Source organism: Pseudonocardia sp. ICBG162 (assembly GCF_020496225.1).
Taxonomy (GTDB): Bacteria; Actinomycetota; Actinomycetes; order Mycobacteriales; family Pseudonocardiaceae; genus Pseudonocardia; species Pseudonocardia alni.
In genome coordinates this window covers 1-54,841 of the sequence record NZ_JAHLJD010000005.1, presented here as the reverse complement: position 1 = coordinate 54,841, position 54,841 = coordinate 1, and the positions used below count along the sequence as shown (strand labels likewise).

The following is a 54,841-nucleotide window of genomic DNA, read 5'->3' as shown; positions in this document are numbered from 1 at the left end:
GGTCGGGGCGCCCGTGGCCGTGGTGGGCCCAGCGCTTGCGGTAGAAGTCGACCAGGGGCCGGAAGTGCAGGTTCGGCGCCAGGATGTGGTTGGCGAAGTAGCCGTTGCCGTAGTGGGCGGCCTGCTCGGCGATCTCCGGGGTGCGGATCGCGCCGTGCCACACGAACGGCGGCACGCCGTCGAGCGGCCGCGGGGTCGAGGTGAACCCCTGCAGCGCCGTGCGGAACCGGCCCTCCCAGTCCACGACGTCGGAGCGCCAGAGCCGGTGCAGCAGCGCGTAGTTCTCCAGGGCGAGCGCGACGCCGTCGCGGATCTCCTTGCCGAACCAGGGGTAGACCGGCACCGTGTTGCCCCGGCCGAGCATGAGGTCCAGCCGCCCGTCGGCGAGGTGCTGGACCGTCGCGAAGTCCTCGGCGATCCGGACAGGGTCGTTGGTCGTGACCAGCGTGACCGCCGTGCTCAGGACGATCCTGCTGGTCACCGCCGCGATGTGACCCAGGATCGCCGGCGGCGACGACGGGACGAAGGGCGGGTTGTGGTGCTCGCCGAGCGCGAACACGTCGAGGCCGAGCTCGTCGGCGTGCCGGGCGAGGCGCACGATCGAGCGGAGGCGCTCGGCCTCGCCCGGAGTGCGCCCGGTGAGCGGGTCGGCGCCGATGTCGCCGACGGTGAAGATGCCGAACTGCACGGGGGTCCTTCCGGGGGGTGGCGGCCCGCGGGCCGCGCTCAGACGAGGTCGCGCACGGCGGCGAACGCCGCGGGCGTCACCGGGTCCAGCACGTCGTCGACGTCGTGGTGACGCTGTACCCACCGCGCGACGTACGGGCAGACCGGCACGATCCGCCGGCCGGCGTCGCGCGAGTCGGTGAGGGCCCGCGCGACCAGGGTCCCGGCCAGCCCGCGCCCGGCGAAGGCGTCGTCGATCTCGGTGTGGAAGAAGACCCGCTGCCCGTCGCGGTCCACGTAGGCGGTGAACCCGGCGACCACGCCGTCCACCCGCACCTCGTAGCGGTGCGTCGTGGGCCGGTGCGTGACCTCGGGCGTCCCGGCCGCGTCGGGCGTCGCCGATCCGGACATGGCTGTGACCTCCGTCGTGGGGTGGCCCGGGGGCGGGTGGCCTGCCCGGGCCGCGGCCGTCGGGGTCCCGGCGGCTCCGTCGCCACGACGCTAGGTCGGCCCGGCCGTCCCCGGATCGGTCACGCGATCGGTCGTGCGGAGCCCCCGGGGCGCCGGTCGGGTCGGTGACCTCCCGACGGCGGGGTCCTGCGGCGGGATGCCGCCCGGGGTTCCCACGGCGGCCCACCGGTGGGCCCATCGGTGGCCGGGCGACCCATCCGGCGACCGATCCGGCGGTGCCCGCGGCGCGCTGACACTGGGCCCGGGCGGCATCCGGCCGTCCGTCGAGGAGGACCCGATGCCCGACCGAGCCGACCCCGCCGGGATCGTCGCCGCACACCTGGACGCCTGGAACGCGCCGGAGGGACCCGTGCGCGACGGGGCCGTCGGGACGGTCTACACCGACGACGTGTTCGTGGGCGAGCCCGACGCCGCGCACCGCGGGCACGAGGGGATGTCCCGGGCGATCGCGGCTCTGCACGCCCAGGTGCCGGGGGCCGTGATCAGCCGGTCGGGTCCGATCGGCACGGCCCAGGACCTGGTCACCTACGCCTGGACCCTGGGTGTCGGCCGCGGGCCCGCGGTCGCGTCCGGCCGCGACGTGCTCCTCCTGCGCGACGGGCGGGTCTCCGCCCTGTACGTGCTGCTGGACCCGGCCGGGGACCAGGGGTGAGGCGGGCGATGACGACCCCGCGGCCGGTGGGCCACGAGTACCGGTTCGAGCTGGGCGGGCTGCGGGTGCGGTACCGCTTCGACTCCGGCACGGAGGCGACCTTCGTGGTGGAGGACGGTGCCGGGCTCGCTCCCGACGGGCACACCGAGACGGTGCGCATCGACCTGCGTGAGATCCGTGAGGGCGTCTACCTGAACTCGTGGACCGAGGCGAGCGGCGCGACGGTGACGCACGTGGAGGACTTCGAGAACGGCACGCTGTACTCGAACATCACGATCGACGGGACGCTGCACGCGCTCGTCGGCACGATCACCCGGACCGCCCGGTGAGCGCCGTGGAGGGCCCCGAGGAGCGCAACGTCCGGATCGTGCTGACCGCGATGCGGGAGCTGTTCGAGGAGAAGGACCTCACGGCCATCGACCGCTACTGGGCCGAGCCGTACACGCAGCACAACCCGTCCATGCCCGACGGGCTCGACACGCTGCGCGCGGTCGTGCCGACCCTGGAGGGCTTCTCCTGGCGGCCGGCCCGCGTCGCCGCACAGGGCGACCTCGTCTTCACCCACAGCCGGGTCCTGGGCTGGGCCCCGACGCCCGTCGTGATCGTCGACATCTTCCGCCTGCGGGACGGGCGCATCGTCGAGCACTGGGACGTCGTCCAGGAGGAGGTGCCCGCCGAGTCCTCGGCCACCGGCCGCCCGATGGTCTGACCCCGCATCGCGCACGCCCCCCGACGCCACCTGCGCCGCCGCCGTGTGCCGCGGGTCAGATCAGGCCCGCGGCGCGGGCCGCGATGACCGCCCGGGCCCGGTTCTGGGTGTCGAGCTTGCGCATCGCGCTGTGCAGGTAGGCCTTGACCGTCCCCACGGTGATCCCGAGCTGCGCGGCGATCTCGGCGTTGGTTGCCCCCACCGCGACGTGCTGCAGCGCCTCGACCTCCCGCGGTGAGAGGGCGGGGGCCTCCCCGCCCGGCCGGGCCACGGCGGGGCGCGTCCCGGCGAGGCCGTCGTGGATCCGGCTCAGCCGCTCGCGCAGCTCCGGGTCACCGGTGCTCTCGATCAGCGCGGCGAGCTCCAGCAGCGCGCCGGCCCGGCTCTCGGCGTCCGCGGCGCCCGGCGGCACGACGGCCGGGGGAGCGTGCTGGTCGAGCAGGGCCGTGGCGTCCCGGGCGATGGTGGCGGCGACGATGCCGGCGTTGCGGACGGCGACGTCGCCGATCGGCCGGTGCTCGCGCATCGCCCCGTACATCACACCGCGGACCGAGCCGTGGACGACGATCGGGTACGCCAGGATCGACGCGAGCCGCTCGTGCTCGACGACGACGTGGTCGTAGTCGTGGGTGATCCCCGGGGTCGAGGCGTAGTCGCTCACCCGGCACGGGATCCGGCGGGCCATCGCGGCGCCGCCGAGACCGCGCCCGGACAGGACGCTGAGCAGCCGCAGCGAGTCGCCGAAGGTGCCGATCAGCTGGTTGATCGTGAGCTGCTGGCCGTCGCGCACCGTCCGGGTCGTCCCGCCGAAGACGACCGGCAGGCCGGTCGTCGAGCTGAGCTCGTGGAGCCGGCGGGGCATGACCCGGTCCAGCGCCCGGGCGACCGCGTCGTCGTCCTGCACGAGTGCTCCTTCCCGTCCCCACGGGCGGCATCGGCCGCCCGACGTGGCCCAGCTTGCCACCGGCGCGGACGGCGGACCAGGTCACCGGTCCGCACCGGACTCCCGCGACTACCGACTTCGGTTGGTAGCGGCGCCCGGACCGCTGCGGAGAGTCTCCTCCCGACAGATCCGGCTGCGCTCGACGAGGAGCCCCGCATGCATTCCACCACCGCCGCGGTGCCCCTCTGATCGACGCGATGCCCGGACCGCTCCGATCCGCGGTCCGCCCCATCCCACCGACCCGGAGGACGTCCGTACCCATGGGCAACCACGACATCTACCGCGACGCCCGTGACCGGCTCGTCGCGCTGCACGGCGAGCACGAGAAGGCCGTCGCCGACTTCACCTGGCCGCAGCTCGACGGCGCGTTCCAGTGGGCGCACGACTGGTTCGACGTGATCGCCGACGGCGAGTCGCGGACCGCGCTGCGCATCGTGGAGGAGGACGGTGCCGAGGGCGCCTGGACCTTCGACGAGCTGCGCCGCCGCTCCAACCAGGTGGCCCGCTGGCTCGCCTCGCACGGCGTCGGGCGCGGGGACAGCGTGCTGGTCATGCTCGGCAACCGCGTCGAGCTGTGGGAGTCGATGCTCGCGGTGATGAAGCTCGGCGCGGTGATCATGCCGACGACCACCGCACTCGGCGCCGTGGACCTGCCGGACCGCCTGGAGCGCGGGGGAGCGCGGTTCGTGATCGCCGACGTGTCGTGCACGGACAAGTTCGACGGCCTGCTCGACGGGCTCACCGCGGTCTCGGTCGGCGGGTCCGCCGAGGGCTGGCTGGACCACACCGACTCCCACGACGTCGACGACGCCCCGGTCGAGCACCCGGGCACCACCGCCGACGACCGGCTGCTGCTGTACTTCACCTCGGGTACCACCAGCCGGCCGAAGCTGGTCGAGCACACCCAGGCGTCGTACCCGGTCGGGCACCTGTCCACCATGTACTGGCTGGGTCTCACCCCGGGCGACGTGCACCTCAACATCAGCTCGCCGGGCTGGGCCAAGCACGCGTGGAGCTGCTTCTTCGCGCCGTGGATCGCCGGGGCGACGATCTTCCTCTACAACTACACCCGCTTCGACGCGGCGTCGCTGCTCGGCCAGATCCGGGACAAGGACGTCACCACGTTCTGTGCCCCGCCGACGGTCTGGCGGATGCTGATCAAGGCCGACCTGTCCGGCGGGCCCGGCTCGCTGCGTGAGGTCATCGCGGCGGGCGAGCCGCTCAACCCGGAGATCATCGAGCAGGTCCGGGCGCAGTGGGGCCTGACCCTGCGCGACGGGTTCGGCCAGACCGAGACGACGGCGTCGGTGGGCAACACGCCCGGCTCCGTCGTGAAGCCCGGGTCGATGGGGCGTCCGCTGCCCGGTGTCCCGGTGGTGCTGGTCGACGAGCTCACCGGCGAGGTCTCCGAGACCGAGGGCGAGATCTGCATCGACCTGTCCCGGCGGCCCACCAGCCTGATGGTCGGGTACCTGGACATGCCGGAGAAGACCGCCGACGCCATGGCGGGCGGCTTCTACCACACCGGTGACACCGCGACCCGCGACGAGGACGGCTACCTGTTCTACGTCGGCCGCACCGACGACGTGTTCAAGGCCAGCGACTACAAGATCTCGCCGTTCGAGCTGGAGAGCGTGCTCGTCGAGCACCCGGCGGTGCTGGAGGCGGCCGTGGTGCCCCAGCCCGACCCGGTCCGGCTCGCCGTGCCGAAGGCCTACGTCGCGCTCGCCCCCGGCCACGAGCCGACCCGCGAGACCGCGGCCGCGATCTTCGCCCACGCCCGGGACCACCTGGCGCCCTACCTCCGGGTGCGGCGCATCGAGTTCTTCGAGCTGCCGAAGACGATCTCGGGCAAGATCCGGCGGGTGGAGCTGCGGGCCCGGGAGCGCGACGAGGCCGGGGCGGCCGCGGGCGGGGAGTGGCGCTACGAGGACTTCCCGGAGCTCAAGGCCTGACCGGCCTCCCGGGACCCGGGGCGGTATCCGCCGAGCCGCCCCGGACCGACGGCCGGCCCGTCACCGGCACGACGCCGTGACGGGCCGGCCGTTCCCGTGTCCGGCTCAGCCGGTCCCGGCGCCCGAGGCGACGCGCGACCGCCGGCACGGCCAGGAACACGGAGCCGATGGCCAGAACCTCGGATCGGATCGGGCCCGACGGGCGTCGCCGCCGGTCGGGTCATGGAGAGGGGGACCGGCGAGCCGGACGCAGGTGTGCGCGGTGGTCAGCCGGTCGCCCGGGTGGCGGGCACCAGGGATGCCAGGAGTGTCATGGCGGCGTCGGTGAGCGCCGCGGGGTCCGCGTGGCCGTCGCTCTCGACCCACTGGGCGTACACGGTGAGGAACACCTGGATCCCCACACGGGCGGCGAGCCGGGCCGCGTCCGCCTCGACCCCGCGTCGCTGCAGGGCGTCGGCGAACGCGACGGCGATGTCGTCGCGCTTGATCAGGTCGCGTTCCAGCAGGCCCGGGCTCGCCGCGATCACCGCGTGCCGCCGGCGCAGCAGGTCCATGCCGGGGCCGGTCCAGTCGAACCCGGCCAGGGTCGAGGTGATCACCCGGAGCGGCTGGGTGACGTCGGGGGTGTCGAGGATCTGCTGCACGAGCGCCGCCCGGTGCCGGTCCGACTCGGCGAACAGCACCTCGCGCTTGTCCGGGAAGTACCGGAAGAAGGTGCGCGTCGTGACGCCGGCGCGGTCGGCGATCTCGACGACACTCGTGTCGTCGAAGCCTCGTTCCTCGAACAGCTCCAGGGCGGCCGTCCTCAGCCGCTCCTCGCTGCCCTGTTCCCAGCGGGGCACGGCCGGACTCCTATCCGCCCGGTGTCACGGCGCCGCCCGCGTCGCGCCCGGCCCCGTGGACACGACGACGACCGTCCGCCCCGGTGCCGGCGGCCCGAACCGGACGGCCGTCACGAGGTCGTCCCGCCGCGCCGCGCCGCCGTGACGACCCGGCGGCTGATCCGCCAGTGGCCGTCGTGGCGGCGCAGGGTGTCCCGGTGGTCGACCCCGGACAGCGTCCCGTCGGCCATGATCACCAGGCCCTTGGAGTGGACCGTCACCTCGTCCGCCGTCTGCTCGGCGATGACGACGTTGGTGACGTGGTGCGCCAGCGGGTTGTCGTCCCCGAGCCGGATCGCCGCGGCCCGGACGGCGTCGATCCCCTCGAACGTCCCGACGCCCGCGTCGCTGAGGTCGTAGACGACCTCCGGGGTGAAGATCTCGTGGAGCCGGTCCAGATGGCCTCGGTCGAAGAGGTGTCCGTGCAGTGCCAGGACGTCGTCGATCTCGTGGCGGTCGTCGGTGCTCAGCATCGTCCTGATCCGTTCTCGTCGACGTGCGGTGGTCGAGGATCGGAAGCCGACGGGGCCCGCGTCGTCGTCCGGAGCCGCCTCACCCGGAGGTGATGTCGCGGTGTGACATCACTGTAGCACTGATGTCGCGCCGTGACGTCACTGTCGCGCGTGGGGCGGCGCCGGCCGTTCCCGCCTCCGGCTCGCCGGGCTCAGGGCCGTCCGGTGCGCAGGCCCTCGACGAGCAGTGCGACCAGCCGGCGACCGCGGGCGAGGTCGGCGTCCGACGCCGCCCGGCACAGCTGCGGCACGGCGAACAGCAGGTCCTCGGCGGAGACGGCGTCACGCCGGATCGCGCCGTCCCCGACCGCTGCGTCGAGCAGTGCGGCCAGTGCGGGGCCCAGGCGATGCGTGAAGTGGCCGGGCAGCCCGTCGAAGGCGGGGTTGCCGGAGTGCAGCGCCGAGGCGAGGCCCCGCTTCGTCGCGAGCAGGTCGATGAACCGGTCGAGCCAGTGCGTCAGCGCTTCGACCGGTGGGTGCTCGGAGGCCAGCTGCGGGCCGGCGTCGGCGAGGGCGTCGATGCCGGTCTCGACCACGGCCTTCACCAGGTCCGCCCGCTGCGGGAAGTGCCGGTAGAGGGTGCCGACGCCGACGCCCGCCAGGTCGGTGATCTCCTTCGCGGGGGCGTCCACCCCCGAGGTGTCGAAGACCCGCCGTGCGGCGTCGAGCAGTGCCTCGACGTTGCGCTGCGCGTCCGAGCGCGGACGTCTGGCCCCGGTCCTCCCACTCATCCCGTCACTGTGCCACGCGCTCCTTGAGAACCGGAATGGCTTTCCGTATCGTCGATACGGAAAGCCATTCCGCTTAGTCCACCGCACACCGGGAGACCCGCCATGCAGTACCGCCCGCTCGGCCGGACCGGGATCATGGTCAGCCCCGTCGCGCTCGGCGCGATGATGTTCGCGACGTCGTTCGGCAACCCCGACCCCGCCGACTCCGCGCGCATCATCCACCGGGCGCTCGACGCCGGGATCAACCTCGTCGACACCGCCGACGCCTACGGCGACTCGGAGGAGGTGGTCGGCCGTGCGCTGAAGGGCCGCCGCGACGACGTGGTGCTCGCGACCAAGTTCGGCCGCGCCGTCGACGACGACCCGGCGCACCGCGGGGCGTCGCGCCGCTGGATCGTCACCGCCGTCGAGAACTCCCTGCGCCGGTTGGGGACCGACCACATCGACCTCTACCAGCTCCACCGCCCGGATCCCGACACCGACATCGAGGAGACCCTCTCCGCGCTGACCGACCTGGTCCGCAGCGGGAAGGTGCGGGCGGTCGGGACCTCGCAGGCCCCCGCCTCGGGCATCGTCGAGGCCCAGTGGGTCGCCGAGCGGCGCGGGCTGGTCCGGTTCCGCACCGAGCAGTGCGCCTACTCGATCCTGAACCGTGGTGCCGAACGCGAGGTGCTGCCGGCCGCGCAGCGCTTCGGCATGGGCACGCTGATCTGGGGTCCGCTCGGCCAGGGGATGCTCACCGGCCGCGTCCGCCGGGGCGAGGCGAACGACCTGCGCCGGGTGGGGCTCCTGCGGCACCTGTCCGACGAGCGACGCATCGAGGTCGTGGAGCAGCTCGTCCCGCTCGCCGAGGAGGCGGGCGTGCCGCTCACGCACCTGGCCGTCGCGTTCGTCGTCGCCCATCCCGGGGTGACCAGCGCGCTGCTCGGGCCGCGCACCATGGCCCAGCTCGACGACCTGCTCGCGGGGGTGGACCTCGCGCTGGGCGACGACCTGCTCGACCGCATCGACGGGATCGTGCCGCCGGGGGTCGACGTCAGCGCCCTGGACCAGGAGTTCCGGCCGCCGGCGCTGCTGGACCCGCAGCTGCGGCGTCGTCCGGTGGCGGGGCGGTCCGCGGCCTGACCCGCGCGGCCGGTCGGGTCATCCGGCGCGGGTGTCCCCGACCGCGTCGAGGACGGATCCCAGCTGGTGCAGCGCGGTCTCCAGGGTCGCGGCGGGCACCTCGGCGAGCAGGCGCCGGAGCGCCGCGTTCGCCGCGCCGGTCGCGGCGCGCGCCACGGCCACGCCGTCCGGTGTCAGGCGGACGTCGTTGCTGCGCCGGTCCGCGGGGTCGGGTACCCGGGAGACGAGCCCGCGGTTCTCCAGGCGGCGCAGGACGTTGCTCAGGCCGCCCGTCGTCAGCAGCAGGTGCGCCGTCAGCTCCTTCGGCTTCTGCCGGTAGGGCTCGCCGGTCGTCAGCAGCGTCGCGACCACGTCCAGCTCCGCGGGCGTGAGGTCGTGCGCGGACAGGGCGGGGGCGATCGCCTGCGCGAGCGTCCCCTGCAGGCGCACGACGTGCTGGGAGAACGCCAACGCCAGGCGCTCGTCGGGGGACACGTTCCTCCGGTCGCGGGTCACGGTCGCAGCCTACCCGACGAAAGCTTTCGTGATAGCTTTACAGAAAGCTATCTGGAGGAGCTGCCATGGGAACGGTGACCGCGATCGACGGCGTCCGGGTGTTCACGGGCGACGGCCTCACGGAGCCGCGGCGGGTGTACCTCGACGGGGCGGAGATCGGCACCGGGCGCACGCCGGACGTCGTGGTCGACGGCCGGGGGCGGGTACTGCTGCCCGGCCTGGTCGACGCGCACATGCACACCGTGCGCGGCCGGGAGGACCTGCAGGACCTGGCGACGTGGGGTGTCACCACGGGGCTGGACATGGCGGCCTGGCCGAGCGCCTTCGTCACCGCGATGCGCGGGCAGACGGGCGTCGCGCAGATCCTCAGCGCGACGACGCCCGCGGTGGGCCCCGGCGGCAACCACGCCCGGATGCCCGGGTTCCCGGCCGACGGCGTCGTCACGGGTCCGAGGGAGGCCCGCGCGTTCGTCGACCGCCGCGTCGCCGAGGGCGCCGACTACATCAAGATCGTCACCGAGGCGGCCCCGCCGGAGGGCATGGACCAGGAGACCGTGGACGCGATCGTCGCCGCGGCACACGGGCACGGCCTGCTGGTCGTGGCACACGCGGTCACCACCGGCGCCGTCCACGTCGCGGTCGCGGCCGGGGTGGACATCAGCACGCACGCACCCCTGGACGCGGTCCTCGACGACGCCACCGTGCAGCGCATGCGCGACGCCGGCACGGTCTGCTCGCCGACGCTGACGATGATGCGCGGCGTCGCCGACCTGCGGGCCGCGGCGGGCCTCCGGTACGAGCACGCCCGCGACTCGGTCACCGCGCTCCACGCGGCGGGCGTCCGGCTCCTGGTCGGCACCGACGCCAACTCCGCGCCCGGCGCCCCGTTCGCGCCCCGGCACGGCGAGTCGATGCACGACGAGCTCGGCCTCATGGTCGACGCCGGGCTGACGCCGGTCGAGGCGCTGCGCAGCGCCACCGGCCTCACCGCGCAGATCTTCGGCCTCGACGACCGGGGCGTCGTCGAACCGGGCCGGCGCGCCGACCTGCTGCTGGTCGACGGCGACCCGACCGAGGACATCGGCGCGACCCGCGCGATCGCCGGGGTCTGGATCGCGGGGGAGCGGGTCCGGTGAGCCCACCCGACCCGTGACGCCGTCCGTCGTGCGGACGTCACGGGAACGCGTTCCCCCTCGGCGAGGTGGCGCCGTCGTCGCTCATGTCCTTATGGTCTCCGGGTGCGGAACCTACTCCGGAGCGCGGCGGGAGTGGACCGGCTCGTCCCGTACGAGGACGCCGTGCTCGCTCTCGGCCGTCGCGGGGACATGCTCGAGTACCACGACGACGTCCGCGTCGAGCGGATCGTCGGAACCGTCGGGCGCGCCGAGGACTTCGACGCCGAGTTCCGGCTGAGGAACTCGGACCTGCGGGACCGGTGGGACGCGGTCGCCGATCTGATGGCCCGCCCCGGCGGGCCGGTCGCCCGGATCGACCTGCTGCGTCTGGGGGAGATGTACTTCGTCGTCGACGGGCACCACCGTGTCTCGGTCGCCCGCGCACGCGGCCACGCGGTCATCCCGGCCCGGGTGCGGTGGGTGTGCACCGTCGCCTACGCGCTGGCCTGTCTGAGGGTGATGCACCTGCCCAGCAAGGCCGCCGAGCGGGAGTTCCTGACCCGCATCCCGCTGCCCGACCCGGTGCGCACCGAGCTGTGGCTCGACCGTTCGGCCGACTGGATGCGGCTCGCGGACGCCGCCGAGGCGTGGGGCTTCCGCGAGTCCCTGCGCGACGCTCCCCTGACGGACCGGCGCGCCCTCGCCGAACGGTGGTGGGAGCAGGAGGTCGTCCCCCTCGTGCGGCACCTGCGACGGGCCGGTGTCGGCGTCGGTCTGCGCGACATCCAGCTGTACGCCGCCGCGACGACCACCCGGGACCGGCGCGGGGAAGGGTCGTGGCCACCGCTGGCCGGCGGCGACGAGCTCCGTCCGGCCTGGGCCGGCGGAAAGGGGGAACCGCACCGCGGCTGACACGGACGGTGGCCGCGTCGGCGGCGCATCCCGGGCAGCCCGTCGGTGACCTGCTCGCGGGGCGGGGCCTCGCGTCGGGCCTGTCGGCACCCGCCGGGTCCGTCTTGCCGGTGATCAGGAATGGCGCCAGGGTGTCGCCATGGACACGCAGATGGTGGCCAACGCCCTGCTCCTCGTCCCGGCCGCCGTCCTCGGGGTACTGGCCGTGCGCGCGCGTCGCCGGGGGCGCACCCGGCTGGGGCTGTCGGTCCGGCCGGGACCGCTTCCCGACCTCGCCCGGGGTGTGCTGTTCGGTGCGGTGTCGGTCGGTGTGCTCTACGGGGCGCTCGCGGCGACCGGGACGCTGCGGCCGGGTCCGTTCGCCGGCGTCACGGCGGTGCTGGTCGGTGTCGCGGTCTACTTCCTGGTGCTGTTCCTCGTCGAGGAGGTGGTGTTCCGGGCGTTGCTGATGACCGGGCTGGGGGTGGTCGTCGGTCGTACCGCTGCACTGGTCGTGACGAGTGTGCTGGTGGCGGTGCCGTACGTGTTCTCCACGGGCAGCGGGGTGCTGCCGGTCGTCGGCGCGGTCGCGACGAACCTGGTCAACGGGCTCGCGCGGTGGCGGACCGGGCGGATCTGGTTCGGGGTGGGCATGCGCTGGGCCTGGAACACGCTGCAGGTCGCGCTCGGGTTCACCGTGAGCGGCTACGCGCTGGCCACACCGGTCCTCGACCAGTCGACGACCGGCCCGTCGTGGCTGACCGGCGGCGAGTACGGGCCGGAGGGCGGAGTGGTGGGGATCGCGCTCCGCGTGGTGATGATCGTGGTCATGGTCGGTGTCGTCCGTGGTTCCGTTCCCGCGTGGACGATCGGCCCGCGCGGGAGCCGGGACGGGAACGGCGCCGCCTGAACCGGGACGGTGTCGTCGAGCTCCGGGTTCCGGTCGGAGGATCGTCGTTGTGCCTCTGACCTGCGTGCCCCCGGCAGGATTCGAACCTGCGGCACCCGCTTTAGGAGAGCGGTGCTCTATCCCCTGAGCTACGAGGGCCTGAGGGGAGCCTACCCGGACGCCTCCCCGCCCGACCGCCGGTGCTGCCCGCCACGCCGCGGAACGGCGGATCCGCCGTCCGCGAGGAATCCGGGAATCGTCGCCGTGACCTCGCCCACTACGACACCGGAAGGCTTCTGCGAGTTCCCGGCGACAGCGACCTCCTCGCAGTCGGAACTGCGGAGCGGACCCCGCTGACCTGCGGAATCGCGGAACGGGGACGGTGCCACCGCCACCTCGCAGTTCACGCCGGGAGGCTGCCGCTCCCCTCTGGCAACTGATTCGTTGGGGCGATCGGGAAATCGTTCTACGGTCCCCGCAGTCGACGGGGGAGGGCCAGTGCGATCGCTGTTCCGGAACACGCGGTTCCGCCGGTTGTTCACGGCCCAGGCCGTCGCGTTGGTCGGGACCGGGCTCACGACGGTCGCGCTCGGGCTGCTCGCCTACGACCTGGCCGGCGAGCGGGCCGCGCTCGTCCTCGGCTCGGCGCTGACGATCAAGATGGTGGCCTATGTCGTCGTCGGGCCGGTCGTCGGCGCGGTCGCCGACCGGGTCCCGCGACGGATGCTGATGGTCGGTGCGGACGTCGTCCGCGCGGCGGTCGTGCTCGTCCTGCCCTGGGTGACCGGGATCTGGCAGGTGTTCGTCCTGGTCGCGGTGCTCCAGGTGGCCTCGGCGACGTTCACCCCGGTGTTCCAGTCGGTCATCCCCGACGTCGTCCCCGACGAGCGGGACTACGCCGGGGCGCTGTCGGCCTCGCAGCTCGCGAGCAGCGCGGAGACGGTGCTGAGCCCGCTGCTGGCCGCGGCGGCCGTCGCGGTGATGAGCTACTCGACGCTGTTCGTCGGCACCTGTGCCGGGTTCGTGTTCTCCGCGGTCCTCGTGGCGTCGACGGCCGTCCCGCCGGTCGCGGGCCGCGCCCAGGGCGGCTTCGCGACCCGGCTGCTGCTCGGGGTCCGGCTGTTCCGGGCGGTCCCGCAGCTGCGGGGGCTGCTGGCGCTGAACGTCGTCGTCGCCGCGGTGGGGGTGGTGTCGCTGGTGACGACGGTGAACGTCGTCCGCGACCTGCTCGGGGGCACCGAGGCCGACGTCGGGCTGCTGCTCGCGGTGTCCGGCGCGGGGACGGCCGCGGCGGCGCTGGCCTCCCCGTGGGCCGCCCGACGGCTGCCGGTCCGGACGGTGATGCTGGCCGGCGCGGCGGTCTCCTGCCTGGCGGCCGGCGCGACCCTGCTGCTGGCGGCCGCACCGTCGTGGACGACCGCGGCGCTCGCGTGGGCGCTGGTCGGCTTCGGCCCGGGATGGATCATGGTCAACACCGGTCGCCTGCTGCGCACCTCGGCCGGGCCCGGCCAGCGGCCCGCCCTGTTCAGCGCGCAGTTCTCGCTCTCGCACGCCTGCTGGCTGGTCACCTACCCGCTCACCGGCTGGCTGGCGGTCTCGGGCGGCTGGACCGTCACCTGGTCGGTCCTCGCCGCGCTCGCCGTCGTCGCGCTCGGGGTGGCGGTCACGGTCTGGCCGACGGCCGGCGCCGACCTCGTCCGGCACCGCCACGACCACGACGCCGACCACGCCCACGTCGTCACCGCCAGCCCCTCGGTGCACGGCTGGACCCACGCGCACCGGCTCGTCGTCGACGACCAGCACCCGCACGGACCGGTCCCGGTGTGACCGTTCAGGCCGCCGGGAGCAGCCCGTCGGCGACCTCCCGGGCCGCGCGGATCGGCCCCGTCCCGCGCTCGACCACCGCCATCGCGGCCGCCCCCTCCAGCAGGATCATCAGGGTCCCGGCGAGGGCCGCGGCCGGCTCGGTCGTCCCCAGCCGCTCGACCTGGGCCTGCAGGTAGCTGCGCAGCGCGGTCTTGTGGTGCCGGACGACCTCGCGGGCCGGGTGGTCGAGGCGCGGCAGCTCGGAGGCCGCGTTGAGGAACGCGCAGCCGCGGAAGTCCTCCCGGGACTGCCAGGTCTCGTAGGCGTCGAAGACGGCGAGGATCCGGTCCCGTGGCGACGCGTGGTCGGCGGTGATCCGGTCGATGTCGGACTGCCACCGGCGGTCGCGGTCCCGCAGGTAGGCGACGACGAGCCGGTCCTTCGAGCCGAAGTTCGTGTACAGCGCCGTCTTGGTGACCCCCGCCTCGGCGGCGACGGTGTCCACCCCGACCGCGTTGATGCCGTCCCGGTAGAAGAGCCGGGACGCGGCGTCGAGCACCTTCGCCCCGGCGTCGCCGCGCCGTGTGCGTGCCATAGGTCCTCCTGGAGTGAACCGAACGGTCTGTTCTGAGGGCCGACTCTAGCAGCAGAAACGGCGCTGACTGTCGAGCCGAGTTGCAAACAAACAGACAGGTCTGTTCACTATCGGCATGACGGCGACCTGCGAACGGCCCGGACCTGCGCCCGCCACCGGCCGGCCCTGGTGGACCACCGCGCTGCTCGGCGCGGGGGTGATCGCGCTCTGCTACGGCGTCGCCCGCTACACCTACGGGCTGTTCGTGCCCCGCTTCACCGAGACGTTCGGGCTGACCCCGGCCGCGGTCGGCGTGCTCGGCGGGCTCTCCACGGCCGGCTACGTCCTCGGGCTGCTCGCCGCTCCGGCGCTGTCGGCGCGGTCGGCGCGCGGCGCCACGATCGCGGCCGCCGTCTCCGCGACGGTGGGGCTGCTGCTCATGGCCCTCGCGCCGGGCGTCGTGGTGTTCGGTGCCGCGATAGTGGTGGCGGGGGCCGGGGCCGGCATCGCGACGCCCGGGGTGGCGCAGCTCGTCGTCGAGACGGTCGGTGCGGCCGCGCGCACCCGGGCGCAGGCCTGGGCGAACACCGGCACCGGGGCGGGGCTCGCGCTGACCGCGTTCACGCCGCTGCTGCCGGGGGACTGGCGGGCCGTCTGGCTCGGGTTCGGCCTGGTCGCGGTCGTCGTCACCGCCGCCGCCGCGTGGCTGCTGCCGCGGGGGGTCCCCGAGGCGGCGCCCACGGAGCGCGGGCGCGGCCGGGTGCTGCCGCTGCTGGCCGTCGCCGGGCTGCTCGGGCTGGTCAGCGCGCCGTACTGGACCTTCTCGACCGCGCGGCTCGACGAGCTCGGCGCCGGGCCGGTCGTCGGTACCGTCGCCTGGTGTGCGATCGGTGTGGTCGGCGTGCTCGGCGGCGCGGTGGGACGGGCGGCGCAGCGGTACGGGCTGCGGACGGTCGGGCTCGTCGTCTGGACCCTGTTCTCGGCCGGGATCGCCCTGCTCGCGCTGCCGGAGCCGGGCCTGGCCGGCGCGGTCGTCTCGGCGGGCCTGTTCGGCGCGGGCTACATCGGGCTGACCGGGCTGTGCATCCTGTGGGCCGCCCACATCCTCCCGGGCGCTCCCGCACGCGCGGTGACCTGGGCGTGCCTCGCCCTGGGCGTCGGTCAGACGGTGGGCTCACCGCTGGCCGGGGCGCTGGCCGGTCGGATCGGGACGGCGGGGACGTTCGCCGTCGCCGCCGCGCTGGGGCTGCTGGCCTGGGCGCAGCTGCACCCGCGGCTGGCGCCGCCGGACGCGGACCGGGCCTGAACGACGGCGTCCCCCGGTGCGGACGTGTCGCACCGGGGGACGGGGGTCAGCGACGGGCCGGGGTGCGGCCGTGCGTGACGGCGCTCCAGGTGTCGATGCCCACCCAGATCGCGCGGAGCATGTTCCCGGTGCGCCGGCCGGCGTCCCGCAGGGTCTCGGGCCAGGACGGCATCGGGGTCTCGTGGGTGGTCATCGGCTACCTCCTCGTGGTGGTCGACTCGGAAGCTGCTCTGTCCGACTCGCACCACGAGAGTAGCCAGTGAGACACCATTGTCTCAATGGTGACCATCGTGTGTCACGCCTCATCCGCTCGGAGCAGCACCGGTGACGGGCCGCAGCAGCCGGGCGCACGCGCGTGACCAGCGCGGGCCACCGCCGCGACGCGGCTCGGTCGCCGCGTCACCGGCGTGGTGCTTTCATGAACATTGCCCGCTTTTCGTCTGGACAACCGGTTCAGCGAGCGCCGTGCGCAGGAGGACCGCTTGTTCAGCATCACCGTCCGGGACCACGTCATGGTGGCGCACAGCCTGCGCGGCGAGGTCTTCGGACCGGCGCAGCAGCGCCACGGCGCGACCTTCCTCGTCGACGCCACCTTCCGGCGCCCCGAGCTGGACCCGGACGGGATCGTCGTCGACATCGGGCTGGCCACCGCGCAGCTCGCGGAGACGCTCGCCGACCTCAACCACCGAGACCTCGACGACCACCCCGAGTTCGCGGGCGTCAACACGACCACCGAGTTCCTGGCCCGGGCGATCGCGGACCGGCTCGCCGACCGCATCGGCGCGGGGAGGCTCGGCGGCAACGCCGGTGGGCTGACCGGCCTGACGGTGACGCTGCACGAGTCGCACGTCGCGTGGGCGAGCTACGAGCGGGACCTGTGACGGCTCCCGCACCGCCCCGCACCACGGGGCGTGCGGTGCACGTCGTCGTCCCCGCCGGGATCGACGACCCGCGCTCCCCGAGCGGCGGGAACCGCTACGACCGCGGTGTCTGCGCCGCGTTCGACCGCCCCGTGCGGGAGATCGCCGTCGCGGGTGGCTGGCCGGACCCGGACCGGGCCGCCCTCGAGCGGCTCGACGCGGCGCTCACGGGCGTCCCGGACGGCGCGTCGGTGCTGCTCGACGGGCTCGTCGCCTGCGCCGCGCCGGGGGTCCTCGCCCGGCACACCGGCCGGGTACGCGCGGTCGTCCTGGTGCACCTGCCACTGGGCGACGAGCACGGGCTCGCCGCGGCGGTCGTCGCGGACCGCCGGGCCCGGGAGCACGCGGCGCTGCACGCGGCGGCCGCCGTCGTCACCACCAGCGAATGGACGGCACGGCGGGTGGTCCGTCTGCACCAGCTGCCCGTCGCCCGCGTGCACGTCGCGTCGCCGGGGGTGGACGCTGCCCCGATGACGTCCGCGCACCCGGCCGGTACCCGGCTGCTCGCGGTCGGGGCGCTCACCCCGACCAAGGGCCACGACCTGCTGGTCGAGGCCCTCGCCCGCGTCGCCGACCGGGAGTGGACGTTGCGCCTGGCCGGGCCGCTCGACCGCGACCCCGCGCACACCGCGGCCGTGCGCGCGGCGGTGGACCGGCACGGCCTGGCCGGGCGGATCACCCTCACCGGCCCGCTGACCGGCCCCGCCCTCGACGCCGCCTACGCCTCCGCGGACCTGCTCGTGCTGCCCTCGCGCACCGAGAGCTACGGGATGGTCGTCACCGAGGCGCTGGCCCGGGCCGTCCCGGTGATCGCCGCTGCGGTCGGCGGGGTGCCCGAGGCGCTCGGCGGCGGTGGGCTGCTCGTCGCCCCCGGCGATCCGGACGCGCTGGCCGGCGCGCTGCGGTCCTGGCTGACCGACCCGGGGACGCGTGCGGACCTGCGCGCCGCCGCCCGGGACCGCCGGGACCGGCTCGACGGCTGGGACGACACCGCCCGGGCCCTCTGCGCGGTGCTGCCGTGAGCGCCGCCGCCGACCGCCGCGCCCCCGTCCCGATCCAGGGTGCGGCGGGCGACCCGGTCTGCCCGCCGGAGTGGCTCGCCCTGCGCGAGCCCGCCGACGCCGACGCCCGCTCGACCGCGCTCGCCGACGCCGTCCGCGACCTCCTGCCGCCGGGCCCGCTGCTGGTGCGCGACCTCGGCTGCGGCACCGGGTCGATGGGCCGCTGGCTCGCCCCGCGCCTCGCCCGGCCCGGTGGACAGCACTGGGTCCTGCACGACCGCGACCCCGTCGTGCTCTCCCACGCCGTCGCGTCGCTGCCCGACGGCGTGACCGGCGAGGCCGGACCCGGTGACCTCACCGGGCTCGGCGCCGACGCGCTGGCCGGGACGTCGCTGATCACCGCGTCCGCACTGCTCGACCTGCTCACCGCCGACGAGATGGACGCCCTGGCCGCCGCCTGCACCGCCGCCGGCTGCCCCGTGCTGGTCACCCTGACCGTGTCCGGCCGGGTCCGGCTGCACCCCGAGGACCCGCTCGACGCCGAGATCGGCGCCGCCTTCGACGACCACCAGCGCCGCGACGAGAACGGCCGACGGATGCTCGGGCCGGACGCCCCCGCCGCCGCGGCGGCCGCGTTCACCCGGCACGGCGCGCGGGTGCGCACCGCCGACTCGCCGTGGCGGCTCGGCCCCGACCGGCCCGCGCTGCTCCGCGAGTGGCTGGCCGGACGGCTCGACGCGGCGTGCGCGCAGCGTCCCGGCCTCGCCGCACACGCCGGCGCCTACCGCGACCGGCGCGAGCGCGCCCTCGACGCGGGAGAGCTCACCGTCTCGGTCGGCCACACCGACCTGCTGGCGGTGCCGGGGGAGCGGTCGTGAGCGGCCGGGTGGGTCCGGCCCTGCGGCTGCTCGCCGGGGTGGGGCTGCTCGCCGTGCTGTTCGTGCAGATCGGGGTCGGGCCGGTGCTGGAGCGCCTGCGCGGCGTCGGGCCGGCGGCGGTCGTCGCCGCGCTGCTGCTCGGCGCGGTGGCGACCGTGCTCAGCGCCTGGCGGTGGCGGATGGTCGCCCGCTCGATCGGGCTCGGCCTGACCCCGGGACGCGCCGTCGCCGACTGCTACGGCGCCACCTTCCTCAACTCGCTGCTGCCCGCCGGGGTGCTCGGCGACGTCCACCGCGCGGTCGGCCACGGGCGCAGCGAGGGGGACCTCGGCGCCGGGGTCCGGGCCGTGGTGTTCGAGCGGGTCGCCGGGCAGCTGGTCGCGGTGGCGGCCGTCGCCGTCGTCCTGGCGCTGCAGCCGGACCTGCTGCGGGTGGCGTCCGGCGCGGTCCCGGGCGGCGCGGTGCTGCCCGTGCTCGCCGTCGTGGCCGCGCTCGGCGGGGCCGGGTGGCTACTGCGCGCCCGCCTCGGACGGGTGTGGGCCGACGCGCGCACCGTGCTGCGCCCGCGCACCGCGGCCGGGCTGGTGCTGACCTCGGCCGGAGCGCTGGCCTGCCACCTCACGGTGTTCGTGCTGGCCGCGCGGGCGGCCGGCGCGACCGCACCGCTCACCGTCCTGCTGCCGTTGCTGCTGGTCGCGCTGCTGGCGATGACGATCCCGCTCACCGTCGGCGGGTGGGGGCCGCGCGAGGCGGCCGCCGCGGCCGGGTTCGCTGCGGTCGGGCTGCCGGCCGCCGAGGGCCTCGCCGCCGCCGTCGCCTACGGGGTGCTGGCGCTCGTCGGAGTCGCGCCGGGCGCGCTCGTGGTGCTGCGGCGCCGCCGCGCGGCCCGGGGGACCGCGCCGTCAGCGCCCGGCGAGCACCCGCAGGTGGCCCGCGAAGGCGACCACGAGCGCGTCGAGCAGGCCCCGGCCCTTCTCGGCGGTGGCGAGCGACGGCCGTCCCACCACACCGGTGGCGGAGTAGGCCGCGAGCCCGGTCGTGAGCAGGTGCGGCCGCTCGTCGGCGACGTGGTCGGCGGTGCGGTACGACGGCCGGACCTGGTCGGGGGCGGTGTGCAGCAGGATCGAGGTCTCCAGCTCCCCGGCGTGCATGTCGGCGGTGTTCGAGGTCTCGCACCCGGCGGCCCGGCGGGCGGCGGTCCAGTCCTCGGAGACGGGGAACAGGGCCATCGGCAGCGGGCCGACGGAGGACTCCTGGACGACGTTGCGCAGCACGTGGTTCCCGCCGTGCGCGTTGACCAGGACCAGCGCGGTGGTGCCCGCGGCGCGCAACGAGGCGGCGACGTCGGCGACGACCGCGACCAGCGTCGTCGCGGAGATGCTCACGGTGCCCGCCCACGCGGCGTGCTCGTGGGAGCAGGAGATCGTCAGGGGCGGCAGGACCCGCACGCGGTGGGCCCGGGCGACCCGGGCGGCGACCGCGGACGCCACGAGGGTGTCGGTGGTCAGGGGCAGGTGCGGTCCGTGCTGCTCGAGGCTCCCGACCGGGAGCAGGGCCACGGCGGCACCCCGCTCCCGGACGTCCTCGGTGGTGTCGACCGGGAGGGGATTCACGCAGGCGAGGCTCTCACGGCCCCGCCCGATCATGGAGGAGCGAGGGTGCACGACGACCGACACGAGTTCGCCGAGTCCCGGTTGACCACACGGCACGGGGAATTCCGCGCCGTCGCCTTCCGCGAGTACGACGGTGGCCCCGAGCACCTCGCGCTGGTGCACGGCGACCCCACGGCGGTGGACGCCCCGCTGGTGCGGATGCACTCCGAGTGCCTCACCGGCGACGTCTTCGGTGCGCGCCGCTGCGAGTGCGGGGCGCAGCTGTCGATCGCCATCGACGCCGTCGTCCGCGCGGGTCGCGGCGTGATCGTCTACCTGCGCGGGCACGAGGGCCGCGGCATCGGCCTGCTCGCGAAGATCCGCACGCACGTGCTGCAGGACGAGGACGGCCTGGACACCGTCGACTCGGCCGTCGCGCTGGGACTGCCGGTCGACGTGCGCGACTTCGGTGCCGCCGCCGTCGTGCTGCGCCACCTCGGGATCGGCCGGGTGCGGCTGCTGTCCAACAGCCCGGCGAAGGTCGAGGCGCTGACCGCGCACGGCATCGTCGTGACCGAGCTGGTGCCGGTGCTGGAGCCCGCCGACGAGCACAACGTGCGCTACCTGACCGCCAAGCGCGACCGGCTCGGGCACGTCCTGCCGCAGGTCGACGCCACGCCGGACACGCCGCGCGGCCACACCGCGACCGGCTACTGAACCCCGTCGTGCGACACCCGCAGGCACAGCGACGGCGGCCCGCCCGCCGCCATCGTGGCGAGCACGGCGGGCAGCTCGTCGAGCGTGCAGTCGCCGCCGATCAGCGCGTCGAACCGGGGGTCGGCGAGCAGCCGCAGCGCCAGCGCCATCCGGTCGCCGTAGCCGCGGCGCGCCCGGCGCGGGGACACCGTGCCGACCTGGCTGGCACGGATGGTGAGCCGGCGGCTGTGGAACGCCCCGCCCAGCGGCAGCGGCACCGAGCGGGTGCCGTACCAGCTGAGCTCGACCACCTCGCCCTCCGGCGCGAGCAGCTCCAGCGAGCGCGCCAGGCCGGCCGGGGTGGCGCTGGCGTGCACGACGAGGTCCCGGTCGCCCTCGGCGTCGTCGGGAGAGGCGAACCCGACGCCGAGCGCCGCGGCGACGGCCGCCCGGTCCGGGTCGGGGTCGACGAGCTGCACCCGCGCGCCGGGCAGCCCGGCCAGGACCGCGGCCACCGACGCCCCGACCATCCCCGCCCCGACGACGGCGATCCGGTCGCCGACCAGCGGGGCGGCGTCCCACACCGCGTTCACGGCGGTCTCGACGGTGCCGGCGAGCACGGCGCGCGCGGCGGGCACGTCGTCGGGGACGACGGTGACCGCGTCGGCGGGCACCACGAACCGGCTCTGGTGCGGGTACAGGCAGAACACGGTCCGCCCGGCGAGCTCCGGCGGGCCCTGCTCGACCTCACCGACGGCCAGGTAGCCGTACTTCACCGGGGCGGGGAAGCCGCCGTCCTGGAACGGGGCGCGCATCCGCTCGTGCTCGGACTCCGGGACCTCGCCGCGGAACACCAGGGTCTCGGTGCCGCGGCTGATCGCGGTGTACCGGGTGCGGACGAGCACCTCGTCCGGGCCGGGGTCGGGCACCGGCACCGTCCGGATCTCGCCGTGCCCCGGCGCGGCCAGCCAGAACGCCCGTGCCTCGTGCCCCACCGCGCCGTCCCCGATCCCGGCGCCCGGCGCGCCGACGGCCCCGACAGTATCCGGACGTATCGGGCGACGGCCCGGTGCGCGGAGGTGGTCTGAGTGGACCGGCCGTACGTGCTGGCGTCGGTCGCGATGTCGCTGGACGGCTACATCGACGACGCCGGCCCGGACACCCTGGTGCTCTCCGACGCCGACGACCTCGACCGCGTGGACGCCGTACGCGCGGGGGTCGACGCGATCCTGGTCGGCGCGGGCACCGTCCGCGCCGACGACCCGCGGCTGCTGGTGCGCTGCGCGCAGCGTCGCGCCGCGCGGGTCGCCGACGGCCGCCCGCCGTCGCCGCGGCGGGTGGTGCTGACCACCGGGGCGTCGCTGGACCCGTCGGCGCGGGTGTTCGCGGGCGGGGACGCCCCGCTGGTGTTCACGGCCGCACCGGCCGCGGCCGCGCTGCGTGAGCGGCTCGGAGGCGCCGCCGAGGTCGTCGCCGCGGGGGACCCGCCGGACCCGCGCGCGGTGCTCGACGACCTGGCCGCCCGCGGCGTGCGGCGGCTGCTGGTCGAAGGGGGCGGCGCCGTGCACACCGCGTTCCTCACCGCCGGGCTGGTCGACGAGCTGCACGTGGTCGTCGCGCCGTTCTTCGTCGGCGACGCCCGGGCCCCGCGCTTCGTGCGCGACGGCCGGTTCCCGCAGTGCCCGCAGCGCGGCATGGCGCTGGTCGAGGCCCGCCCGATGGGCGACCTGGTGCTGCTGCGCTACCGCACGTCCTGAGTCGCCGGTCAGGAGAACGCGGCCAGGAACCGGTCCCGGAACCCGGCCATCGGCCACGACGGCGCGTCCGGCGGCGGGAGCAGCCCGGGCGTCCAGCCCCAGCCGTCGATCCGGTCCAGCACCCCGGCGTCGCGGGTGATCACCGAGATCGGGACGTCGGAGCCCGCGCCGGGCCCGGACACCGTCGCGCCGGGCTCGTGGTCGCCCAGCAGCAGGACGACGAGGTCCCGGTCGTCGCCGCGGCGGTCGGCGACCCAGCCGGTGGCGCTGCGCAGCGCGTACTCCAGCGAGGTGAGGTAGTCCGCGCGCAGCGTCGCCCGGTCCAGGGAGAAGATCGTGTCGTAGGCCTGCTGACCGCCGGCGTACGGGCCGTAGACCGCGCCGTCGCCGATCCGGGCCGGGTCCAGCAGCGGCGGCACCGGCGACCACGGCGCGTGGCTGGAGGTCAGCACCACGGTGCCGAGCAGCGGTCCCCGGCCGGGGCGGTCGAGCTCGAGCCGGGAGAACGCGTCGAGGGTGTACTGGTCGGGCATCGGCGACCAGCTGAACGGCGGGCCCGCGTAGCCGAGGTCGGCACCGGCGTGCACCCGCTGGTGGCCGAAGAAGGCGGCCTCGGGCCACTCCCGCGTCGTCGCCGGGGTGACGACGGCGGTCTCCCACCCGGCGTCGCGGAACGCGCGCGGCAGGGTCAGCCGGTCCGACGCGGTGAGCCGGTCGTGCGCGCCCTGGCCCGCGATCGGGACCCCGGAGAACAGTGTCGCGTGGGCGAGCCAGCTGCCGCCGCCGTTGACCGGCGCGGTGAGCACGCCGCTGCGTGCGCCGTACCCGGCCGCAGCGAGGCGGGCGTCGGCCCCGGCGAGCACCGGGCGGATCCGCGGCGCCATCTCCGGGGCGTGCTGGGCGTTGCGGCCGTAGCTCTCGACAAAGACGATGACGACGTCCGTGCCGCGCAGCGCCGTGAGCAGCGACTCCGGGGGACGGCCGGCCCACGCGTCGCGGGCGAGGGACTCGGTGAGCTCCCGGCGCTCGGCCAGCGTCCGCGGGATCTGCCCGGCGCGGTGGGCGACCTCGGCGACGCCGTCGGCGGCGGCCACCGGCACCCCGGGGACGAGCCGGGCGTCGGCGAGGGTGCCCACCAGCAGCCAGGCCGCGGCCAGCAGCGCGGCGGTCCCGACGGTGGCCCGCCGGTGCCGGGCCGCGAGCCGCCCGAGCCGGGCCGCCGCGGCGGCCGTCGCCACGACCAGCCCCACCGCGACGACGGCGGCGAGCACGGCGACCGCGGTCCCGGCCGCACCGGCGGCGCCGCGCAGGAACTCGTGCGCGTTGCCCAGCAGCGACCAGTCGGACACGGCGTCGAACCGGCGGCCCTGGAAGGTGAGGAAGCCGATGTCGGCGAGCTTGAGCAGCCCGACGACGCCGAGCAGCGCCCCGGCGAGGGCGGCGGCGACCCGCCGGACCCGCCCGGGCAGCAGTGCGAGCACCGCCGCGCCGAGGACCGCCTCGATCGGCAGCCGCAGCAGCCCGGCCGGGTCGAGGGCGGCCGGGTCGGCGGGCAGCACCAGGACCCCGCCGACGAGCGCGGCGCACAGCGCGGTGAGCAGCGCGGCCCCGGCCCGGCGGGCGTGGAACGGGTGCCGGTCGGCGGCCCGCCACAGCTGCACCACCGACACCCCGAACGACCACACCAGCGAGGCCAGCGCGACCCCGACCGCGGTGAGCGCGACGACGGTGGGCAGCACCCCGGCCGCGGTCACGACCAGCACGATCCCCTGCAGCGCGGCGACGACCTTCGCCGAGTAGCGCGGCGGCAGGGCACCGCGCAGCCACGGCGCGACCCGCCCGGCGGCGACGAAGGCGTAGCGCAGCAGGCCCAGCGCGGTGACCCACCAGTGGCCGGTCGTCGCGGCGACGTGGACCGACAGCACCATCAGCAGGAACGCGTCGGTCTCCATGTCGAACCGGGCGCCCAGCGCGGTCGCCGTGCCGGTGCGGCGCGCGACCGGGCCGTCGACGCCGTCGAGGGCGAGCGCGACGGCGGTGAGCGTCACCAGCGCGACGGTCCCGGCGCCGTCCAGGCCGACCAGGGCGACGACGGCCACGGCGAGCGCGCCGCGGGCCAGCGTGACCACCCCGGCCGGGCCGAGCGTCCGCTCCCCGGCGCGGCGCGCGGCCCGCAGCAGCAGCGCCGCGGCGACGACGCCGGTGACGGCCGCGGTGGTGACCCGCAGGGCGCCCGCCCCGGTCGTCGGCACGAGCGCGGCGAGGACGGCGGCGAGCAGCGCCGCGCCCGCCGCGACCTGCGGGGCGACGGGGGCGGTGGCGGCGGTGCCGCGGGACGGGCGGAACATCAGGCGCTCCAGCATGCCCGACTTGTCCGGTGATCTTCCCCGGTGGTGGGTCAGTCCGGCAGGTGGCGGGCGTAGACGTCGCCCGAGCGGCCCAGCGGGCGGCGCCGGTCGAGCAGGGCGCGCAGTGCGGCGGCGTCCACCCAGCGGTCCCCGGCCGAGACGTCCCAGGTCATCGTCTCGACGGGGGAGTAGCGGTAGACGTACCGGCCGAGGGCCTCGATGCGGTCCAGCGAGTCCAGGGTGGCGTCGTGCGCGGCGGGCAGGTACTCCACCGAGAGTGCGGGCAGCGGACGGGACAGCCCGTCGAGGACGTCGGCCTCGAAGCCCTCCACGTCGATCTTGCAGAAGGCCGGGACGCCGTGCTCGGCGATGAGCGCGTCGAGGGTGCCGACCGGCACCTCGATCGAGGAGTCCCAGGTCACCCGGGCGAACCCGGCGTCGTCGGCGACGGTGTCGCGCCAGCGCTGCGACAGCGTCGAGACGGTGGGGGTGGCGCGGGAGACCCCGAGGCGGGCGGTGCCCGCCGCGGCGCCGAGGGCGAGGGGGAGGACGGTCACGGCGTCGTCGCGGCCGAAGAACAGGCGCAGCAGCCGGGTGAAGTCCGGCTGCGGCTCGACGGCGACCACCCGCGCGCCCAGGGCCCGCCAGGCACGCACCCGGTTGCCGGCGTGCGCGCCGACGTCGAAGGCGAGGTCGCCGGGGCGCAGGAACGCGGAGTAGAAGCGGCGCATCCGGCGCTGCCGGCCCGGGATCCCGTGGTAGGTCGCGAGGGAGCGGGCGATGCCGGAGGCGCGGGTCAGCACACCCCGAGCGTAGTGGGCGAAAGGGAGGAACCGGGCGTGTGAGTCAGGGGGTGGCGGGGCTGCGGTCGGCGGTCTCCACGACCCCGGCCAGCAGCGTCCGCTCGGTGACCCCGATGATCTCCTGCCGGGCGAGCCTGCCGTCGTGCGCGGCGAGCACCGCCCGGGTCAGCAGGGCGTAGAGCGCCTCGGTCATCCACGTCGCGGACTGGGTCACGCAGAAGGCCCCGCTCCGCTGCCCGCGCTGGAACAGCTCGACGAGCAGGGTGTCCATCTCGGCGTAGCGGGCCAGGACCTCGTCGCTGGACTGGATGCGCTCGGCGAGCACCCACAGGTCCACCGAGGGCAGCAGCCCGACGATGACCCGGTGCACCGCCTCGATCGGGTCGCCCTCGTCGGTCCGGGCCTCCCGGATCGCGGCGATCCCGCGCTCCACGCCCATCTCGCTGAGCTCGGAGAGCAGGGCCTCCCGGCCGTCGACGAGCCGGTGCAGGGTCGCCCGGCTGATGCCGGCGCCGGTCGCGATCTCCGACATCGACGCGGCCGGGTTCTGCACGAGCACGGTCGCGGCCGCGAGGAGCACGTCGTTCCGCTCGATGGCCACGCCGGAGACGGTAGACCTCCCGGCGTCAGACCATCGCAGCCGTTCCGACCTGCGGATTCGCCCCGAAGAAGCGGACCATCGCGTCGACGTGCCCGGCGAACGGCGGGCAGTGGACGCCGAGCCCGCCGAGCATCGCCGTCGTCGCGTCGGTGTCGTAGTGCGACGGGTGGGTCAGGTACTCCAGCGTGCTCGACGGGACCTGGAACAGCCGTCCGACGCCGGGTACGTGGTCGATGGAGAACGCGGCGAGCCCGACCGGCATCGGCACCACGCGCAGCTGCTTGCCGAGCCGGTCGGCGAATACCTCGCACATCTCGGTCACCGTCGGCGGGGCCGGCTGGGCCAGCGCGAACGTCCGGTTCACCGCCGGGCCGTGCCCGGCCAGCGCGGCGATCCCGTCGACGACGTAGTCCGAGGGCACCAGGTTGAACCGGGTCCGCGACGCGGCGCGGGGGAGCGGCGCGAACGCCGTCCGGCCCTGCCGGGCCAGCAGCTGGAGCAGGTAGTACGGGCCGTCGAACTTCTGCGTCGCGCCGGTCACCGAGTCCCCGACGACGACCGACGGCCGGTAGACCGACACCGGCAGGCCGGCGTCGCGGGCCTTCGCCACGACGCGCTCGGCCTCGTGCTTGGTGTGGTCGTAGTGGTTGGCGAAGGGCTGGCCGAGCTCCAGGTCGGTCTCGGAGAAGATGCCGTCGTAGCGGCCCGAGACGTAGCAGGTCGACACGTACTGCAGCCGGACCAGCTGCGACGCGGCCTCGGCGAACCGCACGACGTGCCGGGTGCCCTCGACGTTCACCCGCCAGGCGACGTCCGCCGGCACCGAGAGGTCGTAGACCGCGGCCAGGTGGAAGATCTCCAGCGGCCCGCCGAGCAGGCGCTCGCGCTCGGCCTGCTCCAGCCCCAGCCCGTCGACGGTGATGTCCCCGACGACGAGGTCGGTGCGCCCGGCGATCTCCGGCGCCTCGCGCTCGATCCGGGCCAGCGTCGTGCGGGCCTGGTCGAGGAACTTGGCCTGCACCAGTGCGACCGCGCGCGCGTCGGGTGCGCGGCGCAGCGTCCGCGGCAGCAGGGCCGACCCGAGGAACCCCGGGAACCCGGTGAACAGCACGACACCCACGGGTGCACCGCCTCTCGCGCGGCGTCCGTGCCGCATCGTCGCTCGTCGGGACGGTATCCGGTACCGGTCGTACCGGCCGGGTGGGTGTGACCTAGATCAGCGTCGACGCGTGGTCGGGCACGTCGCGCTGCACCTCGCGCGGCGGGCGCTCGTAGCCCGTCGACGGCTTCCGGTCCGGCAGCGTCAGCACCTGTCGCGCCACCGGCTCCCAGGGGATCGACCCGAGCAGGTGGTGGATCATGTTGATCCGCGCGTTGCGCTTCTGTTCGGCCTCGACGATCCACCACGGCGCGTGCTCGGTGTCGGTGTGGATCAGCATGTCGTCGCGGGCGCGGGAGTAGTCGTCCCAGCGGGTCATCGACTCGAGGTCCATCGGCGAGAGCTTCCACTGCTTGAGCGGGTTCTCCAGCCGCTCGGCGAACCGCCGCGCCTGCTCCTCGGCGCTCACCGAGAACCAGTACTTGCGCAGGTGGATGCCGTCCTCGACGAGCATGTTCTCGAACACCGGCGCCTGACGCAGGAAGCGGCGGTACTCGGTCTCGGTGCAGAACCCCATCACCCGCTCGACGCCGGCGCGGTTGTACCAGGACCGGTCCATCAGCACGATCTCGCCGGCCGCGGGCAGCTGCTCGACGTAGCGCTGGAAGTACCACTGGCCCTTCTGGCGCTCGGTCGGCGCGGGCAGCGCGACGATCCGGGTGAACCGCGGGTTGAGGTACTGGGTGACCCGCTGGATCGCCCCGCCCTTGCCCGCGGCGTCGCGTCCCTCGAAGACCACGACCACCCGGGCGCCCGACGCCCGGACCCACTCCTGCATCTGCAGCAGCTCGCCCTGCAGGCGGAGCAGCTCGGCGTCGTAGACCTTGCGCGGCAGCTTCGGGGTGCTCAGCGGCACAGCCAACCAGAAGGCGGGGTGACGTGGCGGACAACGCGGTGGGCTGGCGCGTCGCCTATTTACTCGTCTAACGTGTTAATTCGCGACGACGACGCCGCCTCCCTGTCCCACCACTCCCCGGAGGAGGCACCCGATGCGTGCCGTCACCACTCGTCCCGCCTTCGCGCTCGCCGCACTGGCCGTCGGCGCCTTCGCCATCGGCACCGGCGAGTTCGTGATCATGGGCCTGCTGCCCGACGTCGCCGGCGGGCTCGCCGTCGACATCCCCGACGCCGGCCGGCTGATCTCGGCGTACGCGATCGGCGTCGTCGTGGGGGCCCCGCTGCTGGTCGCGGCGGCGAACCGGTTCCCGCGCAAGCACGTCCTCATCGGACTCATGGCCGGCTACGCCGCGTTCAACGTGCTGTCCGCCGTCGTGCCCGGCTACCTGCCGGTGCTCGCCGCCCGGTTCCTCGCCGGGCTGCCGCACGGCGCCTTCTTCGGTATCGGCGCCGTCGTCGCGGGCGGGCTCGTCAGCGCCGACCGCAGGGCCCGGGCGATGGCGACGATGTTCGCCGGACTGACCCTGGCCAACGTCGCGGGCGTCCCGGTCGGGACCCTGCTCGGGCAGCAGCTCGGGTGGCGGCCGGTGTTCGGCGTCGTCGGGGTGATCGCCGCGGTCGCCGCGGTGGCCGTCGCCGCCTGCGTCCCCGACGTCCGCGACGCCACCCCGGTGCGCCTGCGCGCCGAGCTGCGCGCCCTCACCCACCGTCCGGTGTGGACGGCGCTGCTGGTGGCGACCGTCGGCGGGGCCGCGCTGTTCAGCACCTACAGCTACATCACCCCGATGCTGGTCGAGGTCGCCGGGTTCACCCCGACCGAGGTCACGCTGCTGCTCGCGCTGTTCGGCGTCGGCATGACCGTCGGGAACCTGGTCGGCGCCCGCCTGGCCGACATCGCGACCATGCCGACGATCTACGGCGCACTCGTCGCCGACGCCGTCGTCGCGCTGCTGTTCGTGCCGGCCCTGCAGAACCAGGCGACCGCGGTCGTCGCCCTGTTCGCCTTCGCCGTGACGACGTTCGCGCTGGTCCCGGCCGTGCAGCTGCGGATCATCAGCGGCGCCGGCGACGCGCCGAACCTGGCCTCGGCGGCCAACCAGGCCGCGTTCAACGTCGCCAACGCGATCGGGGCCGCCCTGGGCGGCACGGTGATCGCGGCCGGCTACGGCTACGCCTCGCCGAACGTCGTCGCGGCCGGGCTGGCCGTGGTCGGGCTGGTCGTCGCGGTGCTGGCCGGGCGTGGGGACCGGACGGCGGCGTCCCGGGCGCGCGAGGTCGCCGCGGTCTGAGCGGCCGTCGGTACCGCCGCGGTCCGGGCGGCTCGCGGTACCGCCGCGGTCCGGGCCGCTCCGCGTGCTGCCGCGGTGCTCACGGCAGCGCCAGGCCGAGCCGCGCGGCGGTGCCTGCGGCCTCGGCGGCGAGCGCGTCGGCCTCGGCCCGGTCCCCGGCGTCGCCGCGGCGGCGCAGCGCCGCCGCCAGCCGGGCACGGGCGAGGCAGGCGTGCGGCAGCAGGCCGGCGGCCGCGTCCGCCGCCACCGCGGCGCGCAGGTGGTCCACGGCGTCGCCGGTGCGACCCCGCGCGCCGGCGATCACGCCGAGCACGCCGTGCACCGAGCCCTCGGTCCACGCGACCCCGGCCCCGGCGGCCACGTGCAGCTCCGCCCACGGGGACAGCGCGGCGTAGGCGTGGTCGGCGGCCCGGTCGTCGCCCAGCGCCGCGGCCAGCCCGCCGCTCGTGGCGTGGAACAGCACCTCCATGAACGGTCGCAGCGCGACGGTCTCGGGGCGGGGGAGCTGCTCGTACAGGGCGGCGGCCTCCTCGGCGTCGCCGTGCCGGGCCTGCCACAGCGCGGTGAGCATCGTCAGCAGCCGCGGCGGGGGCTGCTGCCGCTCGATCGCGGGCAGCCGCGGGTCCAGCGGGTCCCCGGTCAGCATCGCGATGCTGGTGCGCAGCGCGTGCGCCGGGTACTCCGCCGCCGGATGGTGTCCGCGCTCGGCGAGCCGGATCGCCTCGTCGGCGGCGGCCCGGGCCTCGGTGAACCGGCCGCGGGCGCTGAGCAGGCAGGCGCGGTTGCGGACCAGGTGCCAGTGCGGCAGCGGGCGGCGCATCCGGGCGACGACGGGTTCGAGCAGGTCCAGCTCGGCCTCGGCGTCGGCGGTCCGGCCGAGCTGGACGAGCGCGTCGAACCGCCACAGCCGCCCCCACAGCTCCGCGGAGTCGCCGAGCCCGTCGGCCAGGGCGGTCATCCGGTCGCCCAGGTCGAGCCGCGGCCGGGTCCCGGCCGGTCCGGAGCGGGCCAGCTGCAGCGCCCGCAGCGCGATGGCGCAGGCCGCCGGGTCGCCGACCCTCTCGCCCATGGCCAGCGCCGCCGTCCCGGTCGCGACGACGCGGTCGGGGCCCGCGCGGTCGTCGTCCCAGGCCGAGGCGGCCGCGAGCTGCGCGGTGAGCCGGGCCCGCAGCGGGGAGTCGGCGTCCGGGAGCCCGGCCAGCGCGGTCCGGCACCAGCGACGGCTGGTGGCGAGCCACCCGGCGTCGCCGACCTCGGGGAGCAGGGTCGCGGCCCGGCCCAGCAGCTCCGGGTCGTCGAGGTGCGCGGCCAGGGCCGCCGCGTCCTCGCAGCTCCGCACGGCCCCGGCGACGTCGTGCCCCAGGTACTGGGCACGGGCCCGGTCGAGCAGCAGCGCCGCCCGCTCCGGCGGCCCACCGGGCCCGGCGGCGAGCGCCCGCTCCAGCAGGGCGGCGGCCTCCTCGAAGGCGAACCGGTGCAGCGCCAGGTCGGCGGCCGCGGTGGCGGCCCGGACCGCGGCCGCCCGGTCGCCGAGCGGGAGTGCCGCCAGCCGGTGGTGGGCGAGCGCCGCCCCGTCGCCGCCGGTCGCGTCCAGGTGCTCCGCGGCCCGCAGGTGGATGCGGGCCCGGGTGCCGCGGGCGGCCTGCAGCACCACCGCGTCGCGGACGATCTCGTGGGCGAAGTGGTGGTCGGGCGCCAGGAGCCCGGCGGCGACGGCGTCGTCGAGCCGGTCGAGCACGTCCACCACGGCCGTGCCGGTCACGGCGGCGACGAGGTCGGCGTCGACACCGCCGCCCAGCACGGCCGCCGCGACGAGGACCTCCCGGACCGGTGCGGAGTGGACCGCGAGCCGCCCGGCGACGACGTCCCGGACGGCGGCCGGGAGCTCCTGCGCGGCGCTGTCCGGGACGCGGGCCAGCTCGCGGACGAACAACGGATTGCCGCCGGTGCGCCGGACCACGGCGGCCACGGTCGCCTCGTCGGGTGCGCGCCCCGACTCGCGCCGGAGCAGCACGGCCACGGCGTCGGCGGGCAGCCCGGCCGGTGCGATCCGCACGGTCGCGGGCGCCCGCAGCAGCGCGGCCCTGGCCGCGGCCCGGTCGTCGTCGAGCGCACCGTCGGTCAGGCTCACGACGACCAGCAGCGGACACCGCCGGTCGGTCCGGGCCACGTGCCCGAGCAGCATCAGCGACGCCGGGTCGGCGAGGTGCAGGTCGTCGAGCAGCAGCACCAGCCCGGGGCCGGCGTCCGCGGCGTCGGCGACGAGGGCCGCGACGTGCTCGAACAGCCCGAGCCGCTCGTCCGGCCCGGACGGGGCCGGGCCCGGCGGCGGGGGTGTCCCGCCCAGCTCCGGCAGGACGCGGGCGACCGGCTCCGGGGCACCGGCGAGCACCGGGCCCGCGACCGCCGGGCCGACCTCCCGGGCCCACCGCTCCAGCGCCCGGCGCCACGGCCCGAACACGGGCGCGCCGCCCCCCGCGACCGCGCGGCCGGTCGCGGCCGGTATACCCCGGGCGGCGGCGAGCACGCCCGCGGCCTCCAGCAGCCGGGTGCGCCCGATCCCCGGTCCGCCCTCGACCAGCACCACCGCGGGCTCCCCGGCCAGGGCGCGGTCGAGCGCCCCGGCGAGGACGGCCAGCTCGGCGTCGCGGCCCACCAGGCCGGTGTCGGGGGCGGGCGCGACGGCCGCGCCGGCCCGCCCGGCCGGTGCCGGAGGGGGCGCGGGGGCCGGGAGCAGGTCCGGGTCCTGGCGCAGCAGCCGCAGCTCCAGCCGGGTCGTCGCGGCGGTGGGGTCCACACCCAGCTCGTCGGCCAGGGTGCGGCGCAGCCCGGCCAGCTCGGCCAGCGCGTCGGCCTGGCGTCCCGCCCGGTAGAGCCCGACGGCGAGCATCCCGCGCAGCGGCTCGTGGAGCGGGTGCCGGGCCGCCAGCTCGACCAGCTCCGCCGGGACCGGCGCCCCGTCCCCCGACGCCTGTTCCGCGGCGAGGCGCGCCACCGTCAGCTCCACCCGGCGGCCGTCGAGCCGGTCGGCCTCGGCGCGCGCGAACGGCAGCGACCGCAGGTCCGACAGTGCCGGTCCGCGCCAGCAGCCGAGCGCCTCGCCCGCCGCGGCCCGGGCCGTCGCGTGGTCCCCGGCACGGGCGGCGGCGTCGGCCCGCTCCGCGGCCGCGGTCATGGCGCGCAGGTCGGGCACGTCGGCGTCGACCCGGTACCCGCCACCGGCCCGGACGACGGCCGCACCCGCCGGACCGAGCGTGCGCCGCAGCCGGGACACCACCACGCGCAGCCGCTCGACGGTGCCCTCGTCGTCGTCCCACAGGTCGGCGGCCAGCATCCCGTCCGGGACGACGACGCCGCGGGCGAGCGCGAGCCGCACGAGCAGACCCCGCTCCAGCGGGCGCCGGACCACGACGGCGGTGTCGCCGTCGCCGATCTCCACCGGGCCCAGGACCCGCAGCCGCAGGTGACCGACCACCCGACCAGCATGCACCGCCCCGGACCGCGGTGACAGGTCCGTGCAAGCCCGGTGCAACACCGGCGGCCGAGTCTTCCCCCGTCGCCGCCGGAGAGCCCGGCGGGACGCACCGGGAGGACACGGACATGACCATCACCCACCCCGCCCAGATCCACGACGCGTTCGAGACGGCCGTCAACGCCGGCGACGTCGACGCCCTGCTCGCCCTCTACGACACCGAGCGCGGCGTCGTCGTCGAGTTCGACGGCAGCGAGACCACCGGCCCGGACGCGCTGCGCACGTCCTTCGAGGCCATGACCGCGACCATCCGCCGGCTGGAGGGGACCGACCGCAAGCTCGTCGTCGCCGACGACGTGGCGCTGACCTCCGCGAGCTGGACCGCCGAGATCGTCCTGCCGGACGGCTCGGTGGTCACGCAGCAGGGCACGACCGCCGAGGTCTCCCGCCGCCGCCCCGACGGCAGCTGGGCCGTCGTCATCGACGACCCGCTGTTCGTCTGACCGGAACCGGACCGACCACCCCGAGGAGGGACCCCATGGGCCCGACCACCACGACCCCGGACGGGGCCGTCGACACCCGCGACATGGTCGTCGTGCACGCCGCGCTGCTGCGGGAGATCCGCTGGGCGCCCGCCGCGGTCGCCCGGGCCACGCCCGGCCCGGCCCGGCGGCGCGCCCGCACCGCCCGGCACCTGCGGCTCGTCCTGGACATGCTGGGCCACCACCACGACGGCGAGGACCGGCTGCTCCTGCCGCTGCTGCGCGAGCGGGCCCCGCGCGACGCGCTGCGCACCGTCGAGGCCCGCGAGCACGAGCACGCCGGCATCGAGGACCGTCTCGCCCGCGTCGAGCAGGCACGGGGCCGCTGGCGTGCCGGCGACGACGACGCGGCGCCGGCCCTCGCCGCCGGGCTGGAGGCCCTGCACGACGAGCTCGCCCCCCACCTGCGGGCCGAGGAACGCGAGGTCCTCCCGCTGGCCGGGCAGTACCTGAGCGGGTCCGAGTGGCGGGCGATCGGGGACGCGGGCGTCGCCGCCGTGCCGTCGTCGCAGCTGGTCACGGTGTTCGGGATGCTGATGCACGACGCCGACCCCGAGGTGGTGCGGGGGATGCTGGCGCACGCGCCGGGGCCGGCGCGGCTGCTGCTGCCGCGGATCGCGCCACGGGCCTACGCGCGCCGTCGCCGCGCCGTGCACGGTCCGGAGCGGTCGTGAACGCCGGGGAGCACCGGCACGACCGTCGTTGCTACTGGGACGTGCAGGCCTGCCGGTGGCGCTGCCCGGGGCCTAGTGACCGGCGCGACGCAGCGCCTCCCCGAACACCTCGGTGATGGCGGCGTAGCCGCGGTCGTTGGGGTGGAACCGGTCGGAGGCGAGCTTGCCGCGCCAGTGCCGCGTCCGCGGGTCCCGCAGCTCGGCCAGCACCAGCCCGCGGCGCCGCACGGCGTCGTCGATCAGGCCGTTGACCTGCACCGCCGCGGCGAAGGTGCCCGGCTGGTTGCCGACGACCGTGCCGCGCGGGAGCCGGTCGAGCAGGGCCGCGTACCGGCTCCCGACGCCCTCCTGGTGCTTGGGCTGCATCAGGTCGTTCGACCCGATCAGGCACAGCAGCAGGTCCGGGTGCAGCCGCAGCGCCGCCGGCAGCTGCGCGTCGAGGACGTCGTCGACGCGGGCGCCGTACTGGGACAGGTTGACCGTGCGCCAGCCCGGCAGCAGCGGGACCAGCTGCCCGAACCAGCCGCACTCCGGGGCCGACGCGCCGACGCCCTGGGCCATCGAGTCGCCCAGCGCGACGCACAGCGGCCCGGTCCGGGCGAGCTCGGTGCGGTTGCGCTGCTCCCAGTACGCGGCGTAGGGCTCGATCTGCTGCTGCACCCGGCGGATCGCGGGCACGAACCGGGACACCGCGGTGATCACCCGGCCCGGCGGGCGCCCGGTCCGGTTGGAGAAGCCGAGATCGCCCGCGTCGGTCACGTCCTCAGTGAAGCAGAGATCGTCATCGCACCGTCGTCTCCCCGTGCGCGATCCGCGCGGTCAGCGGGGTGTCGGGGAACGACCGCAGGCTCCGCTTGAGCTCGGCGAACCCGGGCCAGGTGGCGAGGGTGTACGTCGCCTCCCACAGCCGCAGCGCGTCCTCGCCGAACGGCACGGAGTCGATCACCGGCCCGAACAGGGCCGGCCCGTCCGGCGGGGAGAACGACAGGATCGGGGTACCGACGTCGTCGCCGCACCGCCGCCGGGCCTCCGCCACGTTCGCGGCGAGGCCCTCGTCGAGGTCGGTGCCCGTCGCGGCGTCGGCCAGGGCAGGGTCCAGGCCGAGGTCCTCCAGCACCGGACGCAGGTCCCGCTGCTGCGCCATGACGCGCATGACCGGGTCGAAGCCCTCGCCGTCGGGTGCGGGGGAGTCCCACACCAGCTCGCCGAACCGGGTGTAGAGGTCCCCGACGACCCCGGGACCCGCCACCGCCTCGGCCGCGGCGATCACCCGCAGCATCTCCAGGCCGCGGAGGTGGGAGTCCGGGTAGGACTCCGAGACCTTCCGCCGCTCCTCGTAGGAGATGCCCTCGTTCAGCATCGCCAGCGGCAACGGGCGCCAGTGCACCGCCAGCTCGCGACGACGGCCCACCTCCACCACCCAGCGGGACGTGACCCAGCAGAACGGGCAGATCGGGTCGAAGAAGAACTCGAGTTCGTCGCTCATCCCACCCGGGTACCCGGTCGGGGTGCCGGCAGTGCCGCGCAGGCGCGACGGGGCCCGACCCGCGACGGACCGCTCCGGACCACACGACCCGGCGTGCGTCGGCGCTCCCAGGGAGATCGACCTACGGTGGGTCCATGACGACCGTGGCACTGCTGGGAACCGGGATCATGGGCGCCGGGATGGGGCACAACATCCTCGCGGCCGGGCTGGACCTGCGGGTCTGGAACCGGACCGCGGCGAAGGCGCAGCCGCTCGCGGACGCGGGCGCGGCCCTGCACACCGATCCGGCCGACGCCGTGCGCGGCGCCGACGTGGTCGTGACGATGCTGGGGGACGCCGACGACGTCACCGCCGTCCTCGAGCAGGCCGCCGGCGGTCTCGCGCCGGGCCAGGTGTGGCTGCAGACGACCACCGTCGGCGTCGAACCGTTCGACGGGCTCCGCGCGATCGCCGGGCGCCACGGCCTGACCCTGCTCGACGCGCCGGTGCTCGGCACCCGAGCGCCCGCCGAGTCCGGGCAGCTCGTCGTGTTCGTCGCCGGCGACCCCGCGGCACGTCCGGTCGTCGACCCGGTGCTCGACGCCGTCGGCAGGCAGACCGTCTGGGTCGCCGAGGACAACACGACCGCCCAGGCGAGCCGGCTCAAGCTCGTCGCCAACAGCTGGGTGCTGGCGATCACCGCGGCGACCGGGGAGTCGGTCGCGCTGGCCCAGGGACTCGGCGTGGACCCGCAGGCCTTCCTCGACGCCGTCGCCGGCGGTCCGCTGGACCTGCCCTACCTGCAGAACAAGGCGAAGGCGATCCTCGACGACGACTTCACGCCCAGCTTCACCGTCGACAACGCGGCCAAGGACGCGGGCCTGATCGTCGCCGCGGCGGAGGCCTCGGGCACCCGGCTCGACGTCGCGCCCGCGGTGCGGGACCGGCTGCGGCGGGCGTCGGAGCGCGGGCACGGCGGCGACGACATGGCCGCCGCCTACAAGGCGTCCTGATCGCCGGGCGCTGATCACCACCCGCTGATCAGGGCCTGCTCAGGTTCCTCTCAGAGCCGTCGGCGAGACTGGCGCCCATGCGCATTCTGGTGGTCGACGACGACAAGGCGGTCCGGGACTCGCTGCGTCGTTCGCTGGCCTTCAACGGCTACCAGGTCGACCTCGCCGAGGACGGCCAGGTCGCGCTGGACAAGATGCTCACCGACCGGCCCGACGCGCTCGTCCTGGACGTGATGATGCCGCGCGTCGACGGGCTGGAGGTGTGCCGGCGGTTGCGCAGCGCCGGTGACGCGCTCCCGATCCTCGTGCTCACCGCCCGCGACGCGGTGTCCGACCGGGTCGCCGGGCTCGACGCCGGCGCCGACGACTACCTGCCCAAGCCGTTCGCGCTGGAGGAGCTGCTCGCCCGGCTGCGGGCGCTGCTGCGCCGCCGCACCCCCGACGCCGACGGCGACGCGGGCACCAGCCCCGCGCTCACCTTCGGCGACCTGTCGCTGGACCCCGACACCCGCGAGGTGTCCCGGGGCGGACGGCCGATCAGCCTCACCCGCACCGAGTTCTCCCTGCTGGAACTGTTGCTCGCGCACCCGCGCCGGGTGCTGACCCGCGCCCAGATCCTCGAGCAGGTGTGGGGCTACGACTTCCCGACCAGCGGCAACGCCCTGGAGGTCTACGTCGGCTACCTGCGCCGCAAGACCGAGGCCGAGGGCGAGCCCCGGCTGATCCACACCGTGCGCGGGGTCGGCTACGTCCTGCGGGACACCCCGCCGTGACCCAGCTGCTCCCGCCCGACGAGGAGCGGGCCGAGCGCTGGTGGCGCCGCGGGCCCGCGGCCGAGCCGGACCGCGAGCGGTTCACGCTGCGCGCCCGGATCGGGGTGCTCGCCGCACTCGTCGCCGCCGCGATGGTGCTGCTCGTGTCCGCCGCCGCGTTCCTCGTCGTGCGCCAGAACCTCACCAGCTCGCTGGACGAGACGCTGCGCCAGCGTGCCTACGCCGCGGCGCAGAGCGACCTGATCGACCCGCGGCTGCTCGCTGCGCTCCCGCCCGACGTGCTCGGCGCGGCCGACCTGCACATCGCGCTCGTCTACTCCTCGGGCGTCGCGACCTCGGCGGACGAGTCGTCACGGCCGCCGCTGGGCGAGCCGGAGATCGAGGTCGCCCAGGGCGGGCCGACCCAGCCGGGCCGCACCGCCGAGCTCGACGGCGTGCCGTACCGGATCGTCGCGGTCCGGGCCGGGGACGGCCGCGCGCTGGTGCTGGCCCAGCGGCTCGACACGATGACCCGGGTGGTGACCCGGATGGGCACCGCGCTGCCGATCGTCGGGCTGGGTGGGGTCGTGCTGGCCGCGCTCGCCGGGGTCGCCGTCGCCCGGACCGGGCTGCGGCCGGTGCTGCGGCTGACCGCGGCGACCGAACGCGTCGCCAAGACCGGTGACCTGCGCCCGATCCCCATCTCCGGGTCCGACGAGCTCGCCCGGCTCACCCAGTCGTTCAACACGATGCTCGGCGCGCTGGCCGCGTCGCGGGAACAGCAGCGCCGGCTCGTCGCCGACGCCGGGCACGAGCTGCGCACCCCGCTGACCTCGCTGCGCACCAACCTGGAGCTGCTCGCCTCCGCCGACCGGCCGGACACCCCCGACCTGCCCGCCCAGGACCGCACCGAGCTGCTCGACGACGTCCGCGCCCAGGTCGAGGAGCTGTCCCACCTCGTCGGGGACCTCGTCGAGCTCGCCCGCGACGACGCCCCGACCATGACCAGCGAGGCACTGGAGCTCACCGAGATCGTCGACCGCGCCCTGGACCGGGTGAAGCGACGCGCGGGGGAGGTCGAGTTCGACGTCCACCGCACCCCGTGGATCCTCGACGGCGACGCCAGCGCCCTCGAACGGGCCGTGCTGAACCTGCTCGACAACGCCGTGAAGTGGAGCCCGCCCGGCGGCGCGGTGCGGCTGTCGATGGTGCCGATCTCGCCGGAGTGGCTGGTCATCGAGGTGGCGGACGCGGGTGACGGGATCGCCGCGGAGGACCTGCCGCACGTGTTCGACCGCTTCTACCGGGCCGACACCTCGCGGACCATGCCCGGCTCCGGGCTGGGGCTGTCGATCGTCGCGCAGGCGGCGGCACGGCACGGCGGAGAGGTGCGGGCCGGGCGCGCCCCGGAGGGCGGTGCGCTGCTCTCGATGGCCCTGCCGGGCCGGTACGTGGCGGAGTCGGACAGCCCATAGCCTGGTGTGACACGACGTGACACAGCGGTGACACGACGGACGGAGACGACGGACGGTGGACGCATGACCCAGGACAACCCGCCCGACGAGCCGACCCGCACCGGAGCGGGGACGTCCGGCGGGGCCTCCGGGGACGCGGCCGGCCGCGAGGGCGGGCCCTCCGCCACCGCGGGAGCGGCCGGGTCCTCCGGCGACGCCGCCCCGGAGCAGGACGGGCCACGGTCGTCGTCGGGGTCCTCCGCCGACGGGTCCGCGTCGGACGGGGTCACCGACGCTCCGGCCACCGGCTCGCCGGGCGCCGCCGGGGACGGCGCCGGAGCGGGCCCGGCCGGCGATGCCGCCGCGGCCGGCGCGGGCGGCGAGCCCGCGACGACCCCCGCGACCGCCGACGGCGACGCGTCCACCCGGTCCGGCACGACCGCCGCGACGACCGCGGCCGGCGCGTCCCCCGCCACCCCGGCGGACGAGGACGCCGCCCCGCACCACGACCACGACCCCGACACCGAGGCCGTCTCCACCCAGGACCCGCCCACCGACCGCTGGGCCGTGCCCGCCAACCCGTGGGCCCGCCCCGGCTCCACCGCCGCCGACGCGCCCGTCGCGGGCTCCGACGGCGCCACGCCCGACGCGGCCACCCCGGACACCCCGACCGACACGACGCCGGTGCCGGCGGACGGCACCCGGGAGCTCCCGGCGCACCCGGACGCGACCGGCGCGGCCGCCCCCGGCGAGCCCGCCCCGCCCCCGTGGGCGGTCGGCGCGCCGCCCGCACCGCGGCGTCCGCCCGGCCGCGGCCGCCGGGGTGTCGTCCTGGTCGCGGCCGGGCTGCTCGTCGCGCTGGTCGCGGGCGCCCTCGGCGGCCTGATCGGCGCGCGCCTCGCGGGCGGGTCGGGGGGCACGGCGCCGTCCGGCTCGGTCGAGGCCGTCGCCGAGAAGGTGCTGCCCGCCGTCGTGCAGATCCGCGTCGACGGCGGCGCGGGCAACGTCGGTGACCGCGGCGAGGGCTCCGGCATGATCGTCGGCAACGACGGCCTGATCCTCACCAACAACCACGTCGTCGCCCCGGCGGCCCAGGGCGGCACGCTGCGCGTGGTCCTGCAGGACGGCCGCACCGCCATCGGGACGATCGTCGGGCAGGACCCGCAGTCCGACATCGCGCTCGTGCGCACGGACCTGCCGGGCCTGAGCACGGTCGAGCTCGGCGACTCCGACCGCGTCCGGGTCGGTCAGCAGGTCACCGCGTTCGGGTCGCCGCTCCGGCTCGGCGGGTCGGTCACCACCGGCATCGTCTCGGCCGTCGACCGGGCCGTCGGCATCCCCGCCGAGTCGGGTGCACCCGGGTCGAGCGACACCGTGCTGAACGCGATCCAGACCGACGCCGCGATCAACCCCGGGAACTCCGGGGGTCCGCTGGTGGACTCCGACGGCCGGGTCGTCGGCATCAACTCCGCCATCGCGACGGCCGGGCCGGGCGGCGGCTCGATCGGCGTCGGCTTCTCCATCCCGATCAACCAGGCCCGCCGGATCGCCGACCAGCTGCGCGGCGGCGGCAAGGCCACGCACGCCGTGCTCGGCGTGACCGTCGGCAACGACCCGCAGCTGCGCGGCGCGGTGATCCAGGAGGTCACCCCGGACGGCGCGGCCGCGAAGGCCGGGCTGCGCCTGCAGGAGATCGTCGCCCGGCTCGGCGACCAGCGGATCACCACCGGCACCGACCTGCAGGCCGCGGTGCGGTCGCAGCCGCCGGGCAGCGTCGTCCAGTTGGAGGTCGTCGACGCCGGCGGGGCGACCCGGACCGTCGAGGTGACACTGGGCGAGCAGTGAGGGCCTGCCCGGGTGCAGTCCGTCCGACCGGACGGGGCCGGGTGGGTGGCACGCACCGCACGTCGTTGACGGGTGAAGAACCGGCGTGATGGGGTGTCCCCGTATCCGGTGGTGCCCCACCGAATGCGCCCGGAGCGTCGTGTCGGTGCCGGTCCCCCTCCCCGCACCGCCACGGCCTCCCCGGGGCCGCGCCCCGGCCGACGCTAGGGTGACCGCCATGGAGATGTCGGGTCCGCAGATCGGCCGTGCCCTCGTGGTGATCGTCGACGACCGGGTCAGTGCGGGTGAGCGGTCCGACGGCACCGGGCCGCTGGTCACCGAGCTGCTGGAGGAGGCCCACTTCCTCGTCGACGGCGTGGTCTCGGCCCCCGGCGACGTGGTGGCCATCCGCAGCGCGCTGAACACCGCCGTGATCGGCGGCGTCGACCTGGTGGTGACCGTCGGCGGCACGGGCGTGTCGCCCCGCGACGTCACGCCGGACGCCACCACCGGTGTCCTCGACCGGCCGGTGCCGGGGATCGCCGAGGCCATCCGCGCCTCCGGCCTCGCCGCCGGTGCGGTCGACGCCGGGGTGTCCCGTGGGGTCGTCGGCGTCTCGGGCAGCACGCTTGTGGTCAACCTGGCCGCCTCCCGCGCCGCCGTCCGCGACGGCATGGCGACGCTGACCCCGCTCGTCCCGCACGTCATCTCGGAGCTGTCCGGCCTCGACGACTGACCGGCCCCACGGGCTGGTCGCACCACGCGAACGGGCCCCGGCGGAAGCCGGGGCCCGTTCGTCGTGTGCGGGTCAGTTCGCCGGGGGCACCGGCGGGACGCCGCCGTCGTCCTTGCGCTCCGGCGGCACCGGCGGCACGGCCGGCGGCTGCTGCGACGCGGCCGGGTTGCCCTCCGGCTTCAGCGCGTCACCCCCGGGCGGGGCGGGCGGCACCGGCGGGACGGCGCCGCCGTGCGTGCCGGCGCCCGGAGCGGCCGGGTCGGTGTGCCCGAGTGCGCCCTCGACCTTCCCCTTCACCCCGTCGATCTGCTCGGAGTACTTGCCGCCGGTGGCCTGGTCGACCTTCTCGGCGGCCTTCTCGACGAGCGGGCCCGCCTTCTCCTTGGCCTTCTCCAGGTGCGGGCCGGCCTGCTCCATCGCCTTGTCCAGGTGCGGCTTCGCCTTCTCGATCGCGTTCTCGGCCGCCTCGCGTGCCTTGTCCAGGAACCCCATGAGCGGTCCACCTCTCCTGTCGTCGCCCGGGTGCCCGGGCGGATGCGTACGGCTGACCCCATGGTGTCACCCGGACGCGTCGTCGTGGGGCGTCGCGAGCACGGCACGGCACGGTGACGCGGGATCGGTGTCCACCCGCGCCGCCCGCGCACGGCACCATGGGGTCATGAGCGAGCCCGCGGACCGGATGCGCCGACGGATCGAGGAGATCTTCGGCGACGACCCCTCGACCACCGCCGACGAGCGGGCCGACTACGGCGCCGCCGACGAGCGCGACACCGCGGACCCCGACCGCTGGTTCACCGAGAACCGTCCCCCGCACCACGGCGGCTGACCCGCCGGGGCGCGCTCAGAGACCCAGGGCGGCCCGCACCGCCGGGACGGCGCGGCGCGACACCGGGATCCGTTCGGTACCGGCCCGGTCGGTGCCCACCGTCATGCCGTCCGGTCCGCGGTGCACCGTCCGGACCCGCGCGGTGTTCACGAGGTGCCCGCGGTGCACCCGCAGGAACCCGGCGGGAGCCAGCTCGCGGGCCAGCCGGTCGATCCCGCGGTGCGCGGCCCGCAGCACACCGAGGTCGGTGACCAGCCAGACGTCGTGGCCGTCGGCGCGGGCGTGCCGGACGTCGTCGCAGGCCAGCAGGTGCAGCCGCCCGCCCCGCCCGACCGCGGCGACCCGGTCCGGCGCGGCCCCGTCGGCGGCCGGCGCCGGGACCGGCAGCACGTCGTCGGTGCCCGCCCCGGCGCGGTCGGCGACGGCGAGGAAGCCGACCGGGCCCGCGTCGCCGGGCACCGGGCGCAGCCGGAACGCCAGCGGCTCGGCACCCCCCGCGGCACCGACGACGACCGTCCCCGACCAGGTGTCGTCCCCGGCGGCCCGGACCAGCGCGGGCGCGACGGCCCGGCCGAGCGCCCGGCCGCCGTCGGAGCGGGGGAGCAGGCCCCGCCGGCAGGCCGCGGCGTTCGCCGCGACGACCCGGCCGCCGCCGTCGAGCGCGAGCAGCGGCCGCCGTTCGCGCCGGTCCAGGTCGACGAAGGCGCCCGCCAGCACGGCACTGGAGCGGGCCGCGGCGTCGCACAGCACCCGGAGTGCGGGGCCGGTGGCGAGGAGCAGGTCGTCGGGGCGGACCGGCAGGCAGCGGCCCCGGGTGGAGACGGTCAGCGCCGCCACCGCCGTCCCGAGCACCGGGTCGCACACCGCCGTCGAGACGCAGCTGTGGTCGTGCAGCGCCGAGCTCCAGTGCTCCGGCCCCCGCACACAGACCGCCCGCGGGTGGGCGAGGGCGGTCCCGGCGCCGTTGGTCCCGGCCCGCGCCTCGGCCCAGACGCTGCCCGGGGCCGCGGCGGACCCGCCCGATCCGCGTGCCGCCCACGAGGCCAGCACCCGGCCGTCGCCGTCGGTGACGGCGGCGACGCACCCGTCGTGCCGGCCGGCGATCCCCGCCGCGACGGCGCCGAGCATCGTGAACACCGAGGCGTGCTCGCGGCGGTAGACCGCGTCGTCGCGGGCGGGGGCGTGCACCGGTGCCAGCGGGTCGAGCCGGTGGAGGTCCCGGCAGCGCAGCCAGGACAGCGCGATCGACAGCGGCACGTCCGCGGGCACCTCGTCGCCCGCCGCGAAGCGTTCCCACGCGTCCCGGGTGCGGGTGAAGGCCGGTGAGCCGTCCCGGTCGGGCATCAGCGCACCCCCGGGACGGTGCCGATGCCCTCCATGGATCGCGTGAAGGTGAGCGGGTCGCCGTCGGCGAAGACGTCGGGCGTGTAGCCGGGGTCGGTCATGACCCCCCAGGTGCGACGGCGCTGCATGGCCAGGTTGCCGGCGTCGTAGAGGGGGAAGACGGCGGCCTCGCGGTAGAGGCGCTCCATCGGGAACCGGCGGTCCAGGGCGTTCACCCCGACCACCCGCATGCAGTCGTTCACCACCTGCGTGACGAGCTCGGTGCAGAACGTCTTCGACATCCCGGCGAGCGCCTGCCCCTGCCCGTCGTGCCGGTCCAGGTAGTGCGCGGCCTTCCAGCACAGGTAGCGGGCCGCCTCGATCCGCGCCGCGACGTCGGCGAGCAGGTTCCCGACCGCCTGGTGCTCGATGACCGGGGCCGAGCCGCCGCCGGTGAAGGTCCGCGCCCACTTGAGCGTGAACTCGAAGGCGGCCCGCGCGACGCCGACCGCGGCGATCCCGGCGATCGGCCCCGACCAGGTGAAGGCCCGGTTGACCAGCAGGTCCCCGTCGCCGTGGGCGAAGACGTTCTCCTCGGGGACGTGGACGCCGCGGAAGGTCATCGTCACGTTCTGGCAGGTCCGGTGGGCCAGCTTGTCGATCACCTCGAACGACAGCCCCGGCGCGCCCCGCTCGACGACGACGGCGCTCAGCGCCGAGGTCCCGCCCGCCGTGCGGTCGGTCCGCACGATGCACACGGTCAGGTCGGCGCCCCGCAGGTCCCAGCCGCCCGCGTTGCACGGCCAGTGCTTCTCACCGTGCAGGACGTACTCGCCGCGGGCGCGGTCGTGGGTGGCGACGAGCTGGACACCGGCCCGGTGGTCGGGGTGGTCGAAGTTCGCGGTCCCGCCCCGCTCGCTCACCGCCCAGCCGGCCAGGAAGCGTCCGGTGGGATCACCGGTCGCGCGCCGCACCCACCGGTCGCGCAGCTCCTCGGGGGCGGCCCAGAGCAGCGGCTTCAACGCGAGGCCGTTGACGAGCAGCGTCGTCGCGAAGCCGGGGTCGACCGCGCACAGCTCCTCGACCGCGACCAGGAAGTCCACCTGGGACAGCCCGCCACCGCCGAGCTCGCGGGGCAGGAACAGCGTGGTCAGCCCGGCGGCATAGGCGGCCTCGTAGGCGGGGCGGGTCGCGCGGAACGCCTCCTGCGGGTCGGGGAGCGACTCGGCCCGTTCCACGACCGGACGCAGCACGCCCTGGGCGAACTCGCGGGCCCGGCGCTTCAGGTCGCGCTGGGAACGGGAGAGCGTGAAGTCGATGGCCATCGGGCACCTCCTGCCGGTCCGGTCACCGGGAGGAGCCGGACCCGTGGCCGCGGAAGCCGGTCCCGGTGAGCTCGAGGGCTCCGCGCAGCCCCAGGTCGTTGTCCGCGATCTGGTCGAGGGTCGCGGCGTCGAGGACGGCGAAGTAGGCGTCCAGCGCCTCGGAGAAGACGTTGCGGGCCCCGCACACCCCCGCGATCCGGCAGTAGCGCGCCGGCCCCAGGCACTCGACGACGGCGAAGTCGCCCTCCATCGCCCGCATCACCGCCCCGACCGTGATCGACGACGGCCGTGCGGCCAGCCGCACACCGCCGCCCCGCCCGCGCGAGGTCGCGACGATCCCGGCGGCGGCGAGCCGCTGGACGACCTTCTCCAGGTGGTGGCGGGAGACGCGGTGGGCGTCGGCGATCTCGCCGACCGAGCCCCGCCCGTCCGGGGCGACCCGGAGGTACATGAGGACACGGAGGGCGTAGTCGGCGTGGCTGGTGTGCTTCACGGGCGGGTGCGCTCCTCGTCGGCGGGGGCTGAAAGCAGTATCCGATCTACCGGTTACTGCCGTGTTTCCCCAGGTGAAGCTCGTGTGGCAGGCGTCGGGACGGTGTCGCGAACGGGCCTGTCGAGGTGCGTGAGGGTGTCGCCCGACCGCTGGTGACAGGGCCCGTACCGCTCGTGCCACAGGGCTTCCGCCGGTCGTGCCGCGGTCCGATCGTCGGCTGCCACCGGACCATCTCCGAACCGGTACGTCCGGTACCGGTTCCGGCCCGGTGCCGTCCCCGATCCCGATGCGAAGGGAAGCGCCATGCCTGTCGACTTCACCTTGTCCGACGAGCAGCGCAAGCTGCAGCACGACGTCCGTGCGTTCTCCGAGAACGTCCTCCAGCCGGTCGTCGCGGCGGCGGACGCCGAGCCCGACCCGCTCGAGGGCTTCCGGATGACCAAGGGCGCCTACGTCGAGGCGTACAAGGCGGGCATCGCCATGTGCATGCTGCCCGCCGAGTACGGCGGCGGCGGGGTCTCCTGCGTCGACCTGGTCATCGCGGCCGAGGAGATCTGCGCGGTCGACCCCGGCTTCGCCTGCACCGTGCTCTGCAACGGCCTCGGGCTGATGCCGATCGCCTGGTACGGCAACGACGAGCAGAAGGAACGCATCCTGCGGGCGGCCACCTCCGACCCGACCGGCACCTACCTCGGCGGGTGGACGGCGAGCGAGCCGCCGGGCAACCCCGGCGGCACCGCGAACTTCGACATCCCGCTGCCGCGACCGGCCGGCGTCGGCCTGACCGCGGTCCGCGACGGCGACCACTTCGTCGTCAACGGGCGCAAGTACTGGCCGTCGTCGGCCGGCTGGGACGAGACCGGCACGAACGCCGGCACCCTCATCGTCCGGACCGACCCGGACGTGGGCGGCACCGAGGGGCTGTCCGCGCTGATCCTGGAGGGGAACACCCCCGGGGTGACGTTCCGGCACCTCGACAAGATCGGTCACCGGCTCGCGTCCAACGCCGAGATCGTGTTCACCGACGCCCGGATCCCGGTCGAGAACCTCCTACCGGGCGCCGAGGGCAACGGCGACCTCGTGATCAACCGGAACTTCGCCTGGTCCGGGCCGGTCGCGGCGATCGCCGCCGTCGGCATGGCCCGCACCGCCTACGAGACCGCGCTGGAGTTCGCCCGCAACCACACCGCGGGCGCCCTGAAGCCGATCATCGAGTTCCAGAACGTCGGCTACGTGCTCGGCGACGTCGCGTCGAAGATCGAGATGGCGCGCTACTTCTGCTGGCGGGCCGCGGACTACCTGGACAAGCACGACCAGCACGCCGAGCTGGTCGGCGCGATGAACAAGATCCAGGTGACCGAGCTGATGATCGACTGCGTCTACAAGTGCATGCAGATCGTCGGCGTCAACAGCCTGGAGACCGCGAACGGCTTCGGCAAGCTGCTGCGCGAGGTCGCGGTGCTGCCGATCTACGACGGCGGCAACATGGGCATGCAGCGCCGCCGCGTGCACGGCATCCTCGCCGACCCCCTGTTCAACCCGCGGGCGATCATGGACGACGAGATGGTCCTCTTCGGCAAGCAGCACGAGTCGATCGGCACGATCGCCGGCTGAGGCCCGGCGCCACCGGGGCTCAGCGCAGGGTGACCGTGACCTCGCCGGCCAGCGTCGCCGCGGCCACCGCGGTCGCCTCCGCCTCGGGCAGTGCGACCAGCACCAGCGGTCCCGGGTCCGCCCGCGCCCCGGCGGCCCCGGGGGCGGGTGGCAGCACCGCCACCACCCCGGCCCGGGCGGCCAGCACACGCGCGCCGTCCGGGCCGCCCGCCACGACGTCCACCCGGGAGCCGGGGGACAGCAGTGCGGCCACCGCCGGGTCGGCCGGGCGCAGCGGCACCGCCGAGGCGCCCGGCCCACCGGTGACGACGGCGAGCGCGGACCCGACCAGCCGCAGCTCGCCGATCGGCTCGCCCGCGGTCACCGGTCCGGCGAGCAGCCGCCCGGCCACCGCGTCGGGCCCGGTCAGCGCACCGGCGGGGGCGAGGGCGGGCGGCCAGGAGGCCACGACGACGTCGGCCGGGCCCAGCGCCGTGCCGGGGGCGAGGTCACGGGCCGCGACCAGCACCGGGACCCGCTCGTCACCCGCGGCGGGGAGCAGTGCCACCACCACGGCCGCGACCGCGAGGGCGGCGGCCAGCACCCGGCGGGCCAGCAACGCCCGTGACCAGGAGGGCCGCCGTAGCAGCCGGTCCCACGGGCGGTCCGCCCGCTGTGTCTGCTCCGCCATGGCCGCCCCTCCGCCGTCGTCGTTCCGACGCTAGGGCGGGACACGGCCGATGACGGGCCGATCCACCGGCCTGTGGACAACCCGGCCGGTTGTGGACGGATCAGGAAGCGGCGGCCTTCGAGGACGACGTGCCGGCCGAGCTCGACGAGGAGCTCGACGACGAGGAGTCCGAGGAGGACGAGGAGCTCGACGAGGACGTGGAGTCCGAGGACGACGAGCTCGACGAGGAGCTGTCGGACTTCGCCGACTCCGACGAGGAGCCGGACCCGCTGCTCACCGAGCCCGAGCGGGAGTCGGTGCGGTAGAAGCCGCTGCCCTTGAACACGATGCCCACCGAGGAGAAGACCTTGCGCAGCTTCCCGCCGCAGTTCGGGCAGGTGCTGAGGGCGTCGTCGGAGAACGACTGCACCGCCTCGAAGCGGTGGTCACACGCGGTGCATGCGTACTGGTAGGTCGGCACAACATCCTCCGGACGAACTGGGGCGGTGCCCGCCCGCGGGCTGGCACTCGGCGAGAGCGAGTGCCAGCATACTCCGAGGCAACGGTCGCTCCGACCCGTCCACACGGTCAGGGCGAGAGATGCACCACCCCGTCCCGGGGCAGGACGACCGCCCCCACCGCGACGTCGTGGTCCTCGGCCGGGACGTCGTCGAGCAGCTCGCCGTCGTGCAGCGGGACGACCAGCAGGGCGCCGGGCGCGGCGAGCGCGAGCGTCCGGTCGTAGAAGCCGCCGCCGCGGCCCAGGCGCCGCCCGTGCCGGTCGACGGCCAGCGCGGGCACCACGACCAGGCCGGCCGACGCGAGCGCGGCGGGCCCGAGCCGGGGACCGGTCGGCTCGACGACCCCGAGCGGCCCGGGGGCCAGGTCGTCCGGGCCGCGGTAGGCGGTCCAGTCCAGCGGTCCCGGCGCGTCCGGGACCACCGGGGCGAGGACCTCGTGACCGGCGGCGACCAGCGCGTCGGGCAGCGACGGCACGCCCGGTCCCGCCCCGCCGGGTTCGGTGCCGATCGGCAGGTAGCAGGCCACCGGGCCGGGCGTCGCGGCGGCGAGCGCGCACAGGTGCGCGGACAGCGCGGCGGTCGTCGCGGCCCGGTCGGCGACCGGGCGCCCGCGACGCTCCGCCAGCAGCGTGCGCCGCAGCGACCGCTTGGCGTCAGCGGCTCGTCCACCCTGATCAGGCGACGATCCACCCCTGTCCTCCGCGCGAGCCGTCACGGCTCCAGGCTAGAGCTGTGGCTAGGCTCGCCGACCATGAGCGTGCAGACGTCCAGCGGCACCGGGGCCTTCCGCACCGCCGTCGTCCCGGCGGCGGGTCTGGGCACCCGGTTCCTGCCGACGACCAAGGCCGTGCCGAAGGAGCTGCTCCCCGTCGTCGACACGCCCGGGATTGAGCTGGTCGCCGCGGAGGCCGCCGAGGCCGGCGCACAGCGGCTGCTGATCGTGACCTCCCCGGGCAAGGACTCGGTCGCGGCCTACTTCCGCACCGACGACGACCTGGTGAAGACCCTGGAGGGCCGCGGCAAGGGCGAGCTGGCGGACAAGGTCCGCCGCGCCCCCGGCCTGCTCGAGGTCGACTCGGTGTACCAGTACGAGCCCAAGGGCCTCGGCCACGCCGTCGCCCAGGCCGGCCCGGCACTGGCCGACGACGAGCAGGCCGTCGCCGTCCTGCTGCCCGACGACCTGGTCCTCCCGACCGGGGTCCTCGCCCGCATGGCGCAGGTCCGCGAGGAGCACGGCGGCAGCGTCCTCTGCGCCTTCGACGTGCCGCGCGAGCAGATCTCGGCCTACGGCGTCTTCGAGGTCTCCGACACCGGCGACGACGACGTCAAGCAGGTCCACGGGATGGTCGAGAAGCCTGCCCCGGACGAGGCCCCGTCGACCTTCGCCGCGGCCGGTCGCTACCTGCTCGACCGCGCGATCTTCGACGCGCTGGACCGGATCACCCCCGGCGCGGGCGGTGAGCTGCAGCTGACCGACGCCGTCGCGCTGCTGATCTCCGAGGGGCACCCGGTGCACGTCGTCGTGCACCGCGGCGGGCGCCACGACCTGGGCAACCCCGCCGGGTACGCGCGGGCCTACGTCGACTTCATGCTGCAGCACCCGGAGTACGGCGAGGACCTGCGGACCTGGCTGAACGAGCGACTGAAGGACTGAGAGTGCGCACGGTCACCGATCACCTGTCCCGGATCCTGGACGTGGCGGTGCGCCCGGCCCCGGTGCGCGTCGCGATCACCGACGCGCAGGGGCTGCGCAGCGCCGAGGAGGTCGTCGCGGCGCGTCCGCTGCCGGTCTTCGACCAGGCCGCGATCGACGGCTACGCGGTGCGCAGCGTCGACGTGGCCGGGGCCACCGACGCCTCCCCGGTCACCGTCCCGGTGGTGGGGGAGATCGCCGCCGGGTCCCGTCAGCCGCTGCGGCTGCAGCCCGGCCAGGCCGTCCGCGTCGCGGCGGGGGCGCCGCTGCCGACCCTCGCCGACGCCGTCGCGCCGCTGGGGTGGACCGACGGCGGCACCGCGCGCCTCACGATCCGGCGCGGCGTGCCGTCGGCCGGCTTCGTGCGCCGGGTGGGGGAGGACGTCCAGTCCGGTGACGTCGCCGTCCGCGAGGGCGACGTCGTCGGCTCGGCCCAGGTCGCGATGCTCGCCGCTGCGGGCCGGGACAAGCTGCTGGTGCACCCGCGGCCGCGGGTGTCGGTCGTCTCGGTCGGCGACGAGCTGGTGGAGGTGAGCCGCTCGGCGTCGTCCGGGCAGGTCGCCGACGTCTGCTCGCACGCCGTGGTCGCCGCCGCCCGCGAGGCGGGCGCGGAGACCAACCGGCCCCGCACCGTCGGCGGCAGCGCCGCGGAGATCCGTGGCGCCGTCGAGGACCTGCTGCCGGCGTCGGAGATCGTCGTGGTCTGCGGTGCGGGCGGCGGGACGACCGCGGCCGAGGCCAAGAGCGGGCTCGCCGACCTCGGTGGCATCGACGACACCCGCGTCGCGATGCACCCCGGTTCCGCGCAGGGCTACGGCCGGCTCGGCCCGGACGCCGTGCCGGTGTTCCTGTTCCCGTCGCACCCGGCGACCGCGCTGGTGCTGTTCGAGGTGTTCGTCCGGCCGCTGATCCGGCTGGCGCTGGGCCAGGAGCCGATGCGGCGCACCTGGACCGCCCGGCTGACCTCCCCGATCGTCTCCCCGGCCGGGCGCCGGTCCTACATCCCGGCGCGGCTGCTGCGCTCCGACGACGGCGGCGAGCTGCTCGCCCAGCCGCTCGGGGTGTCGGGCACCCACCTGCTGGCCGTGTTGTCCGAGGTCAACGCGCTGGCGGTCATCGACGAGGACGTGACCGAGATGACCGTCGGTGAGCACGTCGAGCTGGTTCCCCGCGGGCGGAACTGAGCCGCGTGCCGCCGTCCGCCGTCCCCGAACCGCCCGGCGGTCACCCCGGCTGGCCCGCCGTCCTCGGACCGCTGCGGGTGCGCGGGCACGAGGTGGGGCTGCGCCCGGTACGGCTGCGCGACGGCGGTGACTGGGCCCGGATCCGGGTGCGCGACGAGCACTTCCTGCGCCCCTGGGAGCCGACGACCTACGGCGGGTGGTCCCGCCGCAACTCCGGGGTGGAGTGGCCCGGCCGCTGGTGGCTGCTGCGCGGGGCCGCCCGGCGCGGGCTGTCGCTGCCGTTCGCGATCACCGTCGACGGCGCGATGGCCGGCCACGTCATGGTCGGCAACGTCGTGCGGGAGCCGCTGCTGTCGGGCTACGTCGGCTACTGGCTCGACTCGACCCTGGGCGGGCGCGGGATCACCACCGCGGCCGTCGCGCTCGTCCTGGACCACTGCTTCGGCCCGGTCCGGCTGCACCGGATCGAGGCCACGGTCCGCCCGGAGAACGTGGCCAGCATCGCCGTGCTCGCCCGGCTCGGGCTGCGCCGCGAGGGACTGCTGCAGCGCTACCTCGACGTCGACGGCGCCTGGCGCGACCACTACGCCTACGCGGTGACCGCCGAGGAGGTCCCGCCGGGTGGTTTCGCGGCCCGGCTGGTGCGGGACGGACGCGCCTCGCGGGCCTGACCCTGCGCAGCGCCCGCACCTCGTTCGATCACTCACCGGAGTCACACGTGTACCGCACGTCCCTGGTTTCGCACCGTCCGTCCGAGGGACCACGGCGCGTCGTGACCCGGGTGCGGACGTCCGCCCGATTACGGTGATCGGTGGTGGCGCGGATCGGGGCCGTTCCACCGGGTGGACTGCGCCGGTCGGGGGAGGAGGCAGCCGTGCCCAGCTCTCTGATCTTCGTGGGTCTGGTCGTGCTCTGGCTGCTGATCCTCGTTCCGACCGTCGCCCGGCGTCAGCAGGAAGTGGCCCGGCTCAGCCCGGCGCTGCTGTCCGGGCGGGTGCTGGAACGTCCCGCGCGGCATCGACACCCGGAGGTTCTTGTGACACAGCGATCCGGTCCGACCACGGTCGGCGAGCTGGCGGAGGCGCGGGACGACGTCCCCGCTCCCCGCGAGCGCTCCGACGAGGCCGACCACTACGCCTACGACGACGTCGAGGACACCGAGATCGACGACGAGGGCCGGGTCCGCGGCCCCGGGGGCGCCGACCACGACGACCACGACCTCGTCGACCACGACGACGACGTCTATCCCGACGAGCGGGTCCGGTCGGACCGGGAGCGCGACCCCCGGTCCGACGACGACCACGAGCCCGCCGGGCCCGTCGACGTCGACGACGAGCACGGGGCCGACGCCGACGGCCTCGACGAGGTCGACGAGATCGACGAGGAGGGCTGGTCCCGCCCGCCGGCCCGCTACCGCCCCGGCCGCGGGGGCTTCGACCCCGAGGCCGCCGCCGCGGCCGCGCACGCCAAGTACGCGTTCCGCCAGCGCGTCGTCCTCGGTCTACTGGTCCTGCTGCTCGCCGCCGGTGCGGCCGCGCTGCTGGTCTCGACGGTGTTCTGGTGGGTCACCGGTGTCGTCGGCGCGGGCCTGGTCGGCTACCTGACCTACCTGCGCCGCCAGGTCCGCATCGAGGAGGGCATCCGGGCCCGCCGCGCCGCGCGCCTGGCCGGCACCCGGCAGTCCCCGGCCGCCGACGACCCCGAGCTCGACGAGTGGGCCCACCGCGGCCGCGACGCCTCCGCCGAGGAGCGGGCCGACGACGAGATCCGCGCGACCGCGGCCCCCGTCACCGCGGGCGCCGACGAGGACGACGACTGGACCGCCGACGACGGCGAGCCCACCCGGGTCCGCGGCACCGGCGAGCCGCTGGGTGTGCTCCCTGCCCGCGGCCGCACCGTCGAGGGACCCGTCGGGACCGAGCACGAGTCGTCGCTCCCGCGCCTCGCCGCGGCCCCGCCGCCGCCCGTCCCGGCCGGGACGTCGCTGGTCGACGTGGACGCCGAGGAGGAGCCCGACGAGTTCGACACGGGTACCCCCCACCGGCGTGCGGTGGGTGAATAGGGGTCTGTTAGGGTTCTTCAGGTCAGCCCGCGAGGGCGGGCCTGATACACCTGGGGCTGTAGCGCAGTTGGTAGCGCGTCTCGTTCGCATCGAGAAGGTCAGGGGTTCGATTCCCCTCAGCTCCACCACCATCTGAATTCTGTCCACGGACGTTCCGTTCGCGAAGGGCCGTTCTCCCCCAGGGGAGGGCGGCCCTTCGTGCGTTCCGGGGCCGGATCCCGCGCCCGCCGCCGCCCGGCGGACCTCGTCGCGCCCGTCTGCGTTGACATCTGGAGACTGTCTCCATATCGTCGAAGTGGAGATAGTCTCCAATTGAAGGTGGGGTGCGGCGTGAAGATCCTGATGATCGGCCGTGGCGTGATCGCGACGGTGTACGGCCGGGTGCTGGAACAGGCCGGCCACGAGGTCGAGTTCCTCGTCCGCCCGGGGCGCGCCGCGGCCTACGGCGACGCGGTCGACGTCGAGCTGGCCGACCTGCGGCACCGGCCGTGGGGGCGGCGCGTCGTCGAGCGGTGGCCGGTGCGCCTCCGGGAGGAGCTCGAGGCCGACCACGACGTCGATCTGATCGTGCTGAGCGTGGGGCACCACCGCCTCGCCGAGGCCGCCGCGTTCCTGGCGCCGCGGATCGGCCGGGCCACCGTGCTGGTCTTCGGCAACATCTGGGACGAGCCGCTCACCGCGATCGGCGATCTCCCGGTCGATCGGGTCGCCTGGGGTTTCCCGCAGGCGGGAGGCGGTTTCGGCGCGGACGGCGTGCTGCGCGCGATGCTGCTGCCGTCGGTCCTGTTCGGCATCCTCGGCGCGGCGCCCACCGAACGCGAGTCGGCCGTCCGCACGATCTTCCGCGGGGCCGGCCTGCGGATCCACGAGCAGCCCGACTTCCGCGGTTGGCTGTGGATCCACTTCGCGGCGGACGCCGGGATGCACGCGCAGGGGCTGCGGCGGGGCGTGCTGGCGAACCTCGCCGGGGCGCCGGGGGATCTGCGTGCGGCGATGCTGGTCGGTCGTGAGCTGCTGCCGGTCCTCGAGGCACGGGGTGTCGACCTGAGCCGGCACCGGGTCGGTCTCCTCCCGTTGCGTGCTCCCGCCTGGGCGGTCGGCGGCGCGCTCGCCCTGGCGACCGTCGTCCTCCCTCCCGCGCGTCTCAGCTTCACGGCGCACGCCGATCCCGGGGCCGAGGAGCCGCGTGCGGTCTGCCGGGACGCCCTCGCCGAGGCACGCCGGCTCGGCGTGGCCACGCCCCGCCTCGAGGCGGCCGAGCATCTCTTCGCCCGGGCCGGGGCCGGCTGAGCACCGCCCACCCGCCCGCGCCCACCGCCCACGTACCGGAGGACGACATGACGACCATCGACGAGTTCCCGCAGGCCCGTACCTGCCCGTTCGCCCCGCCGCCGGCCTACGCGAGGATCCGGGAGGAGGACCCGGTCGCGCGGGTCCGGCTGCCCGACGGCCGGGCGGCGTGGGTGGTCAGCCGCCACGAGGACGTCCGCACCGTGCTCAACGACCGGCGGTTCAGCGCCGACCGGGGGCATCCGAGCTTCCCGCAGCTGGTGCTGG

General features: G+C 75.8%; 56 protein-coding genes, 2 tRNA genes and 2 pseudogenes (1 of these 60 cut by a window edge). 33 read left to right on the top strand and 27 right to left on the bottom strand.

Annotation, left to right across the window (positions count from 1 at the left end; translation table 11 throughout):
* Together KPL60_RS00630 and KPL60_RS00625 are read right to left on the bottom strand one after the other, a co-directional pair.
* Positions 1–688 carry the 5' portion of a CE1758 family FMN-dependent luciferase-like monooxygenase gene (locus KPL60_RS00630; RefSeq protein ID WP_226364541.1) on the bottom strand. 497 nt of this gene lie to the left of the window's left edge, so 688 of the gene's 1,185 nt are visible here — the first part of the coding sequence; its start codon is at positions 686–688; its stop codon lies off the left edge, out of view.
* Between the two features lie 38 nt (positions 689–726).
* Positions 727–1,077, bottom strand: a complete 351-nt coding sequence (locus KPL60_RS00625) for a GNAT family N-acetyltransferase (RefSeq protein ID WP_226364540.1) — start codon at positions 1,075–1,077, stop codon at positions 727–729.
* Between the two features lie 337 nt (positions 1,078–1,414).
* Between KPL60_RS00625 and KPL60_RS00620 the strand changes: the two genes are divergently transcribed.
* The 3 genes from KPL60_RS00620 to KPL60_RS00610 are packed head-to-tail and all read left to right on the top strand — an operon-like array spanning position 1,415 to position 2,498.
* A complete protein-coding gene (locus KPL60_RS00620; protein WP_226355071.1) occupies positions 1,415–1,789 on the top strand; it encodes a hypothetical protein in 375 nt (124 codons plus the stop codon).
* 8 nt (positions 1,790–1,797) lie between these two features.
* Positions 1,798–2,118, top strand: coding sequence for a hypothetical protein (locus KPL60_RS00615; protein ID WP_226364539.1), 321 nt, complete (start codon positions 1,798–1,800; stop codon positions 2,116–2,118).
* Entirely contained in the window at positions 2,115–2,498 is a 384-nt protein-coding gene (locus tag KPL60_RS00610) for a nuclear transport factor 2 family protein (protein ID WP_226355073.1), read from the top strand. The genes KPL60_RS00615 and KPL60_RS00610 overlap by 4 nt, the downstream gene beginning before the upstream one ends.
* Before the next feature lie 55 nt (positions 2,499–2,553).
* Here the strand turns inward: KPL60_RS00610 and KPL60_RS34390 are convergent, their stop codons facing one another.
* Positions 2,554–3,402: a LuxR C-terminal-related transcriptional regulator gene (locus KPL60_RS34390; protein WP_226364538.1), complete on the bottom strand. Its 849-nt coding sequence runs from the start codon at positions 3,400–3,402 to the stop codon at positions 2,554–2,556.
* Positions 3,403–3,701: 299 nt separating this feature from the next.
* On the opposite strand from KPL60_RS34390, the gene KPL60_RS00600 reads away from it, so the two are divergent.
* Entirely contained in the window at positions 3,702–5,396 is a 1,695-nt protein-coding gene (locus KPL60_RS00600) for an AMP-binding protein (RefSeq protein ID WP_226364537.1), read from the top strand.
* A gap of 266 nt (positions 5,397–5,662) precedes the next feature.
* Here the strand turns inward: KPL60_RS00600 and KPL60_RS00595 are convergent, their stop codons facing one another.
* From KPL60_RS00595 to KPL60_RS00585, 3 genes are all read right to left on the bottom strand, one after another.
* Complete coding sequence (locus tag KPL60_RS00595; protein WP_226364536.1) at positions 5,663–6,238, bottom strand: TetR family transcriptional regulator; 576 nt, start codon at positions 6,236–6,238, stop codon at positions 5,663–5,665.
* A gap of 110 nt (positions 6,239–6,348) precedes the next feature.
* Positions 6,349–6,750: a nuclear transport factor 2 family protein gene (locus KPL60_RS00590; protein ID WP_226364535.1), complete on the bottom strand. Its 402-nt coding sequence runs from the start codon at positions 6,748–6,750 to the stop codon at positions 6,349–6,351.
* A gap of 191 nt (positions 6,751–6,941) precedes the next feature.
* Positions 6,942–7,520 carry a TetR/AcrR family transcriptional regulator gene (locus KPL60_RS00585; protein WP_226364534.1) on the bottom strand — a complete coding sequence of 193 codons (579 nt, stop codon included), beginning with the start codon at positions 7,518–7,520 and terminating at the stop codon, positions 6,942–6,944.
* A gap of 102 nt (positions 7,521–7,622) precedes the next feature.
* Here KPL60_RS00585 and KPL60_RS00580 point away from each other — a divergent pair, with 102 nt between their 5' ends.
* A complete protein-coding gene (locus tag KPL60_RS00580) occupies positions 7,623–8,645 on the top strand; it encodes an aldo/keto reductase (protein ID WP_226364533.1) in 1,023 nt (340 codons plus the stop codon).
* Positions 8,646–8,663: 18 nt separating this feature from the next.
* Here KPL60_RS00580 and KPL60_RS00575 read toward each other — a convergent pair whose 3' ends face one another.
* Positions 8,664–9,140, bottom strand: a complete 477-nt coding sequence (locus KPL60_RS00575; RefSeq protein WP_226364532.1) for a MarR family winged helix-turn-helix transcriptional regulator — start codon at positions 9,138–9,140, stop codon at positions 8,664–8,666.
* Positions 9,141–9,205: 65 nt separating this feature from the next.
* On the opposite strand from KPL60_RS00575, the gene KPL60_RS00570 reads away from it, so the two are divergent.
* From KPL60_RS00570 to KPL60_RS00560, 3 genes are all read left to right on the top strand, one after another.
* Positions 9,206–10,276 (top strand): amidohydrolase family protein, encoded by a 1,071-nt coding sequence (locus KPL60_RS00570; protein WP_226364531.1) that lies wholly within the window; start codon positions 9,206–9,208, stop codon positions 10,274–10,276.
* A 102-nt stretch (positions 10,277–10,378) separates the two neighbouring features.
* Positions 10,379–11,167, top strand: coding sequence for a hypothetical protein (locus tag KPL60_RS00565; protein ID WP_226364530.1), 789 nt, complete (start codon positions 10,379–10,381; stop codon positions 11,165–11,167).
* Between the two features lie 139 nt (positions 11,168–11,306).
* A complete protein-coding gene (locus KPL60_RS00560) occupies positions 11,307–12,056 on the top strand; it encodes a CPBP family intramembrane glutamic endopeptidase (RefSeq protein ID WP_226364529.1) in 750 nt (249 codons plus the stop codon).
* A gap of 65 nt (positions 12,057–12,121) precedes the next feature.
* On the opposite strand, the gene KPL60_RS00555 is transcribed toward KPL60_RS00560, so the two are convergent.
* A tRNA-Arg gene (locus KPL60_RS00555) sits at positions 12,122–12,194 on the bottom strand.
* A gap of 339 nt (positions 12,195–12,533) precedes the next feature.
* Here KPL60_RS00555 and KPL60_RS00550 point away from each other — a divergent pair.
* Positions 12,534–13,862 (top strand): MFS transporter, encoded by a 1,329-nt coding sequence (locus KPL60_RS00550; protein ID WP_226364528.1) that lies wholly within the window; start codon positions 12,534–12,536, stop codon positions 13,860–13,862.
* Positions 13,863–13,866: 4 nt separating this feature from the next.
* On the opposite strand, the gene KPL60_RS00545 is transcribed toward KPL60_RS00550, so the two are convergent.
* Positions 13,867–14,436 (bottom strand): TetR/AcrR family transcriptional regulator, encoded by a 570-nt coding sequence (locus KPL60_RS00545; RefSeq protein ID WP_226364527.1) that lies wholly within the window; start codon positions 14,434–14,436, stop codon positions 13,867–13,869.
* A gap of 115 nt (positions 14,437–14,551) precedes the next feature.
* Between KPL60_RS00545 and KPL60_RS00540 the strand changes: the two genes are divergently transcribed.
* Entirely contained in the window at positions 14,552–15,721 is a 1,170-nt protein-coding gene (locus KPL60_RS00540; RefSeq protein WP_226364526.1) for a YbfB/YjiJ family MFS transporter, read from the top strand.
* Between the two features lie 46 nt (positions 15,722–15,767).
* Here the strand turns inward: KPL60_RS00540 and KPL60_RS00535 are convergent, their stop codons facing one another.
* Complete coding sequence (locus KPL60_RS00535) at positions 15,768–15,914, bottom strand: hypothetical protein (protein WP_179761111.1); 147 nt, start codon at positions 15,912–15,914, stop codon at positions 15,768–15,770.
* A gap of 289 nt (positions 15,915–16,203) precedes the next feature.
* Between KPL60_RS00535 and KPL60_RS00530 the strand changes: the two genes are divergently transcribed.
* The 4 genes and pseudogenes from KPL60_RS00530 to KPL60_RS00515 form a co-directional block, all read left to right on the top strand.
* The gene (locus tag KPL60_RS00530; RefSeq protein WP_226356635.1) at positions 16,204–16,602 is read left to right on the top strand and encodes a 6-carboxytetrahydropterin synthase; all 399 of its coding nucleotides are present in this window, start codon (positions 16,204–16,206) and stop codon (positions 16,600–16,602) included.
* The gene (locus KPL60_RS00525) at positions 16,599–17,663 is read left to right on the top strand and encodes a glycosyltransferase family 4 protein (protein ID WP_226364525.1); all 1,065 of its coding nucleotides are present in this window, start codon (positions 16,599–16,601) and stop codon (positions 17,661–17,663) included. The genes KPL60_RS00530 and KPL60_RS00525 overlap by 4 nt, the downstream gene beginning before the upstream one ends.
* 32 nt (positions 17,664–17,695) lie before the next feature.
* Positions 17,696–18,520: an SAM-dependent methyltransferase gene (locus KPL60_RS00520; RefSeq protein ID WP_226364757.1), complete on the top strand. Its 825-nt coding sequence runs from the start codon at positions 17,696–17,698 to the stop codon at positions 18,518–18,520.
* Positions 18,517–19,362, top strand: a pseudogene (locus tag KPL60_RS00515) (lysylphosphatidylglycerol synthase transmembrane domain-containing protein); the annotation flags it as partial. The gene KPL60_RS00520 and the pseudogene KPL60_RS00515, both read left to right, overlap by 4 nt.
* A 60-nt stretch (positions 19,363–19,422) precedes the next feature.
* Here the strand turns inward: KPL60_RS00515 and KPL60_RS00510 are convergent.
* Positions 19,423–20,166 carry a creatininase family protein gene (locus KPL60_RS00510; protein ID WP_226356637.1) on the bottom strand — a complete coding sequence of 248 codons (744 nt, stop codon included), beginning with the start codon at positions 20,164–20,166 and terminating at the stop codon, positions 19,423–19,425.
* A 12-nt stretch (positions 20,167–20,178) separates the two neighbouring features.
* On the opposite strand from KPL60_RS00510, the gene KPL60_RS00505 reads away from it, so the two are divergent.
* The gene (locus tag KPL60_RS00505) at positions 20,179–20,829 is read left to right on the top strand and encodes a GTP cyclohydrolase II (protein ID WP_226364756.1); all 651 of its coding nucleotides are present in this window, start codon (positions 20,179–20,181) and stop codon (positions 20,827–20,829) included.
* Here KPL60_RS00505 and KPL60_RS00500 read toward each other — a convergent pair.
* Positions 20,823–21,803 carry a zinc-binding alcohol dehydrogenase gene (locus KPL60_RS00500; protein WP_226364524.1) on the bottom strand — a complete coding sequence of 327 codons (981 nt, stop codon included), beginning with the start codon at positions 21,801–21,803 and terminating at the stop codon, positions 20,823–20,825. The two genes, KPL60_RS00505 and KPL60_RS00500, sit on opposite strands and share 7 nt — an antisense overlap.
* Before the next feature lie 93 nt (positions 21,804–21,896).
* On the opposite strand from KPL60_RS00500, the gene KPL60_RS00495 reads away from it, so the two are divergent.
* Complete coding sequence (locus KPL60_RS00495) at positions 21,897–22,565, top strand: dihydrofolate reductase family protein (protein ID WP_226364523.1); 669 nt, start codon at positions 21,897–21,899, stop codon at positions 22,563–22,565.
* Between the two features lie 8 nt (positions 22,566–22,573).
* Here the strand turns inward: KPL60_RS00495 and KPL60_RS00490 are convergent, their stop codons facing one another.
* From KPL60_RS00490 to ppk2, 5 genes are all read right to left on the bottom strand, one after another.
* Positions 22,574–24,928: a CDP-alcohol phosphatidyltransferase family protein gene (locus KPL60_RS00490; protein ID WP_226364522.1), complete on the bottom strand. Its 2,355-nt coding sequence runs from the start codon at positions 24,926–24,928 to the stop codon at positions 22,574–22,576.
* Between the two features lie 35 nt (positions 24,929–24,963).
* The gene (locus KPL60_RS00485) at positions 24,964–25,716 is read right to left on the bottom strand and encodes an FkbM family methyltransferase (protein WP_226364521.1); all 753 of its coding nucleotides are present in this window, start codon (positions 25,714–25,716) and stop codon (positions 24,964–24,966) included.
* Positions 25,717–25,759: 43 nt separating this feature from the next.
* Positions 25,760–26,317 (bottom strand): TetR/AcrR family transcriptional regulator, encoded by a 558-nt coding sequence (locus KPL60_RS00480; RefSeq protein WP_226355110.1) that lies wholly within the window; start codon positions 26,315–26,317, stop codon positions 25,760–25,762.
* A gap of 25 nt (positions 26,318–26,342) precedes the next feature.
* Entirely contained in the window at positions 26,343–27,437 is a 1,095-nt protein-coding gene (locus KPL60_RS00475; protein ID WP_226355111.1) for an SDR family oxidoreductase, read from the bottom strand.
* Between the two features lie 91 nt (positions 27,438–27,528).
* Positions 27,529–28,326, bottom strand: coding sequence for a polyphosphate kinase 2 (ppk2, locus tag KPL60_RS00470; protein WP_161151226.1), 798 nt, complete (start codon positions 28,324–28,326; stop codon positions 27,529–27,531).
* 139 nt (positions 28,327–28,465) lie between these two features.
* On the opposite strand from ppk2, the gene KPL60_RS00465 reads away from it, so the two are divergent.
* Positions 28,466–29,662 carry an MFS transporter gene (locus KPL60_RS00465; RefSeq protein ID WP_226355112.1) on the top strand — a complete coding sequence of 399 codons (1,197 nt, stop codon included), beginning with the start codon at positions 28,466–28,468 and terminating at the stop codon, positions 29,660–29,662.
* Positions 29,663–29,741: 79 nt separating this feature from the next.
* Here the strand turns inward: KPL60_RS00465 and KPL60_RS00460 are convergent, their stop codons facing one another.
* Positions 29,742–33,137, bottom strand: coding sequence for a BTAD domain-containing putative transcriptional regulator (locus KPL60_RS00460; protein ID WP_226364520.1), 3,396 nt, complete (start codon positions 33,135–33,137; stop codon positions 29,742–29,744).
* 125 nt (positions 33,138–33,262) lie between these two features.
* Here KPL60_RS00460 and KPL60_RS00455 point away from each other — a divergent pair, with 125 nt between their 5' ends.
* Positions 33,263–33,637 carry a nuclear transport factor 2 family protein gene (locus KPL60_RS00455; RefSeq protein ID WP_226355114.1) on the top strand — a complete coding sequence of 125 codons (375 nt, stop codon included), beginning with the start codon at positions 33,263–33,265 and terminating at the stop codon, positions 33,635–33,637.
* 35 nt (positions 33,638–33,672) lie between these two features.
* Entirely contained in the window at positions 33,673–34,350 is a 678-nt protein-coding gene (locus KPL60_RS00450) for a hemerythrin domain-containing protein (protein WP_226364519.1), read from the top strand.
* Positions 34,351–34,422: 72 nt separating this feature from the next.
* Here KPL60_RS00450 and KPL60_RS00445 read toward each other — a convergent pair whose 3' ends face one another.
* Both KPL60_RS00445 and KPL60_RS00440 read right to left on the bottom strand, forming a co-directional pair.
* A complete protein-coding gene (locus KPL60_RS00445; RefSeq protein WP_226364518.1) occupies positions 34,423–35,109 on the bottom strand; it encodes an SGNH/GDSL hydrolase family protein in 687 nt (228 codons plus the stop codon).
* A 22-nt stretch (positions 35,110–35,131) separates the two neighbouring features.
* Positions 35,132–35,836, bottom strand: coding sequence for a DsbA family protein (locus KPL60_RS00440; protein ID WP_226364517.1), 705 nt, complete (start codon positions 35,834–35,836; stop codon positions 35,132–35,134).
* 134 nt (positions 35,837–35,970) lie between these two features.
* On the opposite strand from KPL60_RS00440, the gene KPL60_RS00435 reads away from it, so the two are divergent.
* The 5 genes from KPL60_RS00435 (at position 35,971) to KPL60_RS00415 (ending at position 41,594) form a co-directional block, all read left to right on the top strand.
* A complete protein-coding gene (locus KPL60_RS00435; RefSeq protein WP_226364516.1) occupies positions 35,971–36,828 on the top strand; it encodes an NAD(P)-dependent oxidoreductase in 858 nt (285 codons plus the stop codon).
* Between the two features lie 77 nt (positions 36,829–36,905).
* The gene (locus KPL60_RS00430; RefSeq protein ID WP_062400160.1) at positions 36,906–37,601 is read left to right on the top strand and encodes a response regulator transcription factor; all 696 of its coding nucleotides are present in this window, start codon (positions 36,906–36,908) and stop codon (positions 37,599–37,601) included.
* A gap of 5 nt (positions 37,602–37,606) precedes the next feature.
* A complete protein-coding gene (locus KPL60_RS00425) occupies positions 37,607–39,055 on the top strand; it encodes a HAMP domain-containing sensor histidine kinase (RefSeq protein ID WP_255655128.1) in 1,449 nt (482 codons plus the stop codon).
* 63 nt (positions 39,056–39,118) lie between these two features.
* The gene (locus KPL60_RS00420; protein WP_226364514.1) at positions 39,119–40,879 is read left to right on the top strand and encodes a S1C family serine protease; all 1,761 of its coding nucleotides are present in this window, start codon (positions 39,119–39,121) and stop codon (positions 40,877–40,879) included.
* A 223-nt stretch (positions 40,880–41,102) separates the two neighbouring features.
* Positions 41,103–41,594 (top strand): molybdenum cofactor biosynthesis protein B, encoded by a 492-nt coding sequence (locus KPL60_RS00415; protein WP_373324192.1) that lies wholly within the window; start codon positions 41,103–41,105, stop codon positions 41,592–41,594.
* 72 nt (positions 41,595–41,666) lie between these two features.
* On the opposite strand, the gene KPL60_RS00410 is transcribed toward KPL60_RS00415, so the two are convergent.
* A complete protein-coding gene (locus KPL60_RS00410; RefSeq protein ID WP_226355120.1) occupies positions 41,667–42,086 on the bottom strand; it encodes an antitoxin in 420 nt (139 codons plus the stop codon).
* Positions 42,087–42,252: 166 nt separating this feature from the next.
* Here KPL60_RS00410 and KPL60_RS00405 point away from each other — a divergent pair, with 166 nt between their 5' ends.
* Complete coding sequence (locus KPL60_RS00405) at positions 42,253–42,420, top strand: hypothetical protein (protein WP_167379102.1); 168 nt, start codon at positions 42,253–42,255, stop codon at positions 42,418–42,420.
* A 15-nt stretch (positions 42,421–42,435) separates the two neighbouring features.
* Here KPL60_RS00405 and KPL60_RS00400 read toward each other — a convergent pair whose 3' ends face one another.
* From KPL60_RS00400 to KPL60_RS00390, 3 genes are read right to left on the bottom strand one after another with little or no spacing between them, the layout of a single operon-like run.
* On the bottom strand, positions 42,436–43,764 hold the full coding sequence (locus KPL60_RS00400; RefSeq protein ID WP_226364513.1) for a DNA-binding protein: 1,329 nt from the start codon (positions 43,762–43,764) through the stop codon (positions 42,436–42,438).
* Positions 43,764–45,068, bottom strand: a complete 1,305-nt coding sequence (locus KPL60_RS00395) for an acyl-CoA dehydrogenase family protein (RefSeq protein WP_226364512.1) — start codon at positions 45,066–45,068, stop codon at positions 43,764–43,766. The genes KPL60_RS00400 and KPL60_RS00395 overlap by 1 nt, the downstream gene beginning before the upstream one ends.
* A 22-nt stretch (positions 45,069–45,090) precedes the next feature.
* Entirely contained in the window at positions 45,091–45,561 is a 471-nt protein-coding gene (locus tag KPL60_RS00390; RefSeq protein ID WP_208823182.1) for an Rrf2 family transcriptional regulator, read from the bottom strand.
* A 303-nt stretch (positions 45,562–45,864) separates the two neighbouring features.
* Between KPL60_RS00390 and KPL60_RS00385 the strand changes: the two genes are divergently transcribed.
* Entirely contained in the window at positions 45,865–47,175 is a 1,311-nt protein-coding gene (locus KPL60_RS00385; protein WP_226364511.1) for an acyl-CoA dehydrogenase family protein, read from the top strand.
* Between the two features lie 19 nt (positions 47,176–47,194).
* Here the strand turns inward: KPL60_RS00385 and KPL60_RS00380 are convergent, their stop codons facing one another.
* From KPL60_RS00380 to KPL60_RS00370, 3 genes are all read right to left on the bottom strand, one after another.
* Positions 47,195–47,845 carry an SAF domain-containing protein gene (locus KPL60_RS00380; protein WP_226364510.1) on the bottom strand — a complete coding sequence of 217 codons (651 nt, stop codon included), beginning with the start codon at positions 47,843–47,845 and terminating at the stop codon, positions 47,195–47,197.
* Positions 47,846–47,945: 100 nt separating this feature from the next.
* A complete protein-coding gene (locus KPL60_RS00375; protein WP_226364509.1) occupies positions 47,946–48,305 on the bottom strand; it encodes an FmdB family zinc ribbon protein in 360 nt (119 codons plus the stop codon).
* A 107-nt stretch (positions 48,306–48,412) separates the two neighbouring features.
* Positions 48,413–49,060, bottom strand: coding sequence for a 5-formyltetrahydrofolate cyclo-ligase (locus KPL60_RS00370; protein ID WP_226364508.1), 648 nt, complete (start codon positions 49,058–49,060; stop codon positions 48,413–48,415).
* A 36-nt stretch (positions 49,061–49,096) separates the two neighbouring features.
* On the opposite strand from KPL60_RS00370, the gene KPL60_RS00365 reads away from it, so the two are divergent.
* From KPL60_RS00365 to KPL60_RS00335, 7 genes and pseudogenes are all read left to right on the top strand, one after another.
* Positions 49,097–49,999: a UTP--glucose-1-phosphate uridylyltransferase gene (locus KPL60_RS00365; protein ID WP_226355124.1), complete on the top strand. Its 903-nt coding sequence runs from the start codon at positions 49,097–49,099 to the stop codon at positions 49,997–49,999.
* A gap of 2 nt (positions 50,000–50,001) precedes the next feature.
* Entirely contained in the window at positions 50,002–51,222 is a 1,221-nt protein-coding gene (gene glp / locus KPL60_RS00360) for a gephyrin-like molybdotransferase Glp (protein WP_100879581.1), read from the top strand.
* A gap of 5 nt (positions 51,223–51,227) precedes the next feature.
* Positions 51,228–51,893, top strand: a complete 666-nt coding sequence (locus tag KPL60_RS00355) for a GNAT family N-acetyltransferase (protein ID WP_226355126.1) — start codon at positions 51,228–51,230, stop codon at positions 51,891–51,893.
* 203 nt (positions 51,894–52,096) lie between these two features.
* A complete protein-coding gene (glpR, locus tag KPL60_RS34385; RefSeq protein WP_308016616.1) occupies positions 52,097–53,284 on the top strand; it encodes a gephyrin-like molybdotransferase receptor GlpR in 1,188 nt (395 codons plus the stop codon).
* 52 nt (positions 53,285–53,336) lie between these two features.
* Positions 53,337–53,412: transfer RNA gene (locus KPL60_RS00345), tRNA-Ala, on the top strand.
* 202 nt (positions 53,413–53,614) lie between these two features.
* On the top strand, positions 53,615–54,574 hold the full coding sequence (locus tag KPL60_RS00340; protein ID WP_226364507.1) for a ketopantoate reductase family protein: 960 nt from the start codon (positions 53,615–53,617) through the stop codon (positions 54,572–54,574).
* A 47-nt stretch (positions 54,575–54,621) separates the two neighbouring features.
* Positions 54,622–54,841, top strand: a pseudogene (locus tag KPL60_RS00335) (cytochrome P450); the annotation flags it as partial.

Bases quoted from the DNA above. Each gene is read 5' to 3' on its own strand.
- KPL60_RS00625 (WP_226364540.1), bottom strand. From the start codon at position 1,077: ATGTCCGGATCGGCGACGCCCGACGCGGCCGGGACGCCCGAGGTCACG.
- KPL60_RS00620 (WP_226355071.1), top strand. From the start codon at position 1,415: ATGCCCGACCGAGCCGACCCCGCCGGGATCGTCGCCGCACACCTGGAC.
- KPL60_RS00615 (WP_226364539.1), top strand. From the start codon at position 1,798: ATGACGACCCCGCGGCCGGTGGGCCACGAGTACCGGTTCGAGCTGGGC.
- KPL60_RS00600 (WP_226364537.1), top strand. From the start codon at position 3,702: ATGGGCAACCACGACATCTACCGCGACGCCCGTGACCGGCTCGTCGCG.
- KPL60_RS00590 (WP_226364535.1), bottom strand. From the start codon at position 6,750: ATGCTGAGCACCGACGACCGCCACGAGATCGACGACGTCCTGGCACTG.
- KPL60_RS00585 (WP_226364534.1), bottom strand. From the start codon at position 7,520: ATGAGTGGGAGGACCGGGGCCAGACGTCCGCGCTCGGACGCGCAGCGC.
- KPL60_RS00580 (WP_226364533.1), top strand. From the start codon at position 7,623: ATGCAGTACCGCCCGCTCGGCCGGACCGGGATCATGGTCAGCCCCGTC.
- KPL60_RS00570 (WP_226364531.1), top strand. From the start codon at position 9,206: ATGGGAACGGTGACCGCGATCGACGGCGTCCGGGTGTTCACGGGCGAC.
- KPL60_RS00560 (WP_226364529.1), top strand. From the start codon at position 11,307: ATGGACACGCAGATGGTGGCCAACGCCCTGCTCCTCGTCCCGGCCGCC.
- KPL60_RS00545 (WP_226364527.1), bottom strand. From the start codon at position 14,436: ATGGCACGCACACGGCGCGGCGACGCCGGGGCGAAGGTGCTCGACGCC.
- KPL60_RS00540 (WP_226364526.1), top strand. From the start codon at position 14,552: ATGACGGCGACCTGCGAACGGCCCGGACCTGCGCCCGCCACCGGCCGG.
- KPL60_RS00535 (WP_179761111.1), bottom strand. From the start codon at position 15,914: ATGACCACCCACGAGACCCCGATGCCGTCCTGGCCCGAGACCCTGCGG.
- KPL60_RS00510 (WP_226356637.1), bottom strand. From the start codon at position 20,166: ATGATCGGGCGGGGCCGTGAGAGCCTCGCCTGCGTGAATCCCCTCCCG.
- KPL60_RS00490 (WP_226364522.1), bottom strand. From the start codon at position 24,928: ATGCTGGAGCGCCTGATGTTCCGCCCGTCCCGCGGCACCGCCGCCACC.
- KPL60_RS00465 (WP_226355112.1), top strand. From the start codon at position 28,466: ATGCGTGCCGTCACCACTCGTCCCGCCTTCGCGCTCGCCGCACTGGCC.
- KPL60_RS00455 (WP_226355114.1), top strand. From the start codon at position 33,263: ATGACCATCACCCACCCCGCCCAGATCCACGACGCGTTCGAGACGGCC.
- KPL60_RS00450 (WP_226364519.1), top strand. From the start codon at position 33,673: ATGGGCCCGACCACCACGACCCCGGACGGGGCCGTCGACACCCGCGAC.
- KPL60_RS00440 (WP_226364517.1), bottom strand. From the start codon at position 35,836: ATGAGCGACGAACTCGAGTTCTTCTTCGACCCGATCTGCCCGTTCTGC.
- KPL60_RS00435 (WP_226364516.1), top strand. From the start codon at position 35,971: ATGACGACCGTGGCACTGCTGGGAACCGGGATCATGGGCGCCGGGATG.
- KPL60_RS00430 (WP_062400160.1), top strand. From the start codon at position 36,906: ATGCGCATTCTGGTGGTCGACGACGACAAGGCGGTCCGGGACTCGCTG.
- KPL60_RS00420 (WP_226364514.1), top strand. From the start codon at position 39,119: ATGACCCAGGACAACCCGCCCGACGAGCCGACCCGCACCGGAGCGGGG.
- KPL60_RS00415 (WP_373324192.1), top strand. From the start codon at position 41,103: ATGTCGGGTCCGCAGATCGGCCGTGCCCTCGTGGTGATCGTCGACGAC.
- KPL60_RS00410 (WP_226355120.1), bottom strand. From the start codon at position 42,086: ATGGGGTTCCTGGACAAGGCACGCGAGGCGGCCGAGAACGCGATCGAG.
- KPL60_RS00405 (WP_167379102.1), top strand. From the start codon at position 42,253: ATGAGCGAGCCCGCGGACCGGATGCGCCGACGGATCGAGGAGATCTTC.
- KPL60_RS00400 (WP_226364513.1), bottom strand. From the start codon at position 43,764: ATGCCCGACCGGGACGGCTCACCGGCCTTCACCCGCACCCGGGACGCG.
- KPL60_RS00395 (WP_226364512.1), bottom strand. From the start codon at position 45,068: ATGGCCATCGACTTCACGCTCTCCCGTTCCCAGCGCGACCTGAAGCGC.
- KPL60_RS00385 (WP_226364511.1), top strand. From the start codon at position 45,865: ATGCCTGTCGACTTCACCTTGTCCGACGAGCAGCGCAAGCTGCAGCAC.
- KPL60_RS00380 (WP_226364510.1), bottom strand. From the start codon at position 47,845: ATGGCGGAGCAGACACAGCGGGCGGACCGCCCGTGGGACCGGCTGCTA.
- KPL60_RS00365 (WP_226355124.1), top strand. From the start codon at position 49,097: ATGAGCGTGCAGACGTCCAGCGGCACCGGGGCCTTCCGCACCGCCGTC.